Here is a 57,671-nt window from a genome sequence, read left to right on the forward strand (position 1 = left end):
CAAAATACTTTTCAAAAATTTTGTAAATAGTAAATTTGCCTCCATAGCTCAGCTGATAGAGCAACTGACTTGTAATCAGTAGGTCGCTGGTTTGATCCCGGCTGGGGGCTCTGGAAAAAGGATTTCAAGAAATTGAAGTCCTTTTTTGTTTTTATCATTTTACAAATGACTTGTAATCAGTAGGTCGCTGCGGGGTCGCCCGTGCGATTTGATCCCGGCTCGGGGATCTAAGGACAAGAGTTACAATTTATTTTGTAACTCTTTTTTGCGTTTATACGTTACTCATAAAAAATACCCACGTAGAATGAAGCAAATAATTTTAAAAATACTCAAATATTCTTTTTTTGGCTTATTAATGACGTTGATACTTTTTATTGCTTTCAATCTCAATTCGAGTATCTATGCTTACCGTCAAGCCAAAGGTCAATTAAAAATCATATTTAATACTCGTCCAGTTAGTGAAGTCTTGGCCGATAAGTCATTTCCTGATTCATTAAAAAATCGTATTCGCTTGATTGAAGAAATCAAACGCTTTGCTGTTGATTCGCTGGGCTTGAATCCTTCTAAAAACTATACTACTTTCTACGACCAACACCAAAAGCCAATCTTGTGGGTAATTACGGCCTGCGAGCCATTTGAATTGAAAGCCAGAAAATGGGATTTCCCGATTGTGGGAACGTTTAGCTACAAAGGTCATTTTGAAAAAGCAATTGCTGATACCGAACTCAATGAACTGAAAAAGCAAGGTTTTGATACGCAACTCAATGAAGTATCGGCTTGGAGTACGCTTGGCTACTTGAAAGACCCCATTTTAAGCTCAATGCTAGAAAAATCAGAGGGGCGTTTAGCGGCACTAATAATCCATGAGCTAACGCATGGTACACTTTTTGTAAAAAACAATTTAGAGTTTAATGAGAATCTGGCAGACTTTGTTGGGGATTACGGAGCGATACGTTTTCTGACAAGTAAATATGGCAAAAACTCCAAAGAATTGGAGCGTTATCAATTCTCGAAAAAGTACAATGATGCGTATAGTCAGCACTTATTGAGAGGAGCAAAGAAATTGGATAGCTTGTACAAAAATTTCGATAAACAAATGACGATTCAAGAAAAAAAACGTCGGAAGATAGAAATGATAAGTTCAATTATAAATAAGAGTGATACACTATTGGCAGGAGAATTTCATAAACGATTGATTAGTCGCAAGAAATGGACTTTAAACGACAATAATTTACCTAATAATGCGTATTTTATTGGGTATCTGACTTATCAGAGCAAACAGAACCAGTTTAAAGATGAATTTGTTAAAGAGTATAAAGGTAACTTTAATAATTATTTAACTTATCTAAAGAATAAATATCCAAGTAGCATTGTTTTCTAAATAACAGCCTCATTCACAATTTTAAAACAAAATGAGTTTTCTAAAAAAAATCTTATTTTTATTCATAATCGTCACTACCAGTTCATTTGTAGTGAGCGATAGCTATCGCTATTTGCCAAATCATGCGTTTAAGGCGGGTGAATATTTTGAATATAAAGTAAAATACGGTTTTTTGAACGTCGGTGAAGCAACTGTTGATGTGAGTCCACAAATTTATTCGGTCAATAATCGTCCGTGCTATCGGGTTAATATTTTTGGGCGTACCACTGGTTTTACAGACCTTTTCCGCATCCGCAATACCTATCGCTCCTACTTGGATACATCGGCTATTTTACCACAAAAATTCTTGATGGATTTACAAGAAAATAGCTATCATAAAGAACAAACGATTACTTTCGACCACACAACCAATGCAGCAGTTAGGGAACAGAATAAAGAGCGTAAAAACTTTAAGCTACCTGATAATGTACATGATGTAGTTTCGGGATATTATTTCTTGCGTACGATTGATTTCACGAAAGTTAAAATTGGTGAAACGGTTTCATCAAATATGTTTTTTGATGATGAAATCTACAATATGAAAGTAAAATACAACGGGAAAGGGGTTATTCGGACAAAATATGGCAAAATCAATGTCATGAAACTGAATCCTATTTTACCTAAAAATAAAATGTTTGATGGTGAAGATGCGATTAGGATTTGGGTTTCTGACGATAAGAATCGTGTACCGATAAAAATTGAAGTTGAGTTTACGGTTGGAAGTGCCACAATGGAATTGAAAAATTATAAAAACACTAAGTATCAGTTTGATTGGCAGTAAATGGTTACTGGTTGTCTGTTACTGGAAATTGGTTATTAGAAACAATTATTTTAAGATTTTGTAGTACCATTCATAAAAATGCCTCCTCTAAATGAGAAGGCATTTTTTGTTTTATCTACGTCCGTGACTTCTGCTACCTCTGCTATCGCCTCGATAACTCCGATTTTGATAACCATAATTTCTATGTCGATTATAAATATTCCTGTAAGAATATCTTCGTGGTGGAGCTACATAAACCCGTACCTGTGGCCTTACATAAGGTCGATATCCATAATAAGGTCTTGAATGATAACGGTCACGATGAGCGTATCCGCTATAAAAACAACTCGACAGACTAAGCGACAATAAAGCAAAAATACCAGCTAAAATCAGCAAACGAAGTTTCGATTGATTTTTCATAATTCTATTATTTTTTCATGGTAGATGCTTGAAAACGCAAAAAGGTTGCATTTCATATATACTTAGACAATTTTAATTAGACTTACCCTCATTTACGAACCCAAATTTTGATTAAATTGCATAGAATATCAACGAATCTCTAATTAATGGCTTTAACCGAATCAAATATGCTACCAATCGGGACTATCGCACCCGATTTTAGTTTGATAGATACAATATCCGATAAAATCCTGTCAGTCAGTGGGTTATTCTCCGATAAAGCAACGATTGTCATGTTTATTTGTAATCATTGTCCATACGTAATTCATGTAAAAGACGAGTTGGTTAGGCTGGCCCATGATTATCAGCCCAAAGGAGTTAAACTGGTGGCAATTAGTTCGAATGATATTGAAAAATACCCTCAAGATGGCCCTGAAGCCATGAAGGTTTTCGCAAAAGAATCAGGTTTTACGTTTCCGTATCTTTATGATGAAACCCAAGAAGTAGCAAGAGCTTACGATGCCGCTTGCACCCCTGATTTCTACATCTTTGATGGTGCAAAAAAACTGCGTTATCGAGGGCGTTTGGATGAATCACGCCCAAGAGTTGAAAACCCCAAACCAGTTACTGGAAAAGATTTGCGAGCAGCTTTAGACGCAATTCTATCCAATCAGCCTATTCCGGAAATACAGTTTCCGAGCATGGGCTGTAATATTAAATGGAAAAATTAAACACTTCATAAAATCACTATACCTAAGCCTTATAATGTCTCAATCAACCACTTCCCAAAAATACCGTTCATTTTCACTACTATTTATTTTCTTTTTTTCGGGCTTTGCTGCCCTCATTTATCAAGTAATTTGGCAACGTTGGTTGGTATTTTACACAGGAATCAGTTCGGTTAGCATCAGCTTAATAGTTTCGGCATTTATGGCTGGCTTGGGTTTGGGTTATTTAGCTGGTGGTCAAATTGCCGATAAAGTGGGTAAAAACAAGCCGATTTTGTTTTTTGTCTTAGCAGAAATCGGTATTGGAGTTTTTGCATTAGTCAGTAAATCAATCATTTACGATTGGCTATATCAATCAAATGCTCTTGCAGGCGGTTCGCCTTTTCAAACCTATCTAACCCTATTTCTGATTTTACTCTTTCCAACATTTTTGATGGGGCTTTCTCTTCCCCTACTTTCAAAGGCATTTGAGCAAAAAAATGCTGAGAATCAGGCCAGTTACATTAGTTTATTATATTTTACGAATACACTCGGAGCGGCGGCAGGCACTTTCATTACAACATTCATCCTGATTAGAGTTATGGGTTTTGAAAATGCCGTACGATTGGGAGCTTCTTTCAATTTTTTGTGTGCCATCACGGCTGGTGTGATTTATTATTTTCAAACTCAAAATTCTGCCATCGAAGATTCGCTTATCCAAGCAAAAGCTTCGGAAACATCACAAGACTCATTTTCGTGGAATAAGAATTTCATTTACTGGATTCTTCAATATACAGCATCGGGTTTTATGGCTATTTGCTTTGAAATTATTTGGTTTAGAATGATTGAAACCATGATGAAATCCATTGCCCTGACATTTTCAATCATCTTGACCATCTATTTGGCAATGATGGCAATTGGCACATATACGGGTGTAAAAATGGCAAAAAAACTCCCAAATAATCGCCTGAAACTATTTTTGAATACTCAGTATGTTTTGTATTTCTATTCAGTAGGAGCAATTTTATTGTTGCAATGGGCTGTTTCTGATGTTTCGGCACTTGCATTTTTGTTTGAATACTTCAAAAGCTACGAAACATCTTTTGCTCCAAAAATTGCCTTCTCTACTATGGTAGTAATTCCATTTTTCTTGATGGCGGTACCAACATTTATAATGGGTTTTAGTTTTACGCTTTCACAATTAATTATTCAAGATAAATTTGATGAAGTTGGTCGAAAAGTGGGTTGGTTGCAATTTGTAAATATTGTAGGTTCTACGATTGGAGCTTGGTTTGTAACACTCATTGGTTTTAATCATCTCGGTACGGCTCTGACTATCAAGCTGATAAGCCTCATTGGTTTAGTTTATGTGATAGCCTTGCACCGAAATAAATTCAATAGTTTATTGTCAAGAATTCTGATGGGCGTATCGCTGATTTTAGTCATTTCACTGCTGCCAAACAACGAAAAACTTTGGATGAAATTTAGTGGAATGGCCGATGAGAAAAGTTTTATTGTCGAAGAAGACGAAACTGCTCTATCATTTATAAAAACACTCGGCGAAGAATCTTACGTTTACGTCAACGGTTTGGGGCAGAGTATGTTTCCATTTAATCGAGATATTACTCACTTTACACTGGGGGCTGTTCCTGCATTGATTCACCCCAATCCCGAAGACATTGGTATAGTTGGCTTGGGTTCGGCCTGTACACTTTATAATGCTGGTGGACGTGCCGAAACTAAATCTTTGGATTGTTTTGAGGTAATCGTAAATCAGCCAAAAGCAGTAAATGAATATGTAAAACGCACAAAAGATAGCACTGCACTATACATTATCAATGATAAACGAGTAAATGTAATTTTGCAAGATGGGCGATACTATCTGCACCAAAACCCTAAATTATATGATATTTTGGAAGCGGATGCTTTACGTCCGAAATCTTCTTATTCGGGAAATCTGTATTCGGTTGAGTATTTTAAACTACTAAAATCAAGGCTAAAAAAAGGCGGACTGGCCATTACTTGGGGAGCGACTGGGCGTATCAGAAATGGTTTTGCTGAAGTTTTTCCGTATATCTACGAAATTGATGGTTTTATGATTATCGGTACTGACCAGCCTTTAGAATTTGACGAAAAGAAAATTTTTGAACGCTTAGAAAACTCTTTCACCAAAAATCATTACGGACGTGCAGGGATAAAAGTGCGAGAAAATTTAGAGAAAGTATTAAACAAACGAGTAATATTACAAAATGGCACTACCAAAGTTTCAAAATCTTTTAACTCAGATATGTGGCCAAAAGATGAGTTTGATTATGGTAAACTTTGGGAGAAAATTCTGGGTAAAGAAGACTGATTTTTTAATCATACCTCTATTTTTTTGAATTTTAACGTTTACTTTCAAGCAATGTTATGTATTCACGAATTCTTATCGCCATCTGTTTAGTTTTTGTTTTGGCTTGTGGCAAAACCGAAACACCAACACCTGTTGATATAACTTGGCAGCCAAGCACAATTGATGGACAGTTTGTATTTAATACTTTTAAAAGTGCGGGGCTTGGTGGAAGTAGAGGAAAAATACAAAAATGGACTCAAAGCGAAGTTTATTATTGGTTTGATACCGAAGGTTCTGGCACAAATAGCCTCGTTGCGATTTCAGACAGTGTTTTTACCCAAATTAATCAATCCAGTAAATCGGCAAAGTTTATCAAGACTACTGATGAATCAAAGGCAAATATTAAGATTTTTTCGGGGCGAGATACTGAATTTGAAGCCAAATATAAATTGAGCTTGCAAGGAGAATTACAAGTTGGAGGAACAGCTTTTATGTCGATTTCGAGCAGTAAACAAGAAATCGAGAAAGTTGTTGTGTGGGTAACGAGTGTTTTTCCGTCACTCGACCGCCGATTAATTACACGCCACGAAATTGGACACGCAATTGGTTTCTCGCACGTACCAACCAAACGCTCAATTATGTGGGATACGATTGATTTAGAATATAATCCAACGGCTTTTACCGAAGTTGATAATAACTATATCAAAATCCTTTACGATACAAGAGCAAAAGCTGGCATGACTCATGAAGAGTTATTCCCTGTTTATATGGATGTCTTGAAGTAAAAAAACTCCTGCAAGAAAATCATCTCGCAGGAGTTTCACACTACTAAACCTAATCTAATTTACCCTATACTATTACTTATAAGACTTCTTCGACCGAACCTATATTTTCAAATATAATTTCTCCTTCAGTACCCAATTCCATCATCACAACCGAATCTTTCTGCACTTTTCCAGCCAGAATTTCTTTCGATAATTCATTTAAAACTCTGCGTTGAAGCACACGTTTGAGCGGTCTTGCTCCGAACGTAATATCGTAACCTTCTTCGCCCAGTTTATCTAAAACTGCGTCAGACGCTTCAAGTGTAATCCCTTGCTCGGCCAAACGAGCTTGAATTTGCTTGAACTGAATCTGCACAATTCGACGGATATTGATTTTAGTCAATGGGTCGAACAATACAATTTCGTCGATGCGGTTCAAAAATTCTGGACGAACCGATGCTTTTAGCAAATTCATAACATCGTTTTTGGCTTCTTCTTTGTAGAACAACTGCCAAGCTCTATCATCACCTTTCGACTCAAGGTATTTATCTTGAATAAAGTGACTACCGATATTCGAGGTCATTATCACAATTGTATTCTTGAAATTAGCAGTTCGACCTTTATTATCAGTCAAACGGCCTTCGTCAAGCACTTGCAATAAAATATTCCAAACATCAGGATGAGCTTTTTCGATTTCATCCAATAGAATCACGCTGTATGGTTTGCGTCTTACGGCCTCGGTTAACTGTCCGCCTTCTTCATAACCTACATATCCTGGAGGCGAACCTACCAAACGGCTCACAGCGTGGCGTTCTTGGTATTCGCTCATATCAATACGCACCATTGCCGAATCATCATTGAATAAATATTCGGCCAAAGCCTTTGCCAATTCGGTTTTACCAACACCCGTACTTCCCAAAAATAAGAAACTACCAATCGGCTTTTTCGGGTCTTGCATACCCGCACGAGAACGACGTACAGCATCGGCTACCACTTCAATGGCTTCCTCCTGACCTGCAACCCTACGGCGAAGTTCATCTTCCAAATGCAATAATTTCTCACGTTCACTTTGCAACATTTTTGTTACAGGAACGCCAGTCCAACGAGCTACGATTTCAGCAATATTTTCAGCCGTAACTTCCTCATTCAACAAATTATTGGCTGGTTGTTGCTCATTTTTTGTTTGAATTTCATTCAAACGATTATTGGTTTCAATCAATTTACCGTAGCGAATCTCAGCCACTTTTCCATAATCACCCGCACGTTCGGCTTGGTCTGCTTCGAGTTTTAGTTGCTCAACTTGCTCTTTCAATGAACGAAGTTCATTCAACGAACCTTTTTCATTTTCCCATTTTGCCTTTAAATCATCACGTCTTTCGCTCAAATCAGCAATATCCTTATTTAGAACTGACTCTTTTTCACGGTTATTTTCACGGCGAATTGCTTCACGCTCAATTTCGAGCTGCATGATTTTACGATTCAATTCATCCAATTCTTCGGGCATCGAATCCATTTCGAGGCGAAGTTTAGATGCTGCTTCATCCATCAAATCAATGGCTTTATCAGGCAAAAATCTATCCGAAATATATCTATCCGAAAGCTCAACGGCAGCAATCACGGCATCATCTTGGATTCTTACACCGTGGTGTAACTCGTATTTATCTTTGATTCCACGCAAAATCGAAATCGCATCTTGCACGTTTGGTTCATCAACCACCACTGTTTGAAAACGACGTTCGAGAGCCTTATCTTTCTCAATATATTTTTGGTATTCGTTGAGCGTTGTAGCACCAATTGTATGCAACTCGCCACGAGAAAGAGCAGGTTTCAATAAGTTTGCGGCATCCATCGCTCCTTCTCCGCCAGCACCTGCACCTACAAGCGTATGAATTTCATCAATAAACAAAATCATTTCTCCATCTGAGTCGGTCACTTCCTTGATTACGGCTTTCAGACGTTCTTCAAACTCACCTTTATATTTTGCACCCGCAATCAACAAACCCATATCAAGCGATACGATGGTTTTTGATTTTAAATTTTCGGGAACATCACCCGATACAATTCTTTGTGCTAAACCTTCTACGATAGCAGTTTTTCCGACCCCCGGCTCACCCAATAATATCGGGTTATTTTTAGTACGGCGTGAGAGAATCTGCAAAACTCGACGAATTTCTTCATCACGGCCAATTACGGGGTCAATTTTGCCTTTTCGTGCCAAATCATTCAGATTTTTGCTGTATCGAGAAAGGGCTTGGTAAGTATTTTCAGCGTTTTGGTCTTTCACTTTGTTGTTTCCTCTTAGTTCTTTAATGGCTAACTTTAAGTTCTTTTCATTCAAATTATTTTCCTTCAACAAACTCGCTACCGAGTCTTTTCCTCCGGCTAAACCTAAAAGTAAAATTTCGACACTCACAAATTCATCGCCAAATTCTTTCATCAAGTTGGTGGCCTTGCTCAAGGCTTGGGCAGTATCATTGCTCAAATATAATTGGCTGGCGTCGCCCGAAACTTTCGGATAAGCAGACACAATATTTTCGAGCTTTGCTTGTATGGTTTCTTTGTTGGCTGCTGCTTTATTCAACAAAAAAGTAGCAGTATTGGCATCTTCTTGCAAAATCGCTTTCAGAATATGCCCAGTTTCAATTGCCTGTTGACCATTTCCGAGGGCAATCTCGGAAGCCTTCTGAATCACTTCTTGGACTTTGATGGTATATTGATTAAAATTCATCGTTTTTATGTTTTTAGTAGCACAAGTTTTCAGCTTGTCACCCACAAATTCTTATAATTGTGTGATGCAAAACATATCATCAAAAAGTATGCAGATGTATATTTTTCGGAAATAATGACCGAAAAAACACCAAGAATTCAAATAGATAACGACAAAAAGGCAGAAATAAGCTGAAAGAATAAAAATAAAAATGACAAAATTGAACAAAAAAAAGAGCAAAACAACCAAAGTCATTTTGCTCAATTAAGTTTTATATAGTTTGTTTAGAGAAGTCTCTTAGAAAAATCTTGAAAATGCTGTAATCACAAATACAAAAATCGAAGCCCACATTGGTACTCGGCGTGCTTTGTAAGTTGCTTCCTGAAATGCCTTTAGATATTCTAAACGCATCCACACTCCTACCGCCAATAATAAACAAAAAGTAGAACTTGCAAACTTAAATGCCATTGCGTGCATCGGCTCTAATGAAAAGTACAAGAAGATATTTACTAATAAAAGTAGGACTCCAAGAAGAGCGAATACCTTGAATGACCATGTGTAAGTTTCTTTGTCTATGTTATTTCTCATGATTTTGCTGTTTTGTGATACAAATATAGAAGAATAATTTGACACTTGTCAAGTATTTTCTTTAATATTTTGTAAAACAAACATATAACCAAATAATATTTGGCACATATTCTTTTTATAGTAAATTAAAATATTGGAATAGTACAATATTATTTTTAACAAAACAGCAATTATATGTTTCATTTTTAACCTTTTATTATAAAAAAATATCATTTTATGCAAAAATAGGTTTCAAGCGAACAACGAACTTTTGTTGTAATTATATCATTTTTCTTATAAGGACAGTGAAGATGTTAGGTATCTTATAATTAATTTAATCAATCTTTACACAAAGATTCTCAAGAATTGATTTCTCGTTTCGAGAAACTTTCTTTTACTTTGAATATGTTATCAGAAAAACATAAATTATACAAATGAAAGTAGAATTAGTAAGAGTCGATGACGCCTTCCATTTTGAAGCCATCGGTACAGCAGGTACGGTCAACCACATGGATGCTAATGTTGATATTGGCGGGCATAATTTAGGTGCAAGACCAATGGAAATGCTTTTGATGGGTTTGGGTGGCTGCACGGCAATTGACGTAATCTTAATTTTGAAAAAGCAACGCCAAGTAATTGATGACCTCCGAATTTCGGTAGATGGCGAACGAGTGAAAATAGAAGGAACAGAGATGAGTCCATTTCGTAAGATAAATATTCATTTTGCATTTAAAGGTCAGCTCGACCAGGCAAAAGTTGAGCGTGCCATTCAACTTTCGATGGAGAAATACTGCTCGGCAACGGCACAGTTTAGCCCAACAGCTGAAATTACGCATACTTTATCTATCAACTAATTTCCAAGCGAAGTATTGGTATAATATTTGAGATTCAAAAAGTATTCTATTACTATTTTAAATCACAAAATATTATAAACATGAAAAAGTTAATCGTAGTTTTGGCATTGGTAGTATCGGCTGCCACAGTTGTTTTAGCAGTTGAAAAAGAAAAAGGCGGTCGTAAGGCTCGTAAAGAGGCAGCAAAAAAAGAAATGAAATGCTGCGACAAAGCAATGGCCAAGGAATGCAAAAAAGAAAGCAAGGCTTGTTGCGAAAAGAAAGCAGAATAACAATCTTATTTTCTATAATCAATTGAGTACCCAAAGGTCAATGAGCAATCGTTGGCCTTTTTTAGTATATTTTATTGCTTTAAGTATCATTTTTTCTTAATTTGGCATAATTATACTACCTAAATTTTATGAGTCCGAAGGTATCTTTACGGAAAAACATACACAACATTCTCGAAATTACTTGGCATCGAAAACTCGGCTTGAGCTTTTGGGTAAATATATTTCTCACCATAATCATTTCCCTCAATGCCATAGCTATTATTTTAGATACTGTTCCGAGTATTCATAATAATTATCACCAAATTTTACTTGATTTCGAGGTATTTTCGGTTATTGTTTTTACTATCGAATATATATTACGTTTGTGGTCTTGTGTTGAAAACCCAGCCTTTTCTCATCCAGTCAAAGGTCGATTAAAATTTATTCTTTCGGCTTGGGGTTTGGTTGATTTACTTTCGATTGCTCCATTTTATGTATCAATTTTCATCACTGATTTAGGGTTTATCCGTATTCTTCGCTTACTCCGAATGCTTCGTTTATTCAGAGTAAGTAAATATTTCCATGCCTTGCGAGTCATTCAGAAAGTAATGAAAGAGAAACAAGAGGAACTCGTATTAAGCTTTGTTTTTATAGTTTTTGTGCTAATTATTTCATCGAGTACGCTATATTATTTCGAACATGAAGTACAACCACAAAAATTTTCAAGTATTCCAGAGTCCATGTGGTGGGGCGTTAATGCCATGACAACCGTTGGCGATGCCGACTTTCGTCCCATAACGCCAATGGGAAAACTAATCGGCGGCTTAATTGCCATACTTGGGGTTGCACTCTTTGCTTTACCAACTGGTATTTTGGCCTCAGGATTTGCCGAACAAATGCGAGGAAACAGACAAAAAATCAAATGTCCACATTGTGGAAGTGAGTTTCATCATTCACATACTATTAATCCTTAAAATAATCTTCAAAAAAAATAGAATTAATATTTTACTGGTACCTTTAAATTGTTTTTCGATACAGCCCTGCTTATCTTTGCACAAAAAAACTTCTTCGTGCAATTCGATAACTCAAAAAAACTCGGTATTCTTGGCGGTGGCCAATTGGGCAGAATGATTATACAAGCTGCCATTGATTTTGACTTCACTATAAAATCGCTCGACCCCGACCCCGATGCACCTTGCAGACACATTGCTCACGAATTTGTAAATGGTTCGCTGAAAGATTACGGTACAGTAATGGCTTTTGGGCAAGACTGCGATATTATTACGATTGAAATTGAAAACGTAAATATTGAAGCACTCGAAGCATTTGAGAAACAAGGTAAATTGGTCTATCCGCAACCTTCAGTTCTCCGATTGATTCAAGATAAACGCATTCAAAAACAGTTCTATAAAGATAATAACCTTCCGACTGCCGACTTTATTCTTACTGAAAATCAAGCTGATGTAAAAAATCATATTGATTTTCTACCAGCAGTTCATAAACTCGGTACCGGTGGCTATGATGGTAAAGGGGTTCAAGTTCTACGCACTGAAGCCGATTTAGCGAAAGCATTCGACCAGCCAAGTGTGCTGGAAAAAATGATTGATTTTGAGAAAGAATTAGCCGTGATTGTGGCACGAAATCCAAGTGGAGAAATCAAAACTTTTCCAGTTGTTGAAATGGTGTTTCATCCAGAAGCCAATTTGGTTGAATATCTATTTGCTCCTGCCGAAATTTCAACCGAAATAGAAATACAAGCTGAGCAAGTAGCTATCAAAACAGCTGAAGCCTTTGGTGTAGTTGGCTTGTTGGCAGTTGAAATGTTTTTGACGAGAGATGGACAAATTTTAATCAATGAAGTTGCTCCTCGCCCACACAATAGCGGCCACCAAAGCATCAAAGCCAACGATGTTTCGCAATATGAACAGCACCTAAGAGCAATTTTTGATTTGCCTTTGGGAAGTACAAAAGCACATTCTAAAGCAGCTATGGTTAATTTATTAGGCGAAGATGGCTATTCGGGCGAGGCTGTCTATGAAGGCATGAACGAAGTTTTGGCAGTCGAAGGTGTGCATCCATTTTTATATGGGAAGAAAATAACAAAACCTTTCCGCAAAATGGGACATATAACGATTATCGACCAAAATTTTGATAAATTAAAAGAAAAAGTCATTTTTGTAAAAGAAAAATTAAAAGTAGTTACAAAATAAGTTCTGAGTCATGAGTTCTGAATTCTGAGTTATCAACTCTTTCAACTTCAGAACTCAGAACTCAGAACTCAGAACTCAAAAACATGGTAGGAATTATAATGGGTAGTTTATCCGACTGGAAAATAATGTCGGCAGCAGTTGAAATATTAGAACAATTCGGAATTCCTTACGAAAAAGAAGTTGTTTCGGCACACCGTACACCACAAAAAATGCTTGATTATGCTCTTTCGGCTCGTAAAAGAGGCTTGAAAGTAATCATTGCGGGAGCGGGTGGAGCAGCTCATTTACCTGGAATGGTCTCATCGAGTACAACTTTGCCAGTGATCGGTGTGCCAATTAAATCAAGCAATTCGATTGATGGTTGGGATTCTATTTTGTCGATTCTTCAAATGCCTGCAGGAGTGCCAGTAGCAACTGTTTCGCTCAATGGAGCAAAAAATGCGGGAATTTTAGCCGCTCAGATTTTGGGTGCAAACGATGAAGAAATTGCTAAAAAACTAAGAGCATACAGCGAAGGTCTGAAAGATTTGGTTGAAGAAATGAATGAGGAACTGAAAAAAACGGTATAAGCTCAAATGCAAATACCCTATAATTGAATTGATATGCAGATATTTATAGTTATTTTAGCCATTTATAATTATCCAATCTCAATTATACGTTAATTAAAGCACTTGTTTTCCTATTTATAAATTAAAACACCTTTTCCCATGCAGTTCGAAGACCGAGAAAATCGAGAACAACGTAATGAACGTCCCAAAGAGCCTGCTCGTAATCTGCCAATGGCAGTTTTATTAGTCCTTGTAGGTATTATTTGTGCTTTACTTTACATTGGCTGGAAGTATATGTCAGATGATACTTCAGGGGGTGATGACCTAACCGCAGTTCCTGCTGATACTGTGGCAAAAGCTATTAGCAATCAGCCAGAAGAGGAAGAAACAACTCCTACCGAAACAACAAACAATACTACTCCAACTGCTAATGGTTTACCTGAAGTTTCTGTACCAAAAGTAGGCGATAAAAATGAAGCAACAGCTGTAAAAGAAGAAAAACCTAAAGAAGAGAAGCCAAAAGAGGAAAAACAAAAGGAAGAAAAGCCTAAAGTTGAAATTCCTGCGGGTGGAGAAACATATACACATACAGTTGGCGAAGGGGAAACTTTCTTTGGTATTGCCAATCGCTATAACATTAAGAAAGAAACACTGAAAGCAATGAACCCTGGTGTTGATGAAAGCGGCATTAAGATTGGAGTTACTAAACTTAAAGTTCGTATCAAAGCCGTTCATACAGTAGGCCCTGGTGATATTATTAGAGTGGTTAGCAATAAGTATGGTGTTTCGCAAACACTCATTATGCAAGCCAATAAAAAGACTAAAAACTACGCCGCTCGTGGCGAAAAATTGATTATTCCATTTGCTGAAAAGCAGTAGTGTTTAATCGAAATATTTAAGAAAAGCCATCTTTCGAGGTGGCTTTTTTTATTTACAAATCACACCAAAAACAAATCACTCGCAATCTTATCAGCAAATAATTTACCTTTTTGCGTAAGTGTAAGTAACTGATTATCAAGCTTTAGAAAGTTTTGAGAGAGGTTTTGTCGAAGCACTTCTTCGTTGGACTTCAACCACTTTTTCCCAACCATTTTCTCTATTTCTGTCAAGTCACAGCCCCATTTTGTGCGTAGGCCAGTCATAATATAATCGTTTACTTTTTCTTCGGGAGTTAAAATTTCATAATCGGCAGGAACTTGACCGAGCGTCAGAGCTTTGATATATGCAGGATTATTCGATACATTAAACTGGCGAGATTCACCATTGAAAGAATGAGCTGATGGCCCAACTCCCAGATATTCATGGCGTTTCCAATACGAGGTGTTATGTCGAGAATAACGATTATCTCTACAAAAATTAGAGATTTCGTATTGCTCATAGCCAGCTTCGGCCAAAGTATTCACCAAAATATCAAATTGTTGCGAAGCGAATTCTTCATCAATAGGCGGTATCTTATTGATTTGTAACCATTTACCAAAAACAGTTTTTGGCTCAATTGTCAAACAATACGATGAAATATGCGGCACATTCAACGAAATTGCTTTTTCTAAATCTCGTTGCCAAATCTGATGAACGCCCTTCGTAAATTCTGACTGAGTTTTTTGCAGTTTTTTAGGAAGTGTCAGTAATGGATGAATGCCGTAAATCAAATCAATCGTAAGATTCTCGAAACCCATTTCTTGAGCCAGTCGCACACAATCTTCGGCGTGCTGCGAAGTATGAATACGATTGAGGTATTTTAGATGATTATCATCGAAAGATTGAATACCTATACTTAGTCGATTAAAGCCAAATCTTTGAAGAATTGCCAGACGGTCACGAGTGATATCGTCGGGGTTGGCTTCCATGGTTATCTCAATATCATCAGCGAAGGTATAATGCTTTTTGATTGTCTCAAAAATATCATACAATTCGTTCATATTGAGCAACGAAGGAGTTCCACCACCAAAGTAGATAGTCTCTAATCGCTTATTTTTCAAGTAATTAGCCTGTAAATCTATTTCTCGACAGATGGCTTCCACAACCGTTGTCTTCAACGAAAGATTTGTACTGAAATGAAAATCACAGTAATGACAAGCCCGACGGCAAAAAGGTATGTGGAGGTAAAGGTGCAAATGCTTAGGCTAATATTTTAGTTGTAGATTGTTATTTTTGTTGCAGGTTGTCATGTAAATTTAATAACTTGAAACAACCTGTAACTATTTGCAACCAAAACAACTACTTTGTCGCCACAAAAAAGAAATCAATGCATTTTTCTGGCTCGTTTGAAACATGAAAGTCGGTTACATCAATCGAAGCTGCCAAACTGCCAGTTTCAGCCATTAGTTTATTTCTATTGAAGCGATTCAAAAATTCGTAAGGAACTCGAAGCATCCAAGCTGGTAATCGGTGTTGTAAATCAAAAACATCAAAACGCATGATTTTATTCACCGATTGTTTGTTTTCTTCATAGTAATCCCACACTTTCTTATTTCCGCCCACTCCCATTGTTTCTACTTTCGAGAAATATTTTTGCATCAATGAGCGTAATTCTTGCGTATCGTACTCACGTACGTGCCAAGGATTTCGGCTTAATGAATATGGGCGATTAACTGTGGTGAGTAATACTCGTCCGTTTGGCTTCAAAACACGTGCAATTTCTGAAAGGAACTTATGGTCGTCTTGAATGTGTTCGATAACCTGAAAAGTTACTACATAATCGAAAGTATTATCTTTGAATGCAGAAAGATGCGGTAAATCGGCCGTACTAAAAGTATGTTTTGGATAAGCCGCTTGAAGTTGGTCAATCAGTGGTTGATTCTTGTCAAGACCTGTATAATGGTCACATTTTTCGATTAGGGTTTCAACGCCTCGCCCCCAGCCACAGCCTAATTCTAAAACATTTCCATGAATAATTTTTGCCGCCTCTACATACGGAAAATATAAACGTTGATGAACAGGATTATCCGATGGAATTTCGGCACTCGTGATTTCGGTGGTTGCGTATTTACTCACTTCTATAATGTTTTTTTTGCAAAGATAGGGAAGAAATCAGAATGTAGAATGTAGAATGTAGAATTAAGAATGTTAAAAGTGAAATTTTGCTCGAAATCCTTCGTTTATCTACGAAACGGCTAAACGTAAATCTACTATGAAAAAAGTGTTATTTATCTTCGGATTCTTACTTTGCTCTAACTTTTCCTTCGCCCAAATAGATATTTACCGTTCGTACCCATCATTTATGAAACCTATCAATTTTAATAAAACCAAGCCATCTTTTCGTAATAACTTGCTGTTCATACAATCAAAGCCAATTATTTCACAATATTTACCTAAAAAACGAGATTGTTATTATCTGTTGGCTTCGCAAACTTCTATTTGCTTTAATCGAGAAATAAATATGGATGCCATGAGTAAACAAACGAAGCAGTTATTTTTTAAAATGAAAATGTGGAAATACTTCCATTAAGCCCCAATAAAAAAGCGTACTACACTTGAAAAAGTGTAGCACGCTTAGTATTAAAAATTCACAAATTAAGCAGGTTGTTGGTTCATCACCTCTGTTTGCTTACGGATAGATTCCATGTGAATCAATTTAAACATTTCTTCAACCAATTCAGGGTAAAGGTTTAATTTTTTACCTAAATCAGCACGGTTATTGTGCAATTCTTTCCAACGGTCAAGTTGCAAAACAGCCACATTATTTTCACGCTTATATTCTCCCAATTTCTCAACAACTGACATACGAGCTGCCAATACTTCGAGTAATTCACGGTCGATATTATCAATTTTCTGACGTAATTGGTCTAATTCATTTTGGAATTCTACACCATAAGAAGCCTTACGAATTTCTAATGATTTCAACATTTCGCCCAAAGCTTCTGGAGTTAATTGTTGAGATGCGTCAGACCATGCTTCATCTGGATTGCGGTGCGATTCGATGATTAAACCATCGTAGTTTAAGTCTAATGCACGTTGAGCCAATTCATACAAATATGCACGTTTTCCAGCCATGTGGCTTGGGTCACCGATGATTGGTAATTGAGGGAAAAGTGTTTTCAACTCAACCGCCATTTGCCACATTGGAGAATTACGGAATTTTGTTTCTTGGGCATTCGAGAAACCACGGTGAATAGCCGCCATTTTCTTGATACCAGCTCCAGCGATACGCTCAAAAGCACCCACCCAAAGAGCTAAATCTGGGTTTACTGGGTTTTTGATTAATACGGGTACATCAACACCTTTCAAAGCATCAGCTAAATCCTGAACATTAAAAGGGTTTACGGTTGTTCTTGCACCAATCCAAAGGATGTCGATGCCATATTTCAATGCTAACTCAATGTGTTGAGGTGTAGCTACTTCGATTGCAATTGGTAAACCTGTTTGTTTTTTTGCTTCAACCAACCACGGCAAAGCAGCTTCTCCCATGCCTTCAAAACTACCTGGACGAGTACGAGGTTTCCAAACACCCGCACGTATCACGTGTGCATAGCCTTCTTTGGCGATGCGAGATACGGTTTCCGAAACTTGTTCTTCGGTCTCGGCACTACACGGCCCAGCGATAATCAATGGCTTCCCTGCGGTATCAATCCAACTGCTAAGAGGAAGTACGTCTAAATTTGCTTTCATTAGTTAATTAAAGGAGCGAGGTGACTCGCTTTTATAAAAAAATCAAAAAAAATACTCTATAAATGTAATATATTTGCATTGTATTTCAAGCAAAAGCTATTTCTATTTAGCATTTTCTCTTGAAATAATACAAATCATCGACCAAACTAAAGATTTCAAAAATTTAAAATCAACAAACATGAAAACTGCTTCGCAGCATCATAATCTGAGTTTTGAGGATACGTCTGTAGCCTTTGCTCATCAATCAGATAGTAAACTTCGCAAAACCTATTTAATTTTTGCGATGATGAATCAAAATTGGCTCGTAAAGATAGGAACTTTTTTTATAAAATTAATACTAAAATTAGGTTTACCTGTAAAATTTCTTATTAAAAATACTTTATTTAGTCAATTTTGTGGGGGAGAAAGCATAGAAACTTGCCAAAAAACAATAGAAAATTTGGCAAAGTCGAAAGTAGGTACAATACTTGATTATTCGGTAGAAGGTGAAGATAATGAAAAAGATTTTGATAAAACTACCGAAGAATTGGTAAAAACCATCAAAAAAGCAGCACAACAAACAACTGATATTCCATTTTCGGTTTTTAAAGTGTCAGGAATTGGCTCGGTTGACCTTCTTGAAAAAGTACAAGAACACGAAGAAGAATTAACAACCGAAGACAAAGCCGCTTTTGAAAGAGTACGTAATCGAGTTGATAGACTATGTAACTTGGCGGCCGAACTGAACGTAAAGATTTTTTTGGATGCTGAAGAAACTTGGATACAAGATGTGATTGATAATCTTTGCTACGAAATGATGAAAAAATATAACGTAGGTGGCAAAACGATTGTCTATAATACTTACCAATTATATCGTTGGGAAAGTCTTGAAAATCTAATGAAAGCTTGTGATAAAGGTCGTGCAGAAGGCTATACTGTTGGAGGAAAACTCGTGCGTGGAGCATATATTGAAAAAGAACGCCGCCGTGCAGCTGAACTGGAATATAAAAGCCCAATTCATGTTACTAAAGAGGAAACTGACATTGATTTCAACAAAGCAGTTCATTATGCCATCGACAATGTTGATGTTCTTTCGATATGTCTCGGTACTCACAATGAAGATAGTTGTTTGTTATGTGTGAAATTGATGGAAGAAAATGGAATTGCTAAAAACGATGCTCGAATTTGGTTTGCACAGCTTTTAGGTATGAGCGATAATATTTCTTACAATTTAGCAAATGCTGGCTATAATGTAGCAAAATATGTACCTTATGGACCAGTTGAGGCCGTAATGCCTTACTTATTCCGTCGTGCTGAAGAAAACTCTTCGATTGCTGGACAAAGCAGCCGTGAGTTTTTATTAGTAAAAAAAGAGCGTGAACGAAGAATGAATAAGGCAGCTTAGGGCTTGTCAAATATTGTTGATTTTGTTGCAAGATTGTTACAAATTGTAAAGAAAACACTAATAGATTAGACAATTTGTAACAAAAACAACAACTTGCAACTAACAAGAAACCCATTCTTAATCACTAAATTCAACAAAATTGATAGAGTATTCGAGAGTTTAGTCTATTTTTGTTGTTTGATAAATAAAATTTGATTTAGTAAATAAAATTTCACGCATGTCTGACATTGCTTTAAAAGGAAAATCTCCCTACAAGTATTTATTCTTGACGCTCATATTGATTCTGCTCGACCAAGCAATCAAACTTTGGATGTATTATGATGTTTTACCGAATCACTACGGCGAGATTGACCTCATTCCTGATTTCTTTAAATTGCATTATGTAGAAAATAAAGGAATGGCATTCGGCATGGAGCTTGGCGGTGAATACGGAAAACTAATTCTGACAACTTTCCGCTTAGGAGCTATGGTTGGAATCTGCTGGTATTTAGTGCATTTGGCACAAAGAAATGCTCATTCGGGTTTACTTTGGTCGATAGCCGCAGTTTTAGGTGGAGCAATCGGGAACGTAATTGACAGTACATTTTATGGCGTTTTCTTGAATAATGCACCCATTGGTGTTTCAACTCCATGGTTTCATGGGCAAGTAATTGATATGTTTTATGCCTACGGACTGGACGGACAATACCCAGACTGGATTCCATTTATTGGTGGAGATTTCAATACTACACCAATTTTCAATTTTGCCGATGCGTGTATTTTCTGCGGTGTTGTTAGTATTTTGATTTTTCAACAAAGATTTTTCGAGTTCGACCACGTACAAAAATCTACCATAATTCATGAGGAATCATTAAATGATGAAACAGCGAGTAATGATGAAGTTTCGAGCGAGACTTTGGAGGAATCTTTAGAAGCAGAAGAAAAACTAAATGACGAAATAAACGAAGAAGTAACTGAAATTGTGGCCGAAGACCAGCAATTTAGACTAACCGAAGAACCATCAAAAGATATAAGTGAAGATAATTCTGAAGTAGAAACCAAAAATCAATAAAATCATGACATTCTTATCGAATCAAAATTATAAATGGATAATAATCATCCTATTTTTGGGAGTGATTATTGCACCTGCCCAAATGCCGTCACCTACTTTTAAATCTATCGCACTGGGTGTTTTAGGAGGTGGTTGTATATTTTTTGAGCTTCTCTCGCTCAGAAGTCTTAAAAGTAGTGCTGAAAACTACCGAAGTGAATTCCGCCAAACAGTTTTACTTATTTTTCTTACTGCAATGTTATTGATAGTAAATTTAGTGATTTAGTCGTTGGTGAACCTACTAAATTGATAATGATATGCGTTAGAATGTTTAGAATTAGATTGAAGATGTTTTAAATGCTAAACATTATCATTAGAGCTATTACGTATTAAAATACTAATGTCAAATGCTATGAAAAAGCTTGCTATCATCATTTTTAGCTTATCCCAACCAATGGTTTTTGCTCAAAATGGTATGATGCAAAATACCAAAGATGCACTAAATCTGGGTGGACTGAGGGTCGGACAACACACATCGACAATGCTTTATGGTTTTGATACTCGCACAACAGATGTCTTAGGAACATATTATCTCGACCAAGATTGGTCTTTGGCTACGGTCCGATTTTATTCAAGAACTATTTCTACTCCAAAAGGTACAGTTAAATTAGACTCTTTGACCGATATACAGATAAAAGTCATTTTATTTGGTAATGAAGTAGAGTTTAATACGCCAGAAGGCATAAAAATTATTTCGGGAACACTTATCAAAAGCTTTACTTTGCAAAAGCCGAATCAAATTCCCAAAAACTACATAAGCACATTAGAATTTATTGATAATTATGATAAAGTAAAACCGAGCTTCTTTGAAATATTGGTTGATGGCAAAGTAAAATTACTTGAATATACCAAAATAAATATTCAAAAACCTGACTACGTAGAGGCATTTAATACAGGAAGCAAAGATATAAAAATCACGAAAGAGAAAGAGTTATTCATTACTCAAGGCAATGAAGTACTTAAATTTAAACCCAATAAAAGGTCTGTTTTAGCTCTAATGGCCGACAAAAGATTAGAAGTTGAGGCCTTTATCAAACAGAATAATCTATTTGTAAAAGACCGCATTGATTTGTTGCAAATATTTAATTTTTATAATGGAAAGTAGAATGATATAAGTTAAACCAACTAAACAAATCTTTTCACCAAGTACTGCATAAGTAGATTAAGTAAAATATTGACTATGAAGCCAATCGCAAAAGCCATAGCAATTGAAAAATGAGGCAAAAGTTGGGCTTGCAAATATAAAAAAGAAGCAAAACCAATAAAACCTGTGAGTATTCCTCGAAGTATAATTGAAGTACCATAAGCTCCTTGTGTATAATGCGTAAATGCTGCTAAAATAGCTGTTATAATAGGAAATGGCGTGAGAATTCCGCTCCAAGTAGGACCCAATATTTTAGCCAAATAGGTGATTAAAGTTACAAAAACTGTGATAATAATCATTCGGAGATAGATGTCATATTTAAGATTCTGTCCCGAAGCTGACTGAGTCTCTAAGTGTGGAAAAACCTTTATTCCCAACAAACTCAAAATAACTACAAGTAAAAACCATAGATCTAAATTCATCAAGTTTTCAAGTGTTTTAAGCAAAATGGTCGTTCCGATAAAGGCCAAATAAGCCAATAATAAGCTTATATGCCATTTAGATTTGACTGCCGAGTATATGTAGGCAAAACAAAAAGCAAGTACACCTATTACACCAATCATAATACCCTTAACGCTATCTACTGCAAAATTAACCCCCTGCTCAAATGTAAAAAATAACATAATTGGTCCAGCAATCCAAGGCATACTGGCTATCATACCTCCCACCAAATTCCCCCATTTTTTGCTGGCAATCGTTACCCCTCCAATCACTAAGGGCATCATTATTATTTTTATCAAAAGTGTATTCATACAAAAATAGTCAACAGTCCACGGTCAAGAGTCAACAAAAATACAAATCAATAGTTTAGAATATTATGGTATCAAAACTTTAGTTAAATCAGCAGTTGTTGTTAATACCAAATTAGGGTTTAATGCTTCTAATTCTTCTCTTTCGCCAAAACCACACAAAACCGCAACTGTCTGAGTTTTGGCATTTTTCCCTGCCAACATATCGACCGTTGTATCACCTACCATTACACAATTTTCGACCTCCACTCCCATCTGTAAAGCAGCCCAAACGAGCGGGTCGGCAAATGGTTTTGTATGCGGACAAGTAAGAGCAGTTGCTACACATTTAAAATACTGAGTAATGCCTGCATGAGCTAAAAAAGATTTTACAGTCTGATCATCGCCTGCACTCGCCACTGCTAATGGATAATATTTTGCTAATTCTGCAATCATTGGCTTGATGCCTTCGATGGTCTGGAAATTATGCGTATTTTTAAAAGGTTTCAAAAGCCATCTAATACTATTTACTACTTGATGAATAAATTTATCCCACCCCCATCTATCGGCATAATGCAAGATTATTTGAGCTGGATTTTCCATAGTCATCACAATACTTCGGGCAGCAGTTTGGGCTTTCTTACTTGAAATCAAAAATTCAAATTTCAATAAAAACAATTCAAAACTTTTAACCATTTCATCGTCAGTGTCCCGCAAAGTGCCATCAACGTCGAATATTATTGCTTTTATTTGAGTTTTATCAAGAGTTGGCTGCATGTGTTTTTATTGTAAATCCACACAAAAGTACCTGTTTTAGTTTAACATTTATCTTATTTTTAATACAAAAGACTTGGAATAATATCTATCCCAAGTCTTGAAATCTTATACAACTATTTATTTTACTGTTTAGCTATAACTTGCATGGGTTGATTTGCAGCATTTCCAGCGATATTATTATTTCCAAATGAAATAACTTTTCCAAGACCGTTACCAATACCAAACATTGAATTATTAAAAATATCCGTATTAGATAAACGTACAATTGAAGCAGCTTCACTCGCAATAGCCCCTACATAATTATTAGAAAGTGAGGTACTCTCTACGTTTATAACGCCTGCATTTTTTGCTCTTACCCCAGTATGATTATTTGAAATGTTAGAATTTAAAATGGTTAGATAACTTAGAGCAGTTGGAGATGATATACCAGCTACAACATCCACCCCAATATCTACTCCGCTAATTTTAACGTTTTTCAAAGTTGCTTTTATAGTATCCGCAGTATTAGCAATATAAATGCCAGTTGCAGAAACAGCAGGTCCAACAATACTTGTATTTTCAACTGAAAAAATACCTGCACCTGTTTTACTAACATCTATTCCTCTGGTAGTAAAGCCACTAATACTACAATTTTCTACGTGTAGTTGCCCTCCTGCTAAAAATCTTATTCCATTAGTTCCTGTTGTAGAGCCATTAATCGAAACACTACGAATAACGACAATATCGTTCACTCCTGCGTTGACTATGATTCCAGAAGTACCAGCATTGAGGATTCCAGCGAGTGTCCCATCTCCGTTGATAGTGATTGCTTTTGTAATCGTAACAGCTCCATAACCACCTGGGTCTAAGACAGATATTTCTCCGCCCGCAGCGGTTTTTGAAATAGCACCAGCAAAGGTTTTGCAAGGAGCAGTCCTGCTACAAGGATTAGCATCATCACCAACACCTGAAACCCAAGTACGGGTAGCTTGACCCAATACCACATTTTGGAAGGAAATAAACAGTAAACAATAAATAAATATTTTTCTCATGATTAGATTAGTATAAGGTTTGTTAAAATCGACGAATTGCTCTGACTCTTGCAGAGTTGCTTTTGGTTTGCAGTGACGATACTCCTGAACTCAGTATAACTTGATAAGCATTAAGCGATGTACTTTCAGTATTTGATACACTTTCTTCAGTCGAACTCCAATAGTTAGCTCCAGCAGTAATAGCAGGAATAACTGCTATTTGTTGAAACATTTTAGTCATTTCGTCCTTCGATGGCAAATACCAATCACCAAAACCACCACTATTATTTTGGGTAGCTATACTTGCAGCATAAGTGCCAGCACCTTGCTCAGTATTTATACGTTCGGTATTATTAAAGCCACTATAAATGCCACTTCTAATAGCTAAAGTATTCTTATAGTTTCCATTATACCAAGTAGCAGAACTTTGGTCTGAAAGTGCCGCTACCAAACCATGCTGCCCTGACTCATCTACATAAAAAACTACTCCCCCAAACTTACTTTGTCCAATAGTTACTGGGGAAAAAGAAGTCACAAACATTGGAGTCCATGATGAACCATTATAACTATACGGGCCAGCACCTAACGTACAATCAAGGCAATAAACGATAACACCGACAACAAGTCCAGTCATGTTATTTCGTTGAATTTCGCTCATCCGAGGCGGCAAAAAGCCTTTAGTAGTACTTTGTGCGTTGACAATGCTTGAGCTATTACTAGGGTCAATTAATACACTTTGAGCATTTGTCTGTCCAAAAATGCCCAATAAGTATACTAAGAATAACCAGGTAAGGTGTTTTCTTTTCATTTGTTTATTGTGTTTGTTAAGGTTGAAAAATAGCATAAGATTTTTAGATACTGAATCTCATTGAACTTGACTCAATAAGACATAGTTAGGACTTTCCATGATAAAACTTTTAAATAAAAGACATGGAATATCTTTAAACACAGCAAAAAATTAAGAAGACAGCAAAGAAAACGAAGAATATGATTCGCCCTCAAGAGAGCGAATCATGAAGCAATTTATTGAATATGACTTGATGTATTTGTATTTTTTATGAGAATATTATTTCACTCCACTCAAAACCCTTGGAATCGGAATAATTTCAGTTTGACGGCCATCAATATATCTGAATCCTTTTTCATCAAAGAAACCATCTTCTTCGAGCATGATTCTGATAGTTTTTTTCCATTCTGTTAATTCTACAGAAGCATTAAGTTCGATCGAATAAGCAGTATTGGTATTTAACGGATAATCTCCACTCCCAATGGTTTTTCCTTGATTATCCCACATGCCAATCGTCGGGCCAGCGGCATGCCCGTGATTACCAATTGGGTGTGTGTAAATTACACCTTTCAAACCTTGTTTTTTTGATTGTTCAAGGGCCTTTGCCAAAATATCATTACCACTCATACCTGCCTTAAAATTTTCGGTTAAGCAATCTTGCACTTGATTTCCTTGTTTAAAGGCTTTTTTCAAAAACTCAGGCACATCGCTTTCTCCCGAACGAAGTACATAGGCATGTTGCTGTTGGTCTGTGTTTAGGCGTAAATAAGTAATTCCAAAATCACAGTGTAATAAATCGCCTGCCATGATTACTTGTTTTTGTGGACGCTTCGAGAATGTACGTAAATGGTCAAAATTTTCGGGATCGTAGCGTTGAATATCAACAGTTGGGTGAAACCAAGTCTCAAGACCCAAATCAGTTACTCGCTGACGCATCCACCAAACTACATCATCCGTAGTCGTAACTCCTGGCTGAATCACACGGTCAGAGAATGCTTCTTGAATAATTTCGTGTGAAATACGGCAGATTTGTTGGTAAATAGCCATTTCTCGCTCGGTGCGAGTTTCCAACCAATTTACAGCCAAATTAGATGCCGAAACTACTCTACTTTGAAATTCAGCAGGCAATTTATCCATAAATTCTTTCTGTTCGGTATAAGTCAGACCATCGGCATGGGCATAATATTTCGAGAAATTCAGTCCAATTTTCTTCGGATTTTTCTCTTTAATAGTTTTCATCAAAGCATCCCATTGGTCAGGATTTGTATTTAAATCCCACTCTCCTTTCAGCAAATTACCTACATCGTAGCGAGCAATGGCATAACGTTCGACACCTTCTTTCTCGCCCTTATCAAAAAACACCATAATCGTTCGACGGCGAGCGGAAAGCCAAACCGCAGGCAACATTGTTTTCATTACGGGGTCTTCGTTGTATTCTCTCGAAATAATGACCCACATATCAATCCCTTCTTTTCGCATCAGTTTGGGCAACAAATTGGTCATTTTGTCTTCAAGAAGCTCGTCTATGACAGTTGCACGCTCTCGTTCAGGAAGGATTTTAGGAATATTATTTTGAGCAAAATCTGCAAAATAGGATAAAATAAAAACCAAAAGTAAAATACTTTTTTTCATGATGAAGATAGATTGGGGAATTTTTTGAGTCATTAAATTTCTTACTCTCAAAGATATACTCAACAACTCATAAAACAGCTAATTCACCGAAATATTCAAAGATTTTTCTACGATTCAGTATATTTACTCCCAGATTTAATGTTGCTTTAAGCTCTCATCTTTTTAATACATTATAAGGTTTTAATTTATGTACAAAAAAATACTACTGATACTGACAATATTTATATGGATTTGTTCTTGTGTTGAACCTTATGACCTTAATGTAAAAAGTAATTTAAGGCTCTTGACCGTAGAAGCCACGCTCACCGATAGCAGCGAAGAACAGGTGGTCAGTATTACAGAATCAGTAAGTTTATCAAGAAATGTTGCCTCAATTCCTATACTGAAAGCCACAGTCGAGTTAGAGGTAAATGGTACAACCAAAATACCATTTACAGAACAAGGTTTAGGGAAATATGCTTTACCAAAAAGTTTTCAAGCAAAAGCAGGCAATACTTATAAGCTTCTTTTCACAAAAGCCGATGGGACAAAATATGAATCAGGCATAGATAAGATGTTTTCTGTTCCCGAAATTATTAAAGTCCATGATAAATTTGTTTTCAATGGTATAGAAAAAAACTTTGGATATGAACACGCCAATTATATATATCTCGACACTAAAGACCCTGCTGATGAAAAAAATAGTTATGTCTGGTCATGGAAATTATGGGAACGACAAAATATTTGTTTTACGTGTGAAGGTGGACGATATTTTGATACGCCTCGACCAGCGGGATGTAAAATAGAAAGAGGCTATGAAGGAGTTACTTACGACTATTATTGTGATGGTAATTGTTGGGAAATGTTTTTTAGTAAAGAATTAAATGTTTTCACTGATATTTATACAAATGGAAATCTGATAGCAAATCGTTTAATAGCCAAAATACCATTTTATAATTCTTCAGGGGCATTAATTGAAATCAAACAACAATCAGTCTCACCGAGTGCTTATCAATATTTAAAATTATTAGCTGAGCAAGTTCAAAATAACGGTAGTTTGGTTGATACACCTCCCGCAGCATTGATTGGAAATATTCATAATATCAACAATCCAAAAGAAATTGTAGCAGGCTTTTTTATGGTTACAGGTGAACGATATGTAAAATACTGGATTGATAGAAAAGACCCCATTGCTCAAAAACTAACACCAACGGGCTTGAGAGAACACTCAATTAGAGAAGAACCTATGGGAGATATACCTGGTCGACCGCCACTTACACCTTGTATTTTGAGTCCAACTCGCACACCTTTCAAACCCAAAGGTTGGATTGACTAAGTTATTGACTAAACAGTAAACTTATTTAACATTATCAGTCAACGAATAAATTCAGTTTAGAAAGAGAAAAAAAATCAATTTTTTCTCTAAATTTGGATGTACTCAGCCTAAATAAAGCAAGTCTTTTGCCTTCTTATAAGTCGTTTAACTTTAGCTATTACTTATTAAGTTTATTTTATGAAAGCGAAAATCATTGTGGCGACTATCGTCTTGGTAGCTTGGCTGAGTGCGTGTGTTGATGTCTTTCAGGCTGGAATCGTTAGCGATTTGACAATATTGGTAGTCGATGCTGCACTTAACAATCTCGATACCGAACAGCATATTTCAATCATGGAATCGGTCAATGCAAAAGGTACAGTTTTTAATATTCCAGTACAAAACGCAAAGGTTGAAGTGTTGGAAAATAATTCAAACCGAATTTCATTCATTGAAAAACGTGAGGGTATTTACGTCCCTCCTGCAAATTTTAGGCTTAAAATCGGGAATACGTATCAATTAGTATTCATGAAATCTGATGGAAAAAGTTATGAATCTGGAATAGAAAAGCTATCAGGAATATCAGAAATCATTAATATACATGATGTATTCGAGATGAATGGTATTCAGAAAGGTGACAAATACCTTCCAGCAAATTATGTATTTATTGATACCCAAGACCCTGAAGACGAAGCCAATAACTATCTCTGGACATGGCAACAATGGGAAAAACAAGATATTTGTATCACTTGTGAAGGTGGAAGATATAATGTTAATACAGGATGCCTTAGACAAGCACAATATCAAGGGCAATTTTTTGACTATTATTGCGAAGGGAATTGTTGGGATATTCTTAAAAATACCGAATTAAATGTGCTAAACGATGTGCTATCAAACGGAAAATTAATTAAAAACCGATTGGTAGCAAAAATTCCATATTATTCAACCAATGGCACACTTCTCGAAATTCAACAACAATCAATTTCAGTAGAAGCGTATAAGTATTTTAAATTATTAGCCGAACAAACCCAAAATACAGGAACTTTGGTAGATACTCCACCAGCAGCTATCATTGGTAATATCAAAAATATCAATAATGCTATCGAACCAGTCGTAGGTTTCTTTTTTGTTACGAGCATAACAAAAAAACGGTACTGGCTTGACCGTAATGTACCTAACACACTTAAAATACAGCCTATTGGACTACGAGACCACCCACTCAACCAAGAGCCACCAATACCAAACGAGTTTGGCAGGCCACCCTTAGTAAAATGCCTTTTAGGCCCAACTCGAACTCCTATCAAACCTGATGGTTGGGGAGAGTAATACATGTCTCTCCCGTTAATTCTTCCAATAAGCTACACAATCAGCTAATTCATCGCATAAATTGCCATTATCCATTTTTAAAATAAAATCTTTCCTTAGAATCCTTATATTTGTCAAAAATACATTTATTCAATTTCTACGATAGTGATAATCAAAAAATTTACATTACTGACCATAGCACTTGGTTTATGGGTGTGTTCGTGTGTTGAGCCTTTTGAGCAAAACATTGAAAGTAATTTACGAATTCTAACAGTTGATGCCACACTAACTGATACTTCTGACGAACAAATTATTAGTCTCTCTGAATCTGTCAATGTGAATGGCTCTGTATTTGCCCAACCACTGCTCAAAGCCAAGGTAGAAATTATTGTTGGAGGTAACGAACGACTAACTTTGATAGAAAAAGGACAAGGTGTGTATGCTTTACCAAGTAGTTTCAAGTTACAAACCAATGTTAATTACAAGCTGGTATTCTCGAAAGCTGATGGAACACGCTACGAATCTACCGAAGACCAAATAACCAAAGTTCCCGAAATTATTGATGTTCACGATGAGTTTGTAGTCAATGGCATAGAAAAAGGCAATAATTTTTACGACCCAGCTAATTATGTTTATCTTGATACTCAAGACCCCGCCCAAGATAAGAACAATTATTTATGGACATGGAAGCTTTGGGAACGCCAAAATGTATGTGCAACTTGCTATAATGGGCGTTATTTCCTAACTCCAGTACCTGCACGTTGTCGTGAAGAAAGAGCTTTTAACGGTCAAACATTTGACTACTTTTGTCCAGGCGATTGTTGGGATATTTTAAATAATAAAGACCTCAATGTTTTTACTGACATATACTCAGATGGGCAACCAATTGCCAATCGACTTATTGCAAAAATACCCTACTATAACGTAAGAGGAGCTTTAATCGAAATCAAACAGCAATCCATTTCTCCAGCAGCTTATCGCTATTTAAAATTACTGGCTGACCAAGTTCAAAACAATGGTAGTTTGGTTGATACGCCACCTGCGGCACTTATTGGCAATATAAAAAATGTAAATAATCCAAGCGAATCTATTGCGGGTTTCTTTATGGTAACGAGTGTAAGAACTGTACGATATTGGATAGACAGAAAAGGGGCTGAAGGCAAAAACATCAACCCAATCGGCTTACTTGACCATCCTCTAAGTCCCGAACCAATGGGCAATGACTTGACTCGTCCGCCTTATGCACAATGTGTTTCGAGTTTGACACGCACCCCAAATCGGCCGAATGGTTGGATAAATTAAATTAAAACATCCAACTTTCTCATTTTCCTATCTTGATACTATTTTTAGAATGAAAAAAATATACTTACTTCTAACTTTTCTTTGTAGCATTGCTGCTTCAGCTCAGGTCAATTACCGATTTAGTGGCTATATCAAAGATACACTTGATGGAAAACCTTTGCCAAAAGCATCTATCAATATTGACTTCGGAAAATTTGGAGGAGTTACGGATGACAAAGGTCGTTTTGATTTATCACTACCTTCGGGCGAACACGCCATTACCATCAAATTTGTAGGCTATCGCCCTTTTCGTGAAGTCATTTACCTAAGAGGAGATATAAGCCGACAATATTTTTTACGTCTGGTAGAAAATGAATTAGAAGAGGTGATTGTATCAAGTAAAGGTGCTGAATCAAATATTCAGCGTCCGCTTTTAGGGGTTAGTCAACTTAGTATCAAAACTTTAAGAAAACTTCCAGCCGCAGTTGGCGAAATAGATATTTTACGTGGGCTTCAAATGCTTCCAGGGGTGACGAGTGTGGGCGAAGCCTCAAACGGTGTAAATATTCGTGGCGGAACTACCGACCAAAATTTGCTTTTGCTCGATGATATTCCGATTTTCAACCCTACGCACATGTTTGGATTGTTTACGGCATTTCCATCAGAAGCGGCTTCGAGCGTAGAAGTTTATAAAGGAAGCACACCCGCAAGATTTGGTGGGCGAGCCGCCTCAGTGATGGATGTTGCTCTACAACAACCTTCGCTTGATAAGTTTAAGATGAGTGGTGGTATTAGTTTTGTGTCAAATCGACTTACACTTGATATGCCAATTATCAAAGAAAAACTCGGTGTAATGATTTCGGGGAGAGCATCCTATAATGATTTTCTTTTGCCTGTTATTTCGCCAAAACTTAATGATATAAAAGCAAACTTTGCTGATTTAGTAGCAAAAGTATTTTGGAGAATCAATACCAAAAACACCTTTACTGCTTCGGGTTATTACAGCAAAGATTTTTTCCAAACAAAACTCTTGGGTGCAATTGGAGCAATCAATGCCACTTCTACTCAATATGATTATAGAAGTAATAGCTTTTCGGCCAGATGGTTTTATGCTATCAGTAATAAACTTAATTTACAAACAACCGTAGTCTCAGCCGATTATGTACCAAAAACTTTGCTTCCAGAACTCAACTCCGATAACAAAGTAGAGTTACTTTCGGGCATCAAATATCAGCAAGCAAAAACCAACCTTAACTACTCAATTGCCAAACAAAATATTGAGATTGGTATCAGTGGGACTCGCTACGAAATAGACCCTGGACAACTCTTGCCAGGCACAAGTAAAAGTGTTTTATCAATCAAAACGCCAAAAGAGTATTCACTCGAAACAGCTATCTATGCCGAGGATGAAATTTCTCTATCTTCAAAAGCAACTGTTTCAGTTGGAGTTCGATATTCTCAGTTTTATGCTTTAGGGCCAGGAACTGTGCAAACTTATGTAGATGGTGAACCACGAGATACTTTTTCGGCAAGAGATACGATTAACTATGGCAAAGGAAAAATCATGCAATCTTACGGCGGGTTCGAGCCAAGAGTGGGTATGAAATATTCATTAAATGAACAAACCTCCCTAAAATTGGGTTACAATTTGATGCGTCAGTATATGCAAGTGGTTACAAATACCACAACTCCTCTACCCACCTCTCGCTGGAAAACATCTGATTTACACATAAAACCACAAGTAAGTACTTTGCTTTCGGGTGGAATTTTCCATAATTTGAAAGGTAATATTTATGAATTTTCGTTAGAAGCCTATTATCGTTTAACCAGTAATATTATCGATTACAAACCTGGTGCTGATTTTTTACTATCGAGTTATCCAGAAACGCAGCTTTTACAAGGCAAAAACCGTTCTTATGGCTTAGAAGTCATGTTTTCTAAGAAAAAAGGTGAAACTACGGGTTGGATAAACTACACGTATTCTCGCTCAATGAATAAAGTGAATGAAGGAAGTGGTTTTGGAGAACAAATCAACTTTGGCAACTGGTACGCAGCTAATTATGACCGTCCACACTCATTTAATGCCTCAGTGATTTTTAATCAAGGTACACACCATGATTTTTCGTTTAATTTCTCATACAGTACTGGCCGCCCTTATACTTTACCCGAAGGATTTATTGTTTATCAAGGGCGTAGCTATCCATTTTATGGTGTACGAAACAATGCACGTCTGCCCGACTACCATCGTCTTGATTTTGCGTGGAATATCTATCAGCCAGGCATGAAAGATAAACGCTTTAAGAGCCATTTTACTTTTACGGTATTTAATCTTTACGGTAAGAAAAATGCGTATTCAGTTTTTGTACGTAGTACAGGTACCGCCATTAGTTCTTATAAATTGGTTGTTTTTGGCTCTCCGATTCCTTCTTTGTCTTATAATTTTAAATTCTAATATTTGTTGGGGCTTACATAAGCCCCAACTTTTTAAAACTCAAGATAAGGCAATAATTTCATAATTGTAGCTTCATCTAATACCTTAATCTGCTTTAAATCTTCTGAATTCTTAAACGCTCCGTGTTGCTCACGATAAGCAATAATTGCTTTAGCTTGATAGTATTTCAAATAAGGATGTCTAAATTCTGAAATGCTCATTTGGTTGATTTTCAACTTTTTAACTCCATTCTTAACAAACCCATATTTCAACAATTCATCAATCGTTTCGGGTGGAAGCCCGTAAGTTTCTTTGATTTGGTCTATACTGACAAAGCCACCTAACATATCTCTAAATTTGATAATTCGTTTGGCGTAGCCCGAACCAATACCCTTGATTTTCATAAAATCGGTTGTATCGCCCGTGTTAAAATCAAAACGAACGGGTTGTTTTGTAGTTGTTTTTGGGCTTGCTATTTTATTTTCAACTGTCTTGTCTTCGCTTGGTGCAGTAGCTGCCACTGTTCGCTCTACGTTTGTAGCTTCGGCTTGTGGCGTGCGTAAAGATTCATCCTCTGCTGATGGCAATGTGATGTAAGGTTCTAAACGCTCATAAGTATCGGGCAGAATACCATAAATTTTAGCAAAATCTTCCTTTTTCCTGAATTTACCACCTTTACTACGATATTTTTCAATACGTTCGGCAATGAATTTTGGCAAACCCAATGATTCAAATTGCTCTACTGAAGCAGTATTTGGGTCGAAATTGAAGTTTTTATAGGCTTTTTTAGCATCATATTTTTGTCCATAACTTGATTGATTTCCGTAAGCTGGTTTCCGATTATCGAGCGAAACAGTCAGACTATCCAGCATTTTTGGCGAAGAAATGACCAAATTCTGTGGTTTCTGACTAAAAAACCAATCAGCCCCAAACATCAGCAAGATTACAAAAATGATGATTCCGAAGATTACAATTACGCCCTTTGCTTCAGCGGGCGACATAGATAGGAGATTACGAACGAAAGTCGTGAGTTTTTTCATAGTTACAGCAGCAAAAATTGAATTATTGGCAAAAATTAAGATATAGGCAAAGTATTTGCAAGGATTTCGTTAATTTTGTGATGAAAATTTATTCAAAAGATGAAAATCAGAAGTCTTACGTTAAAAAATATCGGAGTTTTTGAGGATGAAACCATTTCTTTTCCCGAAAAGCAGGATAAAGATTTGGCCGAAATCCACATCCTTACTGGACAGAATGGAACTGGAAAGACTACGATTTTGCAAGCGTTGGCGGGTGGGGTATCTTTTTCAACTATGGGTGGTATTGATATTTCGGAGATTTATCTTCATGATACAAAATCTACTAATAATTTCAGCAAAAAATTTATAAATAAAGATTCAACTACAACAATATCTTTTGAAAACAATTATGAATTTTCTTTTAATTATCACCCACTCAGCCCGTGGAATGTTCCAAAAAATGAACACTTCCAAAATACAAGAGCATTTGCCTATTCTGGATATAGATTTATTGAACATCAAGAATACATCAATGTAAAAGAAAATTTAAAGTATTACCCACTTTTAAATGCATTAGAGTTTGTAAAGGAGTATGGAGAAAACGATTATACTTTAAATCAATGGTTAGCAAATAATATTTCTAAGAGAAGTTTTGCACGTGATGAAGGAAATGAAGAAAAAGCTAAAGTTTTTGATAGAAATATAAAACTTCTTGAGCAAGTTATTCAAGAAATAATAGAAAAACCAATAAAATTTGAGCCCGTTTACGAAACTGGTATTAAAATCGTTGCAAATATTGAGGGCAAAAAACTTGACTTCGACCTCCTACCCGATGGTTTACGCTCCATCATTTCATGGCTTGGTGATTTAATCATGCGAATGGATGCCTTGAAATGGAAAGACGATTTGCCGATTTTTGAGCGAGAATTTATCTTGTTTTTAGATGAAATAGAAGTGCATTTGCATCCTTCTTGGCAACGAAAGATTTTGCCAGTGGTGCAGAAACTCTTCAAAAATGCTCAGATTTTTATTACAACACACTCACCTTTTATTGTAAACTCGGTTGATGGGGCTTGGATTCACAAAATAGAGCTTACCGATAGAGGTGCAAAAATACATCCAGCCACTGTTTCAGAAAATGGAAATAGTATTAGTTATGTTTTGAGAGAAACTTTTGGAATTAAAGAAGAATTTGGACTTGAAGTAAACAATGATTTAGAAAAATTTTATCAGTTTAGAGATAAATTACTTGCTGGAAATCTCAATGGTTCAGAATATAAATTTATTGAATTATCAAAAAGTTTGGCGGTTCAGAGTCTTGAACTCAACACCATTATTCAGTTTGAATTACGTCAAATCAATAAAGTTTTGAATACCAATTATAGTTTATGAAGCCTTTTTTACGTTCGGAAGCTCCAGACTGGCTAATCAAAAATTGGGAAAAATGGGGCAAACAATTCAAACTTAAAGTTGATAGTACTAAGAAGAAGAATGAGTTTAAGTGGTATTCTTATAAAAAGGAAAAAGTAAATAAACTTTTATACCCAATTCTTCGAGATTTAACCCAAAATCATTGCTCATTTTGTGATGGTTTTCCTCTTCAACAAACAGGAGAAACCATTGAGCATTTCAAACCTAAAAGCAAATTTCCTTTACTGTCTTATCAGTGGGAGAACCTTTATATAAGTTGTCATAATTGTCAGCAAAAATTAGATGAATTCAATGATTCACTGCTACAACCTGACAAAAGTGATTATGAGTTTTCAGAATATTTTATTTTCAACTATTCTTCTGGTGAAATAAAAGAAAACCCTGCTAAATCATTATCAAACCAGCAAAAAGCTAAAGAAACGATAAGAATTTACAGGTTAAATGATTTTGGCCGACCAGAAGATAGAAAAAGAGTTTTTAAGCAATTCAACGATTCAAATAACCCAATGATTGATGATTTTGCTTATCGTTTTATGCTATAATTTAAATTAATAAAATGAGTCAACCAGCCGCAGCTCCTGCAACCAGTCTCCAAGACATTATTAGCCATGCAAAAGAATATGGCTTCGTGTTTCCTTCGTCCGAAATTTATGATGGACTTCAAGCCGTTTATGACTACGGTCAGAATGGCGTTGAACTAAAAAATAACCTTAAAGCAGCATGGTGGAAAGCCATGACTCAGCTTCACGATAATATCGTGGGGATTGATGCCGCTATTTTCATGCACCCGCTCACGTGGAAAGCGTCGGGTCACGTAGATGGTTTCAACGACCCAATGATTGATAATAAAGACAGTAAAAAACGCTACCGTGCCGACCAACTTTTGGAAGGTAAAGCGGAAGAATATGCCAAAGCAGGTGATGCTGAAAAAGCTCAAAATTTGCTCAACGAAATGGGTAGATTATTGGGTGCTGAAGATTTAGAAGGTGTAAGAAACCTTATTATTGCCGAAAACATTGTTTGTCCAATCTCAAAAACGCTAAATTGGACGGAAGTTCGTCAATTTAACCTCATGTTTTCAACCCAAGTGGGTTCGGTTGCCGAAGATTCGAGTTTGATTTATTTACGTCCAGAAACTGCTCAAGGTATTTTCGTGAACTTCTTGAACGTACAAAAAAGTGGTCGTATGAAAGTGCCTTTTGGTATTGCACAAATCGGTAAAGCTTTCAGAAATGAGATTGTAGCTCGTCAGTTTATTTTCCGTATGCGTGAGTTTGAACAAATGGAAATGCAGTTTTTCATTCGTCCTGACACTTCCACAGAATGGTATAATAATTGGAAAGAGACTCGTTTGAAATTCCATAAAGCAATTGGTCTTCCTGCCGAAAAATTAAAGTATCATGACCACGAGAAATTGGCTCACTACGCCAGTGCGGCCGTTGATATTGAGTTTGAATTCCCATTCGGATTTAGAGAAATCGAAGGTATTCATGCCCGTGGAGATTTCGATTTAAGAAATCACCAAGAATTATCGAAGAAAAAACAACAGTATTTTGATGCTGACCTTGACGAAAATGGTAAACCGTACGGAAATTATATTCCGCATGTAGTAGAAACTTCGGTGGGTGCTGACCGTCTATTCTTGGCAACTTTCTGTAATGCTTTCACAAAAGAAACGATTCCAAGCAACGAAGAGGGCAAAGAAGACAAAGAAAGAGTTTACTTGAAATTACACCCAGCTTTAGCCCCAATTAAAGCTGCTGTATTACCACTGGTGAAGAAAGATGGCTTGGCCGAAAAAGCTGAGGCAATTGCCAACTCATTGAAATCATCTTTCCGTACGGTTTATGACGATGGCGGTGCAATCGGTAAGCGTTATACTCGCCAAGATTTAATCGGAACACCATTCTGTATTGCGGTTGATTACCAAACAATGGAAGACGATACCGTAACGATTCGTCACCGTGACTCAATGACGCAAGAGCGTGTTTCGATTGCTGAATTGAAAGAAAAAATCGGCTATGCAGTAAGCATGGAGAGAATTTTAGAAGCTATATAATTGTTACAAATTCCCGTTTCCTTCGACTTCGCTCAGGGAACGGGAATTTATATTTTTCAATTCAAATCATCAGTTTTAGTAGCATCATATACCGACTTGATGGCGGCCATTTCCTTTACCAAAAAGGTTTGTAGTTGTTCGTTAAAATCTTTTTTATCTTCTTCCGAAAGGCTTTCGTATAAACCTTTAAGTTCCTGATTGATTGCCAATTTTTCTGCTTCAGTTTCGGCGTTCATGCCTCTTACATGATATGATTTCAGATTAAAATTTTTCATTTTTTACGTTGGTTATCGGCCACAAAGTTAAAGGAATTCTTCCAAACATCTTTCTCATTAATTAATCACAGATACGTTAAATAAATTTTTGATATATAAAACACCCTTCACTATTGATATATTACAATTTTTACTTAACATTGTCATATCTAATCTTTCACAAATATGCAGGATAATAAACTGCCTGTGCATTATATAATACTTTTCTTATACCTGATTGTAGCCTTCTTTCTTAACACGAATCTACGTATCACGTTAAATGTATTATTTTGCCTATTCTGTAATTTTTTCTATTATGATAATCGAAAAAAAACAATTAATACACAAGATATTTACTTCATAATAAGCTTAATTTGTGCAGCAATAGGCTCATTAGTACCAATCTGGCGGCATCTTCAAGTGGGACTTGTCATAGAAATGCTAATTTCTATATTAATGCTGATGTTCATTCTTTTATGCCTAAAAAGTAAAACTCAATATTTATTTTTAGGTACAAACTGGGGATTAGTACTTGGTATCTTCCTGATTGTTTTATCATTAATCTATTTTACCAATCATTTTCTGCCTTACATTAATGATTTAAATGCTCCTCTTGCAGTAATTTTTGTTTTCATTTTAGGGTTTATTTTTATTATTACACTCATTAGGGCGGTCAATGACACCAACTATTATCAATTTTTTTTTGGTGTCTGTCTTATTATTAGCTCATGCATAGTGGCTGCATTTTCGATTTATCATAATACATTTGCTCTTAATAATTATTTTGAAGATGCTCTGGCTATGTCAGGTATATTTTTTTTGACAAACGGTATGCTAAAAAATACTACCCAACTACAATCATCTGGCAGTTATCAACAACATCATCGTAACTTTTCAATTTTGTACTTTCTGAAAAAGATTTTTTGATAATTGGGGCTTAATTATTGACAACAAGCAACAAAAAGTAAAGCAATCAATCCCACAACTGACCATTAAAACCACAGTCATTTTCGACTATATTTTCCTTAACCATAAAGAAGTCTAAAAGCACACTAAGCCATACCAAAAATTTGTAAGGCTTAGTGCTATATTTTATGGATTTACAACAACTTTTTGCACACATTTCTTATTGTCTTCACCCGTTATTACCACAAAATGAATACCTTTAGTAAGATGTACATCAGGGTGAATTGTGATAATTTTTGACTCATTTTTACTTGCACTAAACGAGAGGTCTTTTCCACTCATATCATAAAGTTTAATTGTTTTTGCTTTAATATTTCTCAAATACAAATTTATTTCATCGCCCTTAGTCCAAGGGTTCGGGAATACTGAACATGTCGGAGCTGTATTAGTAAAATTCGCTTCGATTGCATCAAGATATTTCTTTGTTCCATCTTTGTCGATATAAACTAAACGATAACAATTTTTACCAGCAAATGGCTGATAATCAACACTTTCATAAGTACTTGCAGAGCCATTTGCCTTTATCTCGCCTATTTTTACAAAATTCTTACAATCTTCACTACGTTCTAAGATGTATTTATCAGCTTTGATCTCATAATGGCTCTGCCAATTGAGTTGTACGCTTTGTGTCTCGATTTCTTTACCGCTAAAACTAATTTCTGTAAAATCATTGGCGGTTGCTCCATTTTCTGAAAACTTATTTACATCAAATTGCAAGTAAAAGAAATCTTTGGAGATTTGATTTCCGATAACATTTTTATAAATAACGTAGCTGTCTCCCTCCGAAAAATTATCATTATTTTCAAAACCACAATCTTCTCTGATTCCATCATAGTGTAGAATATTGAAATCATTAATAGTTAGATTTGGTAAATTGGTCGAGGTTTTATATTCATTCAATTCTTCATTTAAATAATAAATACGTAATGAGACATCAGTAGGAAACTCATTCAAAAGAGAGCTTTGAAAATCGACATAGCGAGCCATTAGCTTTGTATCATTTTTGGTGGCTGGAATTGCAGAACTTCCTCGCCCATAATGACGAATCGAAATAGAAACTTTACCCAAATTTAAGCCATTAGGATTAACTGAAGCATAGATTCTCCCTGAATTATCATGCAAGTCAAACCATTTATTTCCTTTCACACTATCAGCCGAAACTTGCAAACAATTGTTGAAGTTATTCTCAAAATTTGCGATACAAGGTGAAATCGAAACTTTGAGTGGTAATCGTTCACTTTCGCAAGAAGCCAGATTCTGCGTGGCTGCAAAATAAATGATTTCACCATCTGTTTTTGTATCAGGTATTGGTGTTTGTCTAAACGCATCTTTAGCAGTTAATGAAGCATACCAAACTACTTTATTTTGTGGCAAAGTAGTTGCTGTAAGTGCAAGACTTGGAGCATTTCGACAATAAGCAATATCGCTAACAATTGGTTTTTCTGGAATCGCAGAAACCTCAATGTTAAACGATTTCCGCTCGCTTTCGCAACCAAAAGGTGTTATTTGGCTCACATAATAAGTGGTTTTATTCAATTCAGTTATATCAATTTTTGGTGTTGTTTTATCAGCAGTTGTATCAGTAGCTGAATCATACCAAAGTAAAGAATTTGTTGCCGAAACAGCCCTCGTTATATCAAAAACTGTATTTTGACAAACGAATTGATTCGTAACTTTGGGTGCAGCTGGGCTTGGTTTTAGTTCTACTTTTAAATCTTCTGTCGAACGATTACATGTTGTCGTTTTATCAATCAAAAATGAGATTCTACCACGATAAGTACCAATTTCGTTGATAATTGCAATACCATTAGCATTGGTTGGAATATCCGTATAAGTACTTCCAGTTTTTTTCTGCCATTGATACATAACCACATTCCCTGTAATACTCAGACTACTGAATGATAATTTACTTACATTTCCATCACAAAGACTCATTGTTGCTAATTTCCCTACAATCTGATTTACTGTCAATATGGCTTCTTCTGAGATGACAGTATTTTTATCGTCTTTTATTATGCAACGATATTTTGTCAAATTCGGATTTTCAGCATTTCCGATATTGCTTATTTTGAGCGAATTAGACGTTTCATTAACCAAATCTATAAAACTTGTTTCGTTCGGCCTTTGGCGTTGCCATTGGTAAGTAAATACACTCGGAGCAGTAGCTGTCACCCTAAATGTCACTGAATTTCCGTCGCAATCGGCCTCTGAAGTTGGTTGTTTAGTAAATTTTAGGCTCGGAATAATAGTGGCAGTAATAGCAGTGCGTTGACCTACACATCCAAAAGCAGATACTTGAGCCACGTAGCGTGTATAGATACCAGCCGCTGTAAATACAGGAGCGACTGTCGAAAATGTAGAAGTAGTTGGAGTGGTGTACCAACGTAACACTTGGTTTTCGACAGGAGTCCCTTCGGCAGAGAATATCAACGTATTTCCTTCATAGATTGGACTTAATGTAGTGTTTTTCGGGGCTGGAGGCAATGCATCCACGGAAACATTTATTACTGCTCTTGGCCCTTCACAGCCTTCGTCAGTACGGTCAGATACATAATATTTGAATACACCTGCTATACTTGTATTAGGTGTTGGAGCTGTTCTAAATCCACTTCCCCCAACCTCTTGCGTGTACCACACAAGGTTTTGAATTGGGCTATCAACTTTTAATCTTACTGCATTTGCATTCTGACAGTAAAACACGCTCGAAACCGAAGGAGCTGGTGGGAAACCACTAACAATAAGTTTGGCAGCATCAGTTGGCTCAGTACATTCAAAACCTTGTGTATTGAATTTGACCAAACAACGATAATAAACTCCTTGCTCATAGGTTGCTTTGGTAAATTTTAAAATACTTGTTGAGCTTCCAACAATTCCATTTCCGTCAGTTAGGTTTGTCCATGCCCCACCCGTACCAGGTCGAGTTTGCCATTGATAACTCATTACATTTCCTGTAATAGTAAAATAGTTTTGTAAATTAAATTCATTGGTAGCTCCTACACATATACCTAAATTAGGCATTGAACCTACCAAAGAATTGACTGTCAATGTCGATATTTCAGAAGTCAAAAACTGTCCATTATTTCCAATAATACAGCGGTATTGGGTTTGGTCTGGATTATTGACATCTCCCACATTTGACACCGCCATTGCCTTAGCATACCAACCTCTGATTCCTTTCCCATCTTCAACTAAATTGACAAAATCAGGGTCATTTGGACGTTTTCGTTGCCATTGATAAGTAAATTCTGCTTTTGATCCAACTGCAACAACACCAAAATAGACTGAATTTCCTCTACAATCAACTTGATTTAATGGTTGCTGAGTGATATGAAAATAATTTAAAACTTTTGCGATGATTGGCAATCTGACGCTTTCGCAACCAGAAATTGGGTCAGTCTGAGTTACCCAGTATGAGTATGTTCCAACAGCCGAAAATGAAGGAGCTGTTGTGGTACCTGTTCCGCCCGACGCACGATTATACCACATTAAAGTAGCGTTTGGAAAGGTTGTTCGAGCAGCAAAAGTTAATGTAGCAGGCGTGATTACATCGTATGTAATAATCTTAGGTTGTGGAGTTGAATTCACTGTGACAAAAAGCGGTGCAGACGAAACATTGAACCCACACTGAGTTGAAGTGCAGCTAACTGTATATGAGGTATTATTTGTTGGCGAAACAGATATTGTAGCAGTTGATTGTCCACTCGACCATGCGATTATCCCTTCGCAATTATTTGCAGTGAGTGTTGTACTTCTATCCAAACAAATCACATTTGTACCTAAAATATTTGGCTTTGAAGCAATTAAAACATTCAATTTGGCACCATTTGAATCATCTTCAGTTGTATATCTGGCACAAGTAGTCGAACCTCCTGTCGAAAAATTTACTTTACAACGATAATACTGCTCATCAGCATTGGTTGCAGCATTAATTGTAAATGTAGTTGCAGTTGCATCTGCGATATCATTCCATGTACCAGATGAGCCTATTCGTCGCTGCCATTGATAGCCTTGAATATTTCCCGAAATAGTCATAGCTGATAAATTAAAACTTGTATTTGCTCCATCACAGATGGTTTGATCTGCCAGACTTCCCTCAACCGAGTTCACAGTAAGTACCGCAACCGTTGAAGTTAAACTGCAAACGGCATTTGAAACTACAACCCTATATTCAGTCATATTTGGGTCAGATGCACTACCCACATCACTAATTGTCAATGCATTAGAGGTAGCAGCAGCGATATCCGTGAAAGTTCCGTTTGGTATTTTCCGTTGCCATTGATAAGTTGTTACCGAAGTTGCGATAACCCTAAATATCACAGAATTTCCATTACAATCTGCTTCGTTTTTAGGTTGAGTTGTAATAGTAGGATACGAATTGACTGTTATCGTAATTTTATTACTATTATTACTGGTACAAGTTCCATCAAAACAAGTAGCGGTATAATCTACTGAAATAGAAGGACTTACGCTAATTATTGCACCCGTTGTTCCATCACTCCAAGTCACAAGACCAGAACAATTTGTAGCAGTAAGAGTGGTAGATTGACCATTACAGATAGTTGCAGTACCACTAATTATAGGTGGATCAACAGGAGTTCCTCCTGAAGCTAACGTGACAGTAGCTAAAGAACTTGTTGTGCTGATACAAGAACTTAGCACACAATTAGCTGAATAACTACCCGCTTCTGAAACTGACAAAGTGCTTCCAGTTTGACCACTATTCCATGTCACAATACCTATACAACCACTGGCAGTTAGAATTACTGATTGATTTGGACAAATAACAACCGAAGCAGGTGTAATTATAGGGGTATTTGGTACTGGATTTACAGTCACCTTCACAACACTCGACACTCCTTGATTACAAGAGCCAGAACCTGTTCCACTGCATCCATAAATTGCTCGGTAGTATTTAATAATTGTAGCCGTTGTATTATTTGTCAGAACTTTGGTAAAGCTTAGCCCACCTACTTGCTCATTAGTGTAGGTACCAGATGGAGTCAATGAAGATTGCCACGTTGGCGTACACATTCCCGAACCTCCAATGACCGTAGCATCTAAACTAATATTTCCGCCCGAACATATTGTACGCTCAGCGGCATCTGTAATTGTAATTTGTGGATCAGGAACTACTTGAATTTGATATACGTTGGATGAAACTGCATTAGCTCCACAAGCATCTGTTACTTTTCGGCGGTAGTAGGTCGTTTCAGTTAATGCAGGCGGGTCAAAAGTTGTTGTGTTCGCCCCTGAAATATCTATAAAATTCTGATTATCGGTAGATGATTGCCATTGATATACATAATCTGCCTTACCACCACTCGCCAAACTTACATTTGAGACCGCTCCTGCATTGTATCCTGAACAGTTAATACCACTTGAAGATAATTCAATACTTCCTCCTGCTAACGCCGGTAAAATCGTTACGCTAAAAGTTTGAGTACTATTACAGCCTGTCGTACTATTTTTAATATTCAAAGTAAAGTTTTGAATACCCGTTCTCGCTGGTGGAATTACTACTAAAATCGGTGATACAGGCAGTATTTCTTCAGTAATCGTTATAAAATCAGGCATTGTTGAGGTCAAACTAAATTTATCTGGAGCATTGGTGGTGACAGTATATGATATACCAAATGTCGTGGCAGTATTACATATATTATCAATGGTTTCGAGTGAAATTGTTGGTAATGGATTTATACTAACTGTTTGTATCAATGACTCAGCACTTATACAAAGGTTTTCTGTACAGGTTGCACTATATGTGCCTGCTGATGAAACACTCAATATGCTTCCCGTTGTGCCAGTACTCCACGTAATCATCCCCGAACATCCATTAGCCGTTAATGTAGTCGAACCTCCCACACAAAAACTGCTATTCCCCGAAATTGTAGGAGCAATTGGAATCGAATTTATAGAAACTACTTTAGTCTGTGAAACTGCACTCACACAATCATTTAAGACACAAGTAGCATTATAAGTGCCTGATGTTGAGACATTTAATGTACTACTGGTCGCACCTGTATTCCAAATCACAACTCCTAAACACCCACTTGCGGTGAGAGTTGTTGAGTTTCCAGAACAAATACTTGTATTTCCAGAAATTATAGGAGCAGATGGAATAGTATTCACTACAACAGTTTGTGTTGTTGATGCCACACTCACACAATTATTCACGACACAAATCGCACTATAAGTACCTGATGATGAAACGTTTATAGAAGTAGCACTCGTACTATTAGACCAAACTACTGTACCGCCACAATCACTTACACTGAGTTTAATAATTGTTCCGTCACATACCATATTATCTATATCATCTGAAATTACAGTCGGAGCATTGGGTATTGGGTTGACCGTTAAATTAAATATATTGGAAGGTAAACTCACACATAAATTTTCAGTACAAGTTGCACTATAAGCTCCCGCTGATGAAACACTTAACGTACTTCCTGTTGATGAATCACTCCACGTAACTGTACCTGCACAACCACTCGCTGTCAAGAAAGTTGAGTTGCCTACACAAATATTTGTATTTCCTGAAACTGTTGGTGCATTAGGAACATAGTTTACTCTAACTCTTACTGATGATGAAATTGAACGTCCACAAGCACTTGAACCTGTTCCCGAACAGTCATAAACCACTCTGTAATACTTAACCAATGGTGTTGACGAGCTATTATTTATAAGCGTTTTAGAAAAACTCAAACCACCTACTTGTTCAACTGAATAAGTGCCAGTTTGCGTTGCCGACGATTCCCAAGTGGCGGTACAAGTTCCTGAGCCACCAATTACAGTTGCTTCTAAATTCACACTTTCACCCGAACAGATTACTCGTTCATTGGCATCCGTTAGCGTAATCTGCGGGTCTGCCACAATTTGAATTTGATGTACATTTGAAGAGTAAACTACTATTCCACAAGCATCAGTTACTTTTCTACGATAATACGTTGTTTGTGTAATGGCAGGCGGATTATAAGTTGTAAGATTTTCTCCAGCAATATCAGTAAAATTTTGATTATCTGTTGATGACTGCCATTGATAAACATAAGCTGATTTTCCACCACTTGCTACACTTCCACTTGAAATTACCCCAGGATTATAACCAGCACAATTGATTGTACTTGATGAAACTTCAATACTTCCGCCCAGCAAAGCAGGCAAAACAGTTAAACTAAAAGTCTGGTTATTAATGCAATTTGTTGTACTATTTTTTAAATTTAATGTAAAACTGTGTGTACCTGTTTTACCAGAGGGTATAGTTATGGTTATAGGCGATACCAACAAATTAGTTTCAGCAGTTGCCATAAAATCTGGCATTGTTGAAGTTAAAGTATATTTATCAGGAGAATTAGTTGAAGATGTATAGGCTAAATCAAAAATTGTTGCAGCATTACAAATACTATTTATAATACCAAAAGTAACAGTTGGGTTTTGATTGACAACTATATTTTGTATTGTAGAAGCTGCACTCATACAACCATTGACTGAACAAGTAGCGTTATAAGTACCTGATGACGAAACTATTATTGAAGTACCACTTGTGCCATTTGACCAAACTACTGTGCCCCCACAATCACTGACAGTTAGCTTTACATTTGTACCTGCACAAACAATATTATCGGCATCATCTGATACTATAGTTGGGGCTGAAGGTATTGAATTTACTATAACCATTTGGGTAGCAGAAGCTAAACTCACGCATATATTTGCAAAACAAGTAGCATTGTATGTTCCTGCTGATGAAACAATTATTGAAGTACCACTTGTGCCATTTGACCAAACTATTGTTCCCGAACAGCCGCTTGCGGTTAAAGTTGTAGAAGCCCCAAAACAGATACTTGTATTTCCAGCAACCGTTGGTGCATTTGGTACTGGATTGATAGTAATACTTGTTGATGCCAATCCACTTTCACAATTAGTATTCAATGAGCATCTAAAATCATAATTAAGTATCGTAGAAGAATTATAGGTTGATGGGCTTATTGAAACTAAACTTCCATTTGTCCAAGAACCATTATTCAAACGATATTTAGCACTTCCAGAAATACACGAAATAGATAAATTAAATCCTGATTCACTATTACAGAAAGTCGTTTTATTGGCGGAGTTTGCAATCGTTGGAGTTTCTGGAATAGCATTTACATTAATAACTATGGCAGTTCTTTCAGTCTGACAGGTAAGAATCGCCGTACTTTGCTGCTCACGAGCTACATAATAGGTTGTAGTTGATGTGAGATTTGGTGTAGCAAAACTTGTACCCGTTTGTGTTTGAGTCAAAGTAGAAGCATCAATAAACCATTTATATATACCAAATGCACTCGGACTATTAATATTTAATGTTTTTATACCACTTTCACAAATATCTCCTATCGGATTTACTGAAACGCTTGGAATATCACTCCAACCTTGCTTGGTTACTGTAATGGCCGCTGTTGCTGTACAATTTCCAGACATAATTGTTATTCTATATGTATCTGAGTTAGCAGACTGAACTGTACTATTCACCGTCAAAGTTTGGCTTGTAGCTGTAGCTATATTTCCAGCTAAATTCTGCCATTGATAGCTATATGACCCATTTCCTCCAGTCGGATTAGCAGTTAAAATTGTTGAGCTATTTAAAACACCAGTGATACAAAAAGCATTTGTTCCCGAAATTGATGCTGAAACACTTGGCGTAACAACAACATCAATTTTTGCTCTTAAACTTTCACAATTATTGGCATCTTTCTGACTCACAAAGTAGCTCGTTGTACCTGTTGAACTTGTCAAAGGGCTTGGAGCAGCTCCACTTGAAGTTCCACCTACAGCATTAGTACCGTACCAAAGTAAAGTATTTGTATTTGTACCTATTGAGGTAGCCGAAAGTGCCGAAACTGTCGAATTTTGACAATATACTACGGGAGTTGCCACTGTCGGTGTTGATGGTAAATCATTGATCGTTACAGTAATAATTGTTTTAGCACTTTCACAGTTAGCTGGTTCACGGCTTTTTTGACTTACCTTATAAATCTGTGTTCCAACAGTGGTTGTATTGGGAGTTGGAGCTGCCCCCAATATATTATCATTTTCATCGTACCATATTAATCTATTAGAGTCTACTGCCGTAGCCAAAAGTACAGTTGCGGTGCTATTTTTACAATAGGCTACTGCTGTTGTGGCACTTGGGGCATTAGGTATGGCATTAATTAATACATTTATTACAGCTCTCGAACTCTCACAGTTATTGGCATTTTTCTGACTTACATAGTAAGATGTTATGCCAATTACACTCGAACTTGGGGTTGGAGCAATAAGACTTGATGTTCCATCTGATGAGCTCGTACCGTACCATAACAAAGAATTAGAACCACTTGCAATAGCCGACAGTATAGTTGTTGGAGCATTCTGACAATAATTTATTGCATTCGTAACAGTCGGTGTAACGGGTGTATCATTGATTTTAATAGTAAAAATTTGGTCTGGCGAGATACAGGTCGTGCTGGAGTTTTTTACTGAAACAATAAATTGGTAAGTATTGGGTGTTGCATTCGCAGGAATTGTAACATCAATTGGCGAACTGCCCATTGTGGCATTATTAATTGCTAAAAAATTACTCAAAGCTGGATTTCCCACTGAAATGCTATATTGATTTGGTGAATTTGTGGTAGCCGAAATGGGTAAACTAAAACTCGTAGCACTATTACAAATATCAGCCACACTGCCCAAAGTAATAGTTGGAATAGGATTTACTATAACTGTTACTGGCGTACGAATACTTTCGCAAGTGGTATTACTATTATATACACTTAAATAATAAGTATATGTACCAACGGCTAATGAAGTAGTTGTATAAGTTGCTGCTGTCCCTAAAACTGTCGTTGAAACATTGGTTTCATACCATCTAAAACTTTCATCTGCATTTAAGGTTGAAGTTGCAGAAAGCGTTACGGTTCCGACATCACATCGAGAGGCATTATTGGCAGTTGGAGCGATTGGTAAAGCGTTGACGATCAATTTACCCGAATTATTAACAGAACTTACCACTTGAGTTTTTGTACAAGTACCTGTCCCTGAGTTTGTTACGGTCGTAAATACTGCTCTTACTCTATAAAATGTGTTATTATCTAAAAAAGGAACATTCGACAACGAAAGAGTATTGGTGGTTGTTCCAATTATGTTGGGTGAACTATCATTCAAATCGCTATATGAGCCAGCCGTAGTTTCAACAGTACCTTTTTGCCATTTAATAGAAGTTGTGATTCCTACAAAAGTTGCTAAAAAAGAAGTACTTCCGCCTGTACAAATAGCTGGTGAATCTGCAATATTATTTATTGAATTAACTGATAAAGTTGCTTGATTTGAGATTATCGAGCAAGAATTTGCATCAGAAACAACACATCTATAAATGCTCAAATGCGGATTTTCGGCATTCCCGATATTTTTAACTTTTAATTCAGAAGTTGTCGATGTACTTGTTATAACCAAGTTTGTTGTGGCACTTACAGTCAAGAAATCTGCATCACTGGGCTTCTTACATTGCCATATAAAAGTACTTCCTGCAGAAGCGGCTATTGTAAAGTCGACAGTATTTCCATCACAGTCTGTCTGAGAAATTGGTTGGAGTGAAATACTGGGGCGTTGAGGAGTTAGCGTAATTCCTGAGGTAGGTAAAGTGTTTAGTCCACCACAATTTGTAAATAAACAACGTACCTTTTTGGAGGTTGCTAAGCTGTTCAATGTCAACGAAACAGTCTCTCCAGCAATATTCATTGAGCCGCTTCCCCCCGAAATATTTGACCAGTTTCCCACCGAAATCTCTTCCTGCCAAATATATCTATCTGCCCCAATAGCAGCGGCGGTCAGAGTTACATTAGTTCCTGAGCAAAAGGCGGCTGGTGTCAATGGTTGGGTAGTAATATTGATAGGATTGCTAACCGTAAAAATTGCTTTATAATTTGCCCCCCCAACATTCTGATAGTGAGTTCCACTTCCTCCACTATAAGTAAAATCCGCACTCGAATAAACCTCAATGGTATAAGTTCCATCGGCCAAACCTTGCAAAATGTTAGTATTTACACCTGCATTTGTCCATTGTTGGTCACCAGAACCATTTAGATTAATATCAAAACCAAGATTTATTGATGTAAAACCAACCAAATTGGGGTCCGTCCCATTTTTATAGACACGGTAATGCAAATACCCATTCAAAATATCATCCGTTCCATTTTTATAGGTTTTATTCTGTCCTCCCTTTATTACAAGTGAGTTTACACACGAAAATACACCCAAATTTAAACCGTGAAAATCAGGGTTTCCTGTGGATGCGAACAAATCATAATAATTAGCTGACCCTCCATTAGCTTGAACAATTACATAAGATTCAAATATGCCACTTCCCGCAAAAGTTGAAGTCGAACACAGCTCTAAAATTATAAAAACAGCAATAAGTTTTTTTGTGAATGAAAGGAGAACATTCTTCATAAATAATAAGTTAAATTTTTACAGCAAAGTTTTATAAGGCGATCATTTATCTCCGCCACAACCATCAATAAATGCTTCGAAAACTGCCCCCTGCTCTACTTGAAAGCCAGGGTTTAACAAGATTTTCTTGGCTGCATCATATTTGGCATTTGCTCCATTTTCGAGCAAATTAGAGGCTGAAATTGTATTAGGTGATTCAAACTTCAAAATACTCCCATTCGGCAGTTTTTTACTTAAATTATAGTCAAAGCATGGAGGTTCGCCTTGTATATAGACAGTGAAACTTTTAGGAGGTAACGAAATAAAAATTCGATTTTGAGAATCGATTGTAGTGCTTAAAGTTGTAGATTTTTGAAGAATATCGGTAAATTTTGTTCCTGCTGGATATCGCCCATTGTTTGCAATCAAATGATTGACTTTCAAGCTATCTTCATCAAAGTTGATCGCAACAATTACTTCACGCTTGCCCACACTTCCTGTTGAATCAAGTTGGTAAATCAAGCTTCGCCAATGTTTACCTTTTTGATAAAAATTTGGAGAAGGGACAGGGTTCAACGCTCCGCCATAATGATTGAGGTAATAAACAGCTTGCGAACCATTGATAAATCGTTTTTGAATTTGTAAGAGTTGGTCAATTTCTTTTTTCAAAGGTTGCAAGCCTGTCGGATGATAATCAAAACCGTAGGTATCAGTACCATAAGTAGTATTATGAGCTGGATAACCATAATAATCTGGATAAAAGACCGTAGGCACACCCAATTGATTATTTGTCAAAATATAAGCATACGCCAAAATCGGATTTTGCCAAATCAAAGCATCACCATAAGTCGGATTCGAACTTCTGAAATCGTGGTTATTCACAAAGGTCACCAAGTTGAACCCACTCATACCACGTCCATCTCTGAAACTATTATAAAAAGCATTTCGAGCATCCGCACCATTATCGCAGGCTTGCTTAAGGGCATCTCTTAAAGCAAAATCAAATACTTTTGGCTGAATGGCCGTTCGAGCAGCCGTACTCATCGAAGCGTTTACATCAGCTACCCAATTTTGTATCGCTGGATTTTCTTGACCGTACCACTCACCTACTACCAAATCAGGAATTTTATTGGCATTATACATTTCGGTCAGCATTTTCCCAACAAAATTTGCTTCAAAATGCTTGATAGCATCCATCCTTAGGCCTCTTACTTCCAATTCATCATACGCCCATTTTGTCCAAGCAATCAAGGTATCACGAGCCATTGATTGATTATGATCATAGTCATAAAAATAATCCATGCTTTGCATACTCCATTGAGGGCCAATACAAGTAGTTGTCGCCCCGCCCGTTGAACTTGCTCCACCTTCGTTCCAATTTGGTCTGAATGACTTCCAGTTACTTCCACCACGTCCACTTGGCAAACCCGTAAAATCTGTAAATGTCTGAAACTGAACTTTATAGGTCGAAGAATTCCAGTTTGCAGGATTAGCAATATCTGTGCTACCAGTAGTGTACCAAATCTTCGAGATTCGGTGGTCGGTATAATCACCGCAAAGATTTATAGCTTGAATAACTAAGGTATCGCCATCAGAATTATAATTATTGGCATCAAGTGTAATTTTAAATTCATCAACATCATTCGTAAAATCAAAAGTATTCCAATAGCCTTGCTTCAGATTCGTTACATATTCAGCACCAGATGCAGCAATATCTGAGTTAACTGTAATAGCTGTATTTTTCGGGTTGCAACCACTCGCAAAATCCCAAGCCTGTCCGCCACCTGCTTTAGTTGTAGTGGCAAAAAACATAATTTTCTTACCAACATATCCGCCCGAACGAGAACCAATACTCACATAATATGTACCTACTCCCAAACCAGTTGAACCACCAACGGGAATTATCATGCGTACTCGGTCAGATGGAAATGGTGATTTGTAAGAAGTATTGGGGCAAGAACCATCATTTCTTCCTGCATAAAACAACATATACTCTTTTACGGCATTATTAGCTTCGGGTTTTCCACCATCACGATGATTATAAACCATATCGCCCACTGGCTTTAGATTATTTGCCGTAAAAGTTGCCACCATATCTTTGATTTCTTGCTTAGTTCCGAGCGAAGTTTGCGTAGAATTCTGTCCAATAAATAAATCTTTTGGGTCATAGCCTCCCGACTTATTTCCATTGCCTGCAAATGGTGGAAACCAAATATGTGTAAAACCAGCCGCCGAAAGTTCGGGAGCTTTATTTTTGAGCGTATCTGACCAATTATAGCCTTGCCCAGCTTTGGGATAATCCCAATAAAAACCTTGAAGAAGCACCTGCTGTGCAAAAATAGAAGATATGCCTCCGAGATAAATCCAGAGGAAAAGTGTGAAGCTTTTCATTTTAATTATTTGGTTATAAGTATTTTCGTTAAACCAAACTTAGGATAAATGTTGCGTGCATCCAAGTAAAAAATATACTTTTTTTATATTTTATATAATTAAATTAAGATTATATATAAAAAGCGAAGTCTAACTTCATAAAATCAATAAACAAAAAAGCCGTCTCAAACGAAACGGCTCTTTGTGTACAACCCTAACCACTATGATGAAACATAATCTACTTAATATATTTACGCTGGCCGAAGTTTCGACCAATGCTCAAAAATTTTCCTATTTCTAAAAAATGATAGAGTTCATAAACTCCCAAAGCAAACAAAACCCCTACTAATAAAAATTGTAGTGGATAAATCATGATTAAATGACCAAGACTTGTATAAATTTGTAAAAACATAACGCTTCTTTTTTGGGTTATTTGAACATAACAAAGGTCTGAAAGTATTTTTGATAATTTTAGCGTAAAAACCCCTGATTTTTAGTACGTATTTTACGGTACTTCTACTTACGTATTTACCACTCGGACAGTTTTCCTTTCTTAAAAACTATTTTATTTCACGCTCAAATAAGCAACAAACAATGAAAATAAACATCGAAACCGCTGTAGATCAATCGGTTAGTGACGTATGGAATCAATTTGACGATAAATTACTCCTCAAACTATCTCCACCATTTCCTCCTGTGAAACTTATATCCTTTGGACAGAAAGTTGGTGAAAAAGTTACATTTGAGCTAAACTTTTTTATTATACGGCAAGTTTGGGTGAGTAAAATCACCGATTCTTATTTATCGGTAGCAGAATCATACTTTATTGATGAAGGAGTTCAGCTTCCTTTTTTCCTAAAATACTGGAAACACAAGCATCGTATTGTGAAAGATGGCAGTACAGGAAGTAAAATTATTGACGAAATTGAGTTTCGCACGCCCACTATTTTGACAGATTACATTTTTTATCCTATCTTGTATCTTCAATTCCTTTATCGCAAACCAATTTATCAGCGAATTTTCAAAACCCCTAACCCCTAAAGGGGAATAAAAGTCCCTAAAAGCTGATGTTGGTTGACTAAAATATGACCAAAGAAAATACTTAAAACTCCTTTAGGGCAAGGAGTAAATCAACTAACTAAACAGCACATCCTTTAGGTGGAGGATGTATTTACCACTATGAAATTAAACATTACTTGGAAAATCTTCATCGGCATGACGCTCGGTATCATTGTCGGTTATTTCATCCACAATCATTTTGATTTAGGGCAATTTGGCATCAAAGATGCCGCATTGCTTACACCCGAACAGGTAAAAGCTAATGAAGGCGTAAAAGATTGGAGTTCGTATCTGCAATTGCTTTCAAAGATTTTTTTACGAATGATTCAGATGATTCTGGGGCCATTGGTACTTTCTATTTTGGTTGTTGGAATTGCCAAACTTGGAGATTTCAAAGTAGTTGGTCGTATCGGTCTTAAAACATTGGGTTATTTTTATTTTGCAACTATTCTCTCGTTGGTAGCAGGTATGGTAGCCGTAAATATCATGAAACCAGGCAAGGTAATGACCCTCGATTTGCCAAGTACTGGCACAGATACGGGAGTGGAAGCCAAGAAAATGACGCTCGAAAACTTTATTACACACGTTTTCCCGAAAAGTATTTTTGAAGCACTTTCAACTAACGAAGTGCTACAAATTGTCGTATTTTCATTGTTTTTTGGCGTAGCATTGGCCGCCATCGGCGAAAAAGGCAAAAGCGTAACCAAAGCACTCGATGCCATTTCGGAAGTAATGTTTAAGATTGTAGGCTACGTAATGACATTTGCTCCCTATGCAGTATTTGGTTCGGTTGCTGCCGTTATCGCAGCTAAAGGTTTAGGCGTTTTAGGTGGTTATTTGTATCTAATCGTTTGTTTCTTCGCAACGCTTGCCTTTTTCATATTCATTGTCTTGTGGGTAATATGTCTCACCCAGAAAATTGATTATTGGAAATTATTGAAATACGTAAAAGACGCACTTTTCTTATCATTCAGTACGGCAAGCTCAGAGGCTTCTATGCCGCTACAAATTGAGCAATTGAAGAAATTCGGAATTTCAGAGCGAATCATCAGTTTTGTTTTACCGCTTGGTTATTCGTTCAACCTTGACGGCTCAATGATGTACATGACTTTTGCAACAGGCTTCATTGCCCAAATCTACGGTATCGATCTAACACTTGGCCAACAAGTGACGATGTTACTTACGCTCCTACTCACAAGTAAAGGTATTGCGGGCGTGCCACGTGCGTCATTAGTTGTTATTGCAGGAACACTCACGATGTTTGGACTTCCGCAAGAGGGTATTAGCTTAGTTTTGGCGGTTGACTGGTTATTGGATATGGGTCGCTCAGCAACTTCGGTAGCAGGAAATGCCGTTGCAACGGCAGTTGTGGCTAAGTGGGAAGGAGAATTGAATGAAGCTGCATAAAATTCAGCAGTTTAGATAACATAGTTTGAGCCACTATTTTTGCTAAGATAGTGGCTCAAATTTTTAAAATAATCAAATTCTACAAAACAGCTATCAACTCTTCAATAAACTCATGAAAAAAACTTTTATTTTACTGGTAGTAAGCATATTATCAATTACAGCAAAAGCACAAACGCTAACGATTGCACAGCAAGATTCTGCTTTTGTGAGAGAAAACTACACAAAAACCCAAGTACAAATCTCAATGCGAGATGGGGTAAAACTTTTTACCAATATCTATACGCCAAAAGATGCTTCTCCCAATAATACTTACCCGATTGTGATGCAACGGACTTGCTATGATGTTGCTCCATATGGAAAGGAAGAATACCCTAAAATGTTATATTATTCTCGCTATATGATGCGAGAAAAGTTCATTTTTGTTGACCAAGATGTGCGTGGCCGCTGGATGTCGGAAGGAGTATTCACCAATATGACACCTCATATTCCTAACAAAACAAAGCCAACTGACGTTGATGAAGCGTCAGATACTTATGATACCATTGATTGGTTAGTGAAAAACGTTCCAAATAATAATGGTCGAGTTGGACAATATGGCATTTCGTACCCTGGGTTTTATACTATTGCAGGAGCTTTATGTGGGCATCCAGCCTTGAAAGCAGCTTCACCACAAGCACCAATTTCTGACTTTTTCTTTGATGATTTTCACCATAATGGAGCTTTTACTCTGGGTTATGGTATGACTTTCCCAGTTTTTGGTGTACAGCACCCTCAACCAACGCCCAATTCGTGGTATGATGATAAATTTCCAAAACTCAATACTGTCGATGGTTTTGATTGGTATAAAACAATGACGCCTTTAAAGAATTTCAACAAAGTGTATGGCGATAATTTCTTTTGGAATGAACTTGTCGAACACCCAAATTATGATGAATTTTGGCAAAAACGAAATATCCTACCACACCTAAAAAATGTCAAAAATTTACCTGCAATCATGGTAGTTGGCGGTTGGTTTGATGCCGAAGATTTGCCTGGCCCATTGAATATTTACAAAAATTTAGAGAAATATAATGTAAATGCCTACAATACAATCGTAATGGGACCTTTTGGGCATGGAGATTGGGCTCGTGAGCGTGGACATCATTTTCACTCAAATGTTTATTTTGGTGACAGTGTTTCTACCTATTTTCAGAAAAATATGGAATTGAAATTCTTCAAACACTTTTTAAAGGAATCGGGAGATGGAAAAACTGGTTTACCTGAAGCATATTTATTTGATACTGGGAAAAAAGAATGGCGTGAATTTGCTGAGTTTCCAGTAAAAACTGCTCAAAAAATTGATTTTTACCTAAATCCAAATGGTAAATTATCAAATAAAATGACAGGAAAAGGATTTGGAGAGTATATTTCTGACCCATCAAAGCCAGTACCATACACCGAAGATCCAAAGCAAATTACAGGCTTTAGTCCACGAAACTATATGAGTGAAGACCAACGTTTTGCAGGCCGCAGAACTGATGTGATGACTTACGAAACTGAAGTTTTGACAGAAGATATTACACTCGGTGGCGAAATTATGGCAAACCTTAAAATTTCAACCACAGGAACGGACGCTGATTTTTTTGTTAAATTGATTGATGTTTACCCTGGTGACGAACCTAACTCTCCATATACACCCAAACATATTACGCTGGGTGGCTACCAACAAATGGTACGTAGTGAAATTATGCGTGCTCGTTTCCGCAACTCGTTCTCAAAACCAGAACCTTTGGTGGCCAATAAGAAGACTGACATTAATTTCCGTTTACAAGATGTTTTGCACACATTCAAAAAAGGACATAAAATCATGATTCAAGTGCAGTCAACGGCCTTTCCTTTGTTTGATATTAATCCTCAAAAATATGTACCAAATATCTACAAAGCAGAAGAAAGTGATTTTCAGAAAGCAACGCATCGCATTTATGCAGATAGCAAAATTTCAGTAGAAGTATTGAAATAGTTATCAAACAAAAACGCCTCATAATCGGCGAGTCGTCGGACCGTTGATTATGAGGCGTTTTAATATAATTCTTTCTATCAAGCTCCTTCCAGTTTATCCAAAATTAGCTCTTCGATATATTCTCTAATTGAATCAATTTTTATTTGTGTAACAACGTCTTGTGCGAAAGCTAAAAGTTGTAAACGAATCGCTTCTTTTTTCGGAATACCTCTCGACTGCATATAGAAAATAGCTTCGTCGTTCAACTGTCCAGTAGTTGTTCCGTGCGAACATTTTACATCATCCGCCCAAATTTCTAATTGAGGTTTGGTGTTCATTGTTGCCTCATCAGAAGTCACTACGTTACGACAATTTTGGTAAGCGTTTGTTTTCTGAGCATCTTCTCTTACGAAAATCTTGCCATTGAAAACACCCGTCGATTTGTCCATCAAAATACCTTTGTAAAGCTCGTGGCTTTCACAATTTGGTTTTCTGTGGTCAACAACTGTGTGATTATCAACGTGTTGCTTGCCATTTGGCACGTACAAGCCAAATAAATGACTTTCAATATGCTCGCCATCAAGTACTACATTGAGGTTGTTTCTTACGAATCCACCATTCAAAGTTGCCGTTGCTGAATAAAAATAACTACGTCCTTTTTGGTAAACTTGTGTAGTACCAATATGGTAAGATTTATCGCTT

Annotated in this window: 43 protein-coding genes and 1 tRNA gene (1 of these 44 running past the window's edge); 27 read left to right on the top strand and 17 right to left on the bottom strand. The window is 36.6% G+C overall.

The features are described from left to right. The first annotated feature begins 37 nt into the window (after positions 1 to 37). The 3 genes from A6M55_RS15600 (at position 38) to A6M55_RS15610 (ending at position 2,201) form a co-directional block, all read left to right on the top strand. Positions 38 to 110: transfer RNA gene (locus A6M55_RS15600), tRNA-Thr, on the top strand. 194 nt (positions 111 to 304) lie between these two features. Then, positions 305 to 1,381: an aminopeptidase gene (locus tag A6M55_RS15605; RefSeq protein WP_064198458.1), complete on the top strand. Its 1,077-nt coding sequence runs from the start codon at positions 305 to 307 to the stop codon at positions 1,379 to 1,381. 31 nt (positions 1,382 to 1,412) lie between these two features. Beyond that, positions 1,413 to 2,201: a DUF3108 domain-containing protein gene (locus A6M55_RS15610; RefSeq protein ID WP_064198459.1), complete on the top strand. Its 789-nt coding sequence runs from the start codon at positions 1,413 to 1,415 to the stop codon at positions 2,199 to 2,201. Between the two features lie 111 nt (positions 2,202 to 2,312). Here the strand turns inward: A6M55_RS15610 and A6M55_RS17350 are convergent, their stop codons facing one another. Further along, positions 2,313 to 2,600, bottom strand: coding sequence for a hypothetical protein (locus A6M55_RS17350; RefSeq protein WP_156511088.1), 288 nt, complete (start codon positions 2,598 to 2,600; stop codon positions 2,313 to 2,315). 146 nt (positions 2,601 to 2,746) lie between these two features. On the opposite strand from A6M55_RS17350, the gene A6M55_RS15615 reads away from it, so the two are divergent. Genes A6M55_RS15615 through A6M55_RS15625 form a run of 3 tightly spaced genes read left to right on the top strand, consistent with a single transcriptional unit; the run spans position 2,747 to position 6,403 of the window. Further along, the gene (locus A6M55_RS15615; protein ID WP_064198460.1) at positions 2,747 to 3,310 is read left to right on the top strand and encodes a thioredoxin family protein; all 564 of its coding nucleotides are present in this window, start codon (positions 2,747 to 2,749) and stop codon (positions 3,308 to 3,310) included. Positions 3,311 to 3,344: 34 nt separating this feature from the next. After that, positions 3,345 to 5,639, top strand: a complete 2,295-nt coding sequence (locus A6M55_RS15620) for a fused MFS/spermidine synthase (RefSeq protein WP_064198461.1) — start codon at positions 3,345 to 3,347, stop codon at positions 5,637 to 5,639. A gap of 56 nt (positions 5,640 to 5,695) precedes the next feature. Continuing rightward, positions 5,696 to 6,403, top strand: coding sequence for a matrixin family metalloprotease (locus tag A6M55_RS15625; RefSeq protein WP_064198462.1), 708 nt, complete (start codon positions 5,696 to 5,698; stop codon positions 6,401 to 6,403). Positions 6,404 to 6,479: 76 nt separating this feature from the next. Here A6M55_RS15625 and clpB read toward each other — a convergent pair whose 3' ends face one another. Both clpB and A6M55_RS15635 read right to left on the bottom strand, forming a co-directional pair. Continuing rightward, the gene (gene clpB / locus A6M55_RS15630) at positions 6,480 to 9,110 is read right to left on the bottom strand and encodes an ATP-dependent chaperone ClpB (protein WP_064198520.1); all 2,631 of its coding nucleotides are present in this window, start codon (positions 9,108 to 9,110) and stop codon (positions 6,480 to 6,482) included. Positions 9,111 to 9,386: 276 nt separating this feature from the next. Continuing rightward, complete coding sequence (locus tag A6M55_RS15635) at positions 9,387 to 9,677, bottom strand: hypothetical protein (protein WP_064198463.1); 291 nt, start codon at positions 9,675 to 9,677, stop codon at positions 9,387 to 9,389. 413 nt (positions 9,678 to 10,090) lie between these two features. On the opposite strand from A6M55_RS15635, the gene A6M55_RS15640 reads away from it, so the two are divergent. The 6 genes from A6M55_RS15640 to A6M55_RS15665 all read left to right on the top strand — a co-directional run bounded on the left by A6M55_RS15640 (position 10,091) and on the right by A6M55_RS15665 (position 14,398). Continuing rightward, entirely contained in the window at positions 10,091 to 10,510 is a 420-nt protein-coding gene (locus A6M55_RS15640; protein WP_064198464.1) for an OsmC family protein, read from the top strand. 80 nt (positions 10,511 to 10,590) lie between these two features. Beyond that, entirely contained in the window at positions 10,591 to 10,782 is a 192-nt protein-coding gene (locus A6M55_RS15645; protein WP_064198465.1) for a hypothetical protein, read from the top strand. A gap of 128 nt (positions 10,783 to 10,910) precedes the next feature. Then, on the top strand, positions 10,911 to 11,735 hold the full coding sequence (locus tag A6M55_RS15650) for an ion transporter (protein ID WP_064198466.1): 825 nt from the start codon (positions 10,911 to 10,913) through the stop codon (positions 11,733 to 11,735). A 96-nt stretch (positions 11,736 to 11,831) separates the two neighbouring features. Then, the gene (locus A6M55_RS15655; RefSeq protein ID WP_082893062.1) at positions 11,832 to 12,971 is read left to right on the top strand and encodes a 5-(carboxyamino)imidazole ribonucleotide synthase; all 1,140 of its coding nucleotides are present in this window, start codon (positions 11,832 to 11,834) and stop codon (positions 12,969 to 12,971) included. An 83-nt stretch (positions 12,972 to 13,054) separates the two neighbouring features. Further along, complete coding sequence (gene purE, locus A6M55_RS15660) at positions 13,055 to 13,540, top strand: 5-(carboxyamino)imidazole ribonucleotide mutase (protein WP_064198467.1); 486 nt, start codon at positions 13,055 to 13,057, stop codon at positions 13,538 to 13,540. Between the two features lie 138 nt (positions 13,541 to 13,678). Beyond that, positions 13,679 to 14,398 (top strand): LysM peptidoglycan-binding domain-containing protein, encoded by a 720-nt coding sequence (locus tag A6M55_RS15665; RefSeq protein WP_064198468.1) that lies wholly within the window; start codon positions 13,679 to 13,681, stop codon positions 14,396 to 14,398. Between the two features lie 59 nt (positions 14,399 to 14,457). Here the strand turns inward: A6M55_RS15665 and hemW are convergent, their stop codons facing one another. After that, positions 14,458 to 15,633, bottom strand: a complete 1,176-nt coding sequence (gene hemW / locus A6M55_RS15670; protein ID WP_064198469.1) for a radical SAM family heme chaperone HemW — start codon at positions 15,631 to 15,633, stop codon at positions 14,458 to 14,460. 103 nt (positions 15,634 to 15,736) lie between these two features. Next, positions 15,737 to 16,513 carry a class I SAM-dependent methyltransferase gene (locus tag A6M55_RS15675; RefSeq protein WP_064198470.1) on the bottom strand — a complete coding sequence of 259 codons (777 nt, stop codon included), beginning with the start codon at positions 16,511 to 16,513 and terminating at the stop codon, positions 15,737 to 15,739. A gap of 136 nt (positions 16,514 to 16,649) precedes the next feature. Here A6M55_RS15675 and A6M55_RS15680 point away from each other — a divergent pair, with 136 nt between their 5' ends. Then, positions 16,650 to 16,967 (top strand): hypothetical protein, encoded by a 318-nt coding sequence (locus A6M55_RS15680; protein WP_156511089.1) that lies wholly within the window; start codon positions 16,650 to 16,652, stop codon positions 16,965 to 16,967. A 65-nt stretch (positions 16,968 to 17,032) separates the two neighbouring features. Here A6M55_RS15680 and A6M55_RS15685 read toward each other — a convergent pair whose 3' ends face one another. Further along, positions 17,033 to 18,127 carry a chorismate mutase gene (locus tag A6M55_RS15685; protein ID WP_064198472.1) on the bottom strand — a complete coding sequence of 365 codons (1,095 nt, stop codon included), beginning with the start codon at positions 18,125 to 18,127 and terminating at the stop codon, positions 17,033 to 17,035. Positions 18,128 to 18,305: 178 nt separating this feature from the next. Here A6M55_RS15685 and A6M55_RS15690 point away from each other — a divergent pair, with 178 nt between their 5' ends. From A6M55_RS15690 to A6M55_RS15705, 4 genes are all read left to right on the top strand, one after another. After that, complete coding sequence (locus A6M55_RS15690; RefSeq protein WP_064198473.1) at positions 18,306 to 19,511, top strand: proline dehydrogenase family protein; 1,206 nt, start codon at positions 18,306 to 18,308, stop codon at positions 19,509 to 19,511. Positions 19,512 to 19,728: 217 nt separating this feature from the next. After that, a complete protein-coding gene (locus tag A6M55_RS15695) occupies positions 19,729 to 20,562 on the top strand; it encodes a lipoprotein signal peptidase (RefSeq protein ID WP_064198474.1) in 834 nt (277 codons plus the stop codon). A gap of 4 nt (positions 20,563 to 20,566) precedes the next feature. Continuing rightward, complete coding sequence (locus A6M55_RS15700; protein ID WP_064198475.1) at positions 20,567 to 20,827, top strand: hypothetical protein; 261 nt, start codon at positions 20,567 to 20,569, stop codon at positions 20,825 to 20,827. A 126-nt stretch (positions 20,828 to 20,953) separates the two neighbouring features. Next, a complete protein-coding gene (locus A6M55_RS15705) occupies positions 20,954 to 21,706 on the top strand; it encodes a hypothetical protein (RefSeq protein ID WP_156511090.1) in 753 nt (250 codons plus the stop codon). A gap of 20 nt (positions 21,707 to 21,726) precedes the next feature. On the opposite strand, the gene A6M55_RS15710 is transcribed toward A6M55_RS15705, so the two are convergent. The 5 genes from A6M55_RS15710 to A6M55_RS15730 all read right to left on the bottom strand — a co-directional run bounded on the left by A6M55_RS15710 (position 21,727) and on the right by A6M55_RS15730 (position 26,679). Further along, the gene (locus tag A6M55_RS15710; protein WP_229235552.1) at positions 21,727 to 22,485 is read right to left on the bottom strand and encodes a hypothetical protein; all 759 of its coding nucleotides are present in this window, start codon (positions 22,483 to 22,485) and stop codon (positions 21,727 to 21,729) included. Positions 22,486 to 22,560: 75 nt separating this feature from the next. Further along, positions 22,561 to 23,250: an HAD family hydrolase gene (locus A6M55_RS15715; protein ID WP_064198478.1), complete on the bottom strand. Its 690-nt coding sequence runs from the start codon at positions 23,248 to 23,250 to the stop codon at positions 22,561 to 22,563. A 122-nt stretch (positions 23,251 to 23,372) separates the two neighbouring features. Next, on the bottom strand, positions 23,373 to 24,281 hold the full coding sequence (locus A6M55_RS15720; protein ID WP_064198479.1) for a hypothetical protein: 909 nt from the start codon (positions 24,279 to 24,281) through the stop codon (positions 23,373 to 23,375). A gap of 22 nt (positions 24,282 to 24,303) precedes the next feature. After that, positions 24,304 to 25,068 (bottom strand): DUF1566 domain-containing protein, encoded by a 765-nt coding sequence (locus tag A6M55_RS15725; RefSeq protein ID WP_064198480.1) that lies wholly within the window; start codon positions 25,066 to 25,068, stop codon positions 24,304 to 24,306. Positions 25,069 to 25,326: 258 nt separating this feature from the next. Further along, entirely contained in the window at positions 25,327 to 26,679 is a 1,353-nt protein-coding gene (locus A6M55_RS15730; RefSeq protein WP_064198522.1) for a M24 family metallopeptidase, read from the bottom strand. A gap of 187 nt (positions 26,680 to 26,866) precedes the next feature. Between A6M55_RS15730 and A6M55_RS15735 the strand changes: the two genes are divergently transcribed. From A6M55_RS15735 to A6M55_RS15750, 4 genes are all read left to right on the top strand, one after another. Beyond that, the gene (locus tag A6M55_RS15735; protein ID WP_064198481.1) at positions 26,867 to 27,994 is read left to right on the top strand and encodes a DUF4249 domain-containing protein; all 1,128 of its coding nucleotides are present in this window, start codon (positions 26,867 to 26,869) and stop codon (positions 27,992 to 27,994) included. Positions 27,995 to 28,171: 177 nt separating this feature from the next. Further along, the gene (locus tag A6M55_RS15740) at positions 28,172 to 29,296 is read left to right on the top strand and encodes a DUF4249 domain-containing protein (RefSeq protein WP_064198482.1); all 1,125 of its coding nucleotides are present in this window, start codon (positions 28,172 to 28,174) and stop codon (positions 29,294 to 29,296) included. Positions 29,297 to 29,440: 144 nt separating this feature from the next. Next, positions 29,441 to 30,577, top strand: coding sequence for a DUF4249 domain-containing protein (locus A6M55_RS15745; RefSeq protein WP_064198483.1), 1,137 nt, complete (start codon positions 29,441 to 29,443; stop codon positions 30,575 to 30,577). A 49-nt stretch (positions 30,578 to 30,626) separates the two neighbouring features. After that, the gene (locus A6M55_RS15750) at positions 30,627 to 33,008 is read left to right on the top strand and encodes a TonB-dependent receptor (RefSeq protein WP_064198484.1); all 2,382 of its coding nucleotides are present in this window, start codon (positions 30,627 to 30,629) and stop codon (positions 33,006 to 33,008) included. Between the two features lie 32 nt (positions 33,009 to 33,040). On the opposite strand, the gene A6M55_RS15755 is transcribed toward A6M55_RS15750, so the two are convergent. Continuing rightward, positions 33,041 to 34,027, bottom strand: coding sequence for a helix-hairpin-helix domain-containing protein (locus A6M55_RS15755; RefSeq protein WP_064198485.1), 987 nt, complete (start codon positions 34,025 to 34,027; stop codon positions 33,041 to 33,043). A 99-nt stretch (positions 34,028 to 34,126) separates the two neighbouring features. On the opposite strand from A6M55_RS15755, the gene A6M55_RS15760 reads away from it, so the two are divergent. Genes A6M55_RS15760 through A6M55_RS15770 form a run of 3 tightly spaced genes read left to right on the top strand, consistent with a single transcriptional unit; the run spans position 34,127 to position 37,496 of the window. After that, positions 34,127 to 35,398 carry an AAA family ATPase gene (locus A6M55_RS15760; protein WP_064198486.1) on the top strand — a complete coding sequence of 424 codons (1,272 nt, stop codon included), beginning with the start codon at positions 34,127 to 34,129 and terminating at the stop codon, positions 35,396 to 35,398. Next, complete coding sequence (locus A6M55_RS15765) at positions 35,395 to 35,979, top strand: retron system putative HNH endonuclease (RefSeq protein WP_064198487.1); 585 nt, start codon at positions 35,395 to 35,397, stop codon at positions 35,977 to 35,979. The genes A6M55_RS15760 and A6M55_RS15765 overlap by 4 nt, the downstream gene beginning before the upstream one ends. A gap of 14 nt (positions 35,980 to 35,993) precedes the next feature. Next, complete coding sequence (locus A6M55_RS15770; protein ID WP_064198488.1) at positions 35,994 to 37,496, top strand: glycine--tRNA ligase; 1,503 nt, start codon at positions 35,994 to 35,996, stop codon at positions 37,494 to 37,496. Positions 37,497 to 37,552: 56 nt separating this feature from the next. Here A6M55_RS15770 and A6M55_RS15775 read toward each other — a convergent pair whose 3' ends face one another. The 4 genes from A6M55_RS15775 to A6M55_RS17355 form a co-directional block, all read right to left on the bottom strand. After that, complete coding sequence (locus A6M55_RS15775) at positions 37,553 to 37,771, bottom strand: hypothetical protein (protein WP_064198489.1); 219 nt, start codon at positions 37,769 to 37,771, stop codon at positions 37,553 to 37,555. Positions 37,772 to 38,842: 1,071 nt separating this feature from the next. Then, positions 38,843 to 50,176 (bottom strand): T9SS type A sorting domain-containing protein, encoded by an 11,334-nt coding sequence (locus A6M55_RS15785; protein WP_064198491.1) that lies wholly within the window; start codon positions 50,174 to 50,176, stop codon positions 38,843 to 38,845. 42 nt (positions 50,177 to 50,218) lie between these two features. Then, entirely contained in the window at positions 50,219 to 52,546 is a 2,328-nt protein-coding gene (locus tag A6M55_RS15790; RefSeq protein ID WP_064198492.1) for a 3-coathanger stack domain-containing protein, read from the bottom strand. A gap of 217 nt (positions 52,547 to 52,763) precedes the next feature. Then, positions 52,764 to 52,937, bottom strand: a complete 174-nt coding sequence (locus A6M55_RS17355) for a hypothetical protein (protein ID WP_156511091.1) — start codon at positions 52,935 to 52,937, stop codon at positions 52,764 to 52,766. 182 nt (positions 52,938 to 53,119) lie between these two features. Here A6M55_RS17355 and A6M55_RS15795 point away from each other — a divergent pair, with 182 nt between their 5' ends. The 3 genes from A6M55_RS15795 (at position 53,120) to A6M55_RS15805 (ending at position 56,990) form a co-directional block, all read left to right on the top strand. Continuing rightward, positions 53,120 to 53,566: a hypothetical protein gene (locus A6M55_RS15795; protein ID WP_064198493.1), complete on the top strand. Its 447-nt coding sequence runs from the start codon at positions 53,120 to 53,122 to the stop codon at positions 53,564 to 53,566. A 138-nt stretch (positions 53,567 to 53,704) separates the two neighbouring features. Further along, on the top strand, positions 53,705 to 54,991 hold the full coding sequence (locus A6M55_RS15800) for a dicarboxylate/amino acid:cation symporter (protein WP_064198494.1): 1,287 nt from the start codon (positions 53,705 to 53,707) through the stop codon (positions 54,989 to 54,991). 112 nt (positions 54,992 to 55,103) lie between these two features. Next, positions 55,104 to 56,990: a CocE/NonD family hydrolase gene (locus A6M55_RS15805; protein WP_064198495.1), complete on the top strand. Its 1,887-nt coding sequence runs from the start codon at positions 55,104 to 55,106 to the stop codon at positions 56,988 to 56,990. Positions 56,991 to 57,067: 77 nt separating this feature from the next. Here the strand turns inward: A6M55_RS15805 and sufD are convergent, their stop codons facing one another. Next, positions 57,068 to 57,671: the final stretch of a Fe-S cluster assembly protein SufD gene (sufD, locus tag A6M55_RS15810; protein ID WP_064198496.1), read on the bottom strand. It continues 728 nt past the right edge of the window; only the last 604 of its 1,332 coding nucleotides appear in the window; the start codon falls outside the window, past its right edge; it ends in the stop codon at positions 57,068 to 57,070.

The sequence above is a fragment of the Emticicia sp. MM genome (assembly GCF_001649495.1).

Excerpts from the sequence above, each read along its gene's own strand:
- A6M55_RS15615 (WP_064198460.1), top strand. The coding sequence starts at position 2,747 with ATGGCTTTAACCGAATCAAATATGCTACCAATCGGGACTATCGCACCC.
- A6M55_RS15735 (WP_064198481.1), top strand. The coding sequence starts at position 26,867 with ATGTACAAAAAAATACTACTGATACTGACAATATTTATATGGATTTGT.
- A6M55_RS15685 (WP_064198472.1), bottom strand. The coding sequence starts at position 18,127 with ATGAAAGCAAATTTAGACGTACTTCCTCTTAGCAGTTGGATTGATACC.
- A6M55_RS15740 (WP_064198482.1), top strand. The coding sequence starts at position 28,172 with ATGAAAGCGAAAATCATTGTGGCGACTATCGTCTTGGTAGCTTGGCTG.
- A6M55_RS15690 (WP_064198473.1), top strand. The coding sequence starts at position 18,306 with ATGAAAACTGCTTCGCAGCATCATAATCTGAGTTTTGAGGATACGTCT.
- A6M55_RS15750 (WP_064198484.1), top strand. The coding sequence starts at position 30,627 with ATGAAAAAAATATACTTACTTCTAACTTTTCTTTGTAGCATTGCTGCT.
- A6M55_RS17350 (WP_156511088.1), bottom strand. The coding sequence starts at position 2,600 with ATGAAAAATCAATCGAAACTTCGTTTGCTGATTTTAGCTGGTATTTTT.
- A6M55_RS15680 (WP_156511089.1), top strand. The coding sequence starts at position 16,650 with ATGAAAAAAGTGTTATTTATCTTCGGATTCTTACTTTGCTCTAACTTT.
- A6M55_RS15645 (WP_064198465.1), top strand. The coding sequence starts at position 10,591 with ATGAAAAAGTTAATCGTAGTTTTGGCATTGGTAGTATCGGCTGCCACA.
- A6M55_RS15805 (WP_064198495.1), top strand. The coding sequence starts at position 55,104 with ATGAAAAAAACTTTTATTTTACTGGTAGTAAGCATATTATCAATTACA.
- A6M55_RS15610 (WP_064198459.1), top strand. The coding sequence starts at position 1,413 with ATGAGTTTTCTAAAAAAAATCTTATTTTTATTCATAATCGTCACTACC.
- A6M55_RS15790 (WP_064198492.1), bottom strand. The coding sequence starts at position 52,546 with ATGAAAAGCTTCACACTTTTCCTCTGGATTTATCTCGGAGGCATATCT.
- A6M55_RS15760 (WP_064198486.1), top strand. The coding sequence starts at position 34,127 with ATGAAAATCAGAAGTCTTACGTTAAAAAATATCGGAGTTTTTGAGGAT.
- A6M55_RS15730 (WP_064198522.1), bottom strand. The coding sequence starts at position 26,679 with ATGAAAAAAAGTATTTTACTTTTGGTTTTTATTTTATCCTATTTTGCA.
- A6M55_RS15605 (WP_064198458.1), top strand. The coding sequence starts at position 305 with ATGAAGCAAATAATTTTAAAAATACTCAAATATTCTTTTTTTGGCTTA.
- A6M55_RS15765 (WP_064198487.1), top strand. The coding sequence starts at position 35,395 with ATGAAGCCTTTTTTACGTTCGGAAGCTCCAGACTGGCTAATCAAAAAT.
- A6M55_RS15755 (WP_064198485.1), bottom strand. The coding sequence starts at position 34,027 with ATGAAAAAACTCACGACTTTCGTTCGTAATCTCCTATCTATGTCGCCC.
- purE (WP_064198467.1), top strand. The coding sequence starts at position 13,055 with ATGGTAGGAATTATAATGGGTAGTTTATCCGACTGGAAAATAATGTCG.
- A6M55_RS15640 (WP_064198464.1), top strand. The coding sequence starts at position 10,091 with ATGAAAGTAGAATTAGTAAGAGTCGATGACGCCTTCCATTTTGAAGCC.
- clpB (WP_064198520.1), bottom strand. The coding sequence starts at position 9,110 with ATGAATTTTAATCAATATACCATCAAAGTCCAAGAAGTGATTCAGAAG.
- A6M55_RS15695 (WP_064198474.1), top strand. The coding sequence starts at position 19,729 with ATGTCTGACATTGCTTTAAAAGGAAAATCTCCCTACAAGTATTTATTC.
- A6M55_RS15665 (WP_064198468.1), top strand. The coding sequence starts at position 13,679 with ATGCAGTTCGAAGACCGAGAAAATCGAGAACAACGTAATGAACGTCCC.
- A6M55_RS15720 (WP_064198479.1), bottom strand. The coding sequence starts at position 24,281 with ATGAGAAAAATATTTATTTATTGTTTACTGTTTATTTCCTTCCAAAAT.
- A6M55_RS15700 (WP_064198475.1), top strand. The coding sequence starts at position 20,567 with ATGACATTCTTATCGAATCAAAATTATAAATGGATAATAATCATCCTA.
- A6M55_RS15795 (WP_064198493.1), top strand. The coding sequence starts at position 53,120 with ATGAAAATAAACATCGAAACCGCTGTAGATCAATCGGTTAGTGACGTA.
- A6M55_RS15650 (WP_064198466.1), top strand. The coding sequence starts at position 10,911 with ATGAGTCCGAAGGTATCTTTACGGAAAAACATACACAACATTCTCGAA.
- A6M55_RS15770 (WP_064198488.1), top strand. The coding sequence starts at position 35,994 with ATGAGTCAACCAGCCGCAGCTCCTGCAACCAGTCTCCAAGACATTATT.
- A6M55_RS17355 (WP_156511091.1), bottom strand. The coding sequence starts at position 52,937 with ATGTTTTTACAAATTTATACAAGTCTTGGTCATTTAATCATGATTTAT.
- A6M55_RS15800 (WP_064198494.1), top strand. The coding sequence starts at position 53,705 with ATGAAATTAAACATTACTTGGAAAATCTTCATCGGCATGACGCTCGGT.
- A6M55_RS15715 (WP_064198478.1), bottom strand. The coding sequence starts at position 23,250 with ATGCAGCCAACTCTTGATAAAACTCAAATAAAAGCAATAATATTCGAC.
- A6M55_RS15705 (WP_156511090.1), top strand. The coding sequence starts at position 20,954 with ATGAAAAAGCTTGCTATCATCATTTTTAGCTTATCCCAACCAATGGTT.
- A6M55_RS15785 (WP_064198491.1), bottom strand. The coding sequence starts at position 50,176 with ATGAAGAATGTTCTCCTTTCATTCACAAAAAAACTTATTGCTGTTTTT.
- A6M55_RS15725 (WP_064198480.1), bottom strand. The coding sequence starts at position 25,068 with ATGAAAAGAAAACACCTTACCTGGTTATTCTTAGTATACTTATTGGGC.
- A6M55_RS15625 (WP_064198462.1), top strand. The coding sequence starts at position 5,696 with ATGTATTCACGAATTCTTATCGCCATCTGTTTAGTTTTTGTTTTGGCT.
- A6M55_RS15620 (WP_064198461.1), top strand. The coding sequence starts at position 3,345 with ATGTCTCAATCAACCACTTCCCAAAAATACCGTTCATTTTCACTACTA.
- A6M55_RS15775 (WP_064198489.1), bottom strand. The coding sequence starts at position 37,771 with ATGAAAAATTTTAATCTGAAATCATATCATGTAAGAGGCATGAACGCC.
- A6M55_RS15635 (WP_064198463.1), bottom strand. The coding sequence starts at position 9,677 with ATGAGAAATAACATAGACAAAGAAACTTACACATGGTCATTCAAGGTA.